This window comes from Brevibacterium sp. K72 (assembly GCF_050562175.1).
Lineage (GTDB): Bacteria > Actinomycetota > Actinomycetes > Actinomycetales > Brevibacteriaceae > Brevibacterium > Brevibacterium casei.
Genome location: NZ_CP191582.1, coordinates 57672 through 114223 on the forward strand (window position 1 = coordinate 57672; position 56552 = coordinate 114223).

Annotated in this window: 49 protein-coding genes and 1 riboswitch (2 of these 50 cut by a window edge); of the genes, 16 read left to right on the forward strand and 33 right to left on the reverse strand. The window is 70.1% G+C overall.

Going from position 1 to position 56552, the window contains the following annotated elements:
* The 5 genes from alr to glmS form a co-directional block, all read right to left on the reverse strand.
* Nucleotides 1-545, reverse strand: the 5' portion of a protein-coding gene (gene alr, locus ACQ1RG_RS00330) for an alanine racemase (protein ID WP_430600408.1). Its footprint begins 676 nt before the window's first position; the window shows 545 of its 1221 coding nt (coding positions 1-545); it begins with the start codon at nt 543-545; its stop codon lies off the left edge, out of view.
* Nucleotides 542-2110 (reverse strand): bifunctional ADP-dependent NAD(P)H-hydrate dehydratase/NAD(P)H-hydrate epimerase, encoded by a 1569-nt coding sequence (locus ACQ1RG_RS00335; RefSeq protein ID WP_009376104.1) that lies wholly within the window; start codon nt 2108-2110, stop codon nt 542-544. Before ACQ1RG_RS00335 ends, alr begins: the two co-directional genes overlap by 4 nt.
* 69 nt (nt 2111-2179) lie before the next feature.
* Nucleotides 2180-3406 carry a M20 metallopeptidase family protein gene (locus tag ACQ1RG_RS00340; protein ID WP_009376106.1) on the reverse strand — a complete coding sequence of 409 codons (1227 nt, stop codon included), beginning with the start codon at nt 3404-3406 and terminating at the stop codon, nt 2180-2182.
* Nucleotides 3407-3435: 29 nt separating this feature from the next.
* Nucleotides 3436-3858 (reverse strand): holo-ACP synthase, encoded by a 423-nt coding sequence (locus tag ACQ1RG_RS00345; protein ID WP_009376107.1) that lies wholly within the window; start codon nt 3856-3858, stop codon nt 3436-3438.
* Nucleotides 3859-3959: 101 nt separating this feature from the next.
* Complete coding sequence (glmS, locus tag ACQ1RG_RS00350) at nt 3960-5834, reverse strand: glutamine--fructose-6-phosphate transaminase (isomerizing) (RefSeq protein WP_131248051.1); 1875 nt, start codon at nt 5832-5834, stop codon at nt 3960-3962.
* Between the two features lie 206 nt (nt 5835-6040).
* Between glmS and coaA the strand changes: the two genes are divergently transcribed.
* Nucleotides 6041-7078: a type I pantothenate kinase gene (gene coaA / locus ACQ1RG_RS00355; protein ID WP_009376109.1), complete on the forward strand. Its 1038-nt coding sequence runs from the start codon at nt 6041-6043 to the stop codon at nt 7076-7078.
* A gap of 204 nt (nt 7079-7282) precedes the next feature.
* Complete coding sequence (locus ACQ1RG_RS00360; RefSeq protein ID WP_040341220.1) at nt 7283-9145, forward strand: ABC transporter ATP-binding protein; 1863 nt, start codon at nt 7283-7285, stop codon at nt 9143-9145.
* A gap of 10 nt (nt 9146-9155) precedes the next feature.
* On the opposite strand, the gene ACQ1RG_RS00365 is transcribed toward ACQ1RG_RS00360, so the two are convergent.
* Both ACQ1RG_RS00365 and ACQ1RG_RS00370 read right to left on the reverse strand, forming a co-directional pair.
* Nucleotides 9156-9848 (reverse strand): phosphonatase-like hydrolase, encoded by a 693-nt coding sequence (locus ACQ1RG_RS00365; protein WP_009376116.1) that lies wholly within the window; start codon nt 9846-9848, stop codon nt 9156-9158.
* A gap of 87 nt (nt 9849-9935) precedes the next feature.
* Complete coding sequence (locus ACQ1RG_RS00370; RefSeq protein ID WP_176472490.1) at nt 9936-10688, reverse strand: GntR family transcriptional regulator; 753 nt, start codon at nt 10686-10688, stop codon at nt 9936-9938.
* A gap of 189 nt (nt 10689-10877) precedes the next feature.
* Between ACQ1RG_RS00370 and ACQ1RG_RS00375 the strand changes: the two genes are divergently transcribed.
* The 4 genes from ACQ1RG_RS00375 to phnE all read left to right on the forward strand — a co-directional run bounded on the left by ACQ1RG_RS00375 (nt 10878) and on the right by phnE (nt 14690).
* Nucleotides 10878-12026, forward strand: coding sequence for a TIGR03364 family FAD-dependent oxidoreductase (locus ACQ1RG_RS00375; protein ID WP_009376119.1), 1149 nt, complete (start codon nt 10878-10880; stop codon nt 12024-12026).
* An 89-nt stretch (nt 12027-12115) separates the two neighbouring features.
* Nucleotides 12116-13021 (forward strand): phosphate/phosphite/phosphonate ABC transporter substrate-binding protein, encoded by a 906-nt coding sequence (locus ACQ1RG_RS00380; protein WP_009376122.1) that lies wholly within the window; start codon nt 12116-12118, stop codon nt 13019-13021.
* Nucleotides 13021-13836 (forward strand): phosphonate ABC transporter ATP-binding protein, encoded by an 816-nt coding sequence (locus ACQ1RG_RS00385; RefSeq protein WP_176472489.1) that lies wholly within the window; start codon nt 13021-13023, stop codon nt 13834-13836. Before ACQ1RG_RS00380 ends, ACQ1RG_RS00385 begins: the two co-directional genes overlap by 1 nt.
* Nucleotides 13833-14690 carry a phosphonate ABC transporter, permease protein PhnE gene (phnE, locus tag ACQ1RG_RS00390; RefSeq protein WP_009376124.1) on the forward strand — a complete coding sequence of 286 codons (858 nt, stop codon included), beginning with the start codon at nt 13833-13835 and terminating at the stop codon, nt 14688-14690. The genes ACQ1RG_RS00385 and phnE overlap by 4 nt, the downstream gene beginning before the upstream one ends.
* 132 nt (nt 14691-14822) lie before the next feature.
* Here the strand turns inward: phnE and glmM are convergent, their stop codons facing one another.
* The 3 genes from glmM to rplM all read right to left on the reverse strand — a co-directional run bounded on the left by glmM (nt 14823) and on the right by rplM (nt 17348).
* Nucleotides 14823-16175, reverse strand: coding sequence for a phosphoglucosamine mutase (glmM, locus tag ACQ1RG_RS00395; protein ID WP_009376126.1), 1353 nt, complete (start codon nt 16173-16175; stop codon nt 14823-14825).
* Nucleotides 16176-16367: 192 nt separating this feature from the next.
* Nucleotides 16368-16871 (reverse strand): 30S ribosomal protein S9, encoded by a 504-nt coding sequence (gene rpsI, locus ACQ1RG_RS00400; protein ID WP_009376128.1) that lies wholly within the window; start codon nt 16869-16871, stop codon nt 16368-16370.
* 33 nt (nt 16872-16904) lie between these two features.
* A complete protein-coding gene (rplM, locus tag ACQ1RG_RS00405) occupies nt 16905-17348 on the reverse strand; it encodes a 50S ribosomal protein L13 (RefSeq protein ID WP_009376130.1) in 444 nt (147 codons plus the stop codon).
* A 271-nt stretch (nt 17349-17619) separates the two neighbouring features.
* Between rplM and ACQ1RG_RS00410 the strand changes: the two genes are divergently transcribed.
* Nucleotides 17620-20217, forward strand: coding sequence for a hypothetical protein (locus ACQ1RG_RS00410; RefSeq protein ID WP_236586971.1), 2598 nt, complete (start codon nt 17620-17622; stop codon nt 20215-20217).
* Nucleotides 20214-22631: a hypothetical protein gene (locus ACQ1RG_RS00415; RefSeq protein ID WP_430600410.1), complete on the forward strand. Its 2418-nt coding sequence runs from the start codon at nt 20214-20216 to the stop codon at nt 22629-22631. Before ACQ1RG_RS00410 ends, ACQ1RG_RS00415 begins: the two co-directional genes overlap by 4 nt.
* Before the next feature lie 92 nt (nt 22632-22723).
* Here ACQ1RG_RS00415 and ACQ1RG_RS00420 read toward each other — a convergent pair whose 3' ends face one another.
* The 4 genes from ACQ1RG_RS00420 to ACQ1RG_RS00435 form a co-directional block, all read right to left on the reverse strand.
* Entirely contained in the window at nt 22724-25285 is a 2562-nt protein-coding gene (locus ACQ1RG_RS00420; protein ID WP_063249356.1) for a bifunctional metallophosphatase/5'-nucleotidase, read from the reverse strand.
* Between the two features lie 265 nt (nt 25286-25550).
* The gene (locus ACQ1RG_RS00425; protein ID WP_009376141.1) at nt 25551-26144 is read right to left on the reverse strand and encodes a DUF1269 domain-containing protein; all 594 of its coding nucleotides are present in this window, start codon (nt 26142-26144) and stop codon (nt 25551-25553) included.
* Between the two features lie 186 nt (nt 26145-26330).
* On the reverse strand, nt 26331-27185 hold the full coding sequence (truA, locus tag ACQ1RG_RS00430; protein ID WP_063249358.1) for a tRNA pseudouridine(38-40) synthase TruA: 855 nt from the start codon (nt 27183-27185) through the stop codon (nt 26331-26333).
* Entirely contained in the window at nt 27182-27844 is a 663-nt protein-coding gene (locus ACQ1RG_RS00435) for a hypothetical protein (RefSeq protein WP_063249360.1), read from the reverse strand. The genes truA and ACQ1RG_RS00435 overlap by 4 nt, the downstream gene beginning before the upstream one ends.
* Nucleotides 27845-28081: 237 nt before the next feature.
* Between ACQ1RG_RS00435 and ACQ1RG_RS00440 the strand changes: the two genes are divergently transcribed.
* Nucleotides 28082-29224, forward strand: coding sequence for a glycosyltransferase family 4 protein (locus ACQ1RG_RS00440; RefSeq protein WP_101624640.1), 1143 nt, complete (start codon nt 28082-28084; stop codon nt 29222-29224).
* Nucleotides 29225-29310: 86 nt separating this feature from the next.
* On the opposite strand, the gene ACQ1RG_RS00445 is transcribed toward ACQ1RG_RS00440, so the two are convergent.
* The 9 genes from ACQ1RG_RS00445 to ACQ1RG_RS00485 form a co-directional block, all read right to left on the reverse strand.
* Nucleotides 29311-29859, reverse strand: coding sequence for a cysteine hydrolase family protein (locus ACQ1RG_RS00445; RefSeq protein ID WP_063249363.1), 549 nt, complete (start codon nt 29857-29859; stop codon nt 29311-29313).
* A gap of 75 nt (nt 29860-29934) precedes the next feature.
* Nucleotides 29935-30615 (reverse strand): CbiQ family ECF transporter T component, encoded by a 681-nt coding sequence (locus ACQ1RG_RS00450; protein WP_430600412.1) that lies wholly within the window; start codon nt 30613-30615, stop codon nt 29935-29937.
* Nucleotides 30608-31426 (reverse strand): energy-coupling factor ABC transporter ATP-binding protein, encoded by an 819-nt coding sequence (locus ACQ1RG_RS00455; RefSeq protein ID WP_193338252.1) that lies wholly within the window; start codon nt 31424-31426, stop codon nt 30608-30610. The genes ACQ1RG_RS00450 and ACQ1RG_RS00455 overlap by 8 nt, the downstream gene beginning before the upstream one ends.
* A complete protein-coding gene (locus ACQ1RG_RS00460) occupies nt 31423-32070 on the reverse strand; it encodes a biotin transporter BioY (RefSeq protein WP_193338253.1) in 648 nt (215 codons plus the stop codon). Before ACQ1RG_RS00460 ends, ACQ1RG_RS00455 begins: the two co-directional genes overlap by 4 nt.
* A gap of 126 nt (nt 32071-32196) precedes the next feature.
* Entirely contained in the window at nt 32197-33777 is a 1581-nt protein-coding gene (guaA, locus tag ACQ1RG_RS00465; RefSeq protein ID WP_119296727.1) for a glutamine-hydrolyzing GMP synthase, read from the reverse strand.
* A 153-nt stretch (nt 33778-33930) separates the two neighbouring features.
* The gene (locus ACQ1RG_RS00470; protein ID WP_009376168.1) at nt 33931-34365 is read right to left on the reverse strand and encodes a DUF3817 domain-containing protein; all 435 of its coding nucleotides are present in this window, start codon (nt 34363-34365) and stop codon (nt 33931-33933) included.
* Nucleotides 34362-35276, reverse strand: a complete 915-nt coding sequence (locus ACQ1RG_RS00475; protein WP_009376169.1) for an SURF1 family protein — start codon at nt 35274-35276, stop codon at nt 34362-34364. The genes ACQ1RG_RS00470 and ACQ1RG_RS00475 overlap by 4 nt, the downstream gene beginning before the upstream one ends.
* Nucleotides 35277-35325: 49 nt before the next feature.
* A complete protein-coding gene (locus ACQ1RG_RS00480) occupies nt 35326-36459 on the reverse strand; it encodes a GuaB3 family IMP dehydrogenase-related protein (protein WP_009376170.1) in 1134 nt (377 codons plus the stop codon).
* Nucleotides 36460-36802: 343 nt separating this feature from the next.
* A complete protein-coding gene (locus ACQ1RG_RS00485; protein ID WP_009376171.1) occupies nt 36803-37702 on the reverse strand; it encodes a LysR family transcriptional regulator in 900 nt (299 codons plus the stop codon).
* A gap of 230 nt (nt 37703-37932) precedes the next feature.
* Here ACQ1RG_RS00485 and ACQ1RG_RS00490 point away from each other — a divergent pair, with 230 nt between their 5' ends.
* On the forward strand, nt 37933-38643 hold the full coding sequence (locus ACQ1RG_RS00490; RefSeq protein WP_063249370.1) for a LysE family translocator: 711 nt from the start codon (nt 37933-37935) through the stop codon (nt 38641-38643).
* A 363-nt stretch (nt 38644-39006) separates the two neighbouring features.
* On the opposite strand, the gene ACQ1RG_RS00495 is transcribed toward ACQ1RG_RS00490, so the two are convergent.
* Nucleotides 39007-40674 carry a mechanosensitive ion channel gene (locus ACQ1RG_RS00495; RefSeq protein WP_009376176.1) on the reverse strand — a complete coding sequence of 556 codons (1668 nt, stop codon included), beginning with the start codon at nt 40672-40674 and terminating at the stop codon, nt 39007-39009.
* Between the two features lie 180 nt (nt 40675-40854).
* Between ACQ1RG_RS00495 and ACQ1RG_RS00500 the strand changes: the two genes are divergently transcribed.
* Nucleotides 40855-42165 carry an ISL3 family transposase gene (locus ACQ1RG_RS00500; RefSeq protein ID WP_036316278.1) on the forward strand — a complete coding sequence of 437 codons (1311 nt, stop codon included), beginning with the start codon at nt 40855-40857 and terminating at the stop codon, nt 42163-42165.
* Nucleotides 42166-42322: 157 nt separating this feature from the next.
* Here the strand turns inward: ACQ1RG_RS00500 and panC are convergent, their stop codons facing one another.
* Both panC and panB read right to left on the reverse strand, forming a co-directional pair.
* Nucleotides 42323-43150, reverse strand: coding sequence for a pantoate--beta-alanine ligase (gene panC / locus ACQ1RG_RS00505; RefSeq protein ID WP_009376180.1), 828 nt, complete (start codon nt 43148-43150; stop codon nt 42323-42325).
* Nucleotides 43150-44076, reverse strand: a complete 927-nt coding sequence (gene panB, locus ACQ1RG_RS00510) for a 3-methyl-2-oxobutanoate hydroxymethyltransferase (protein WP_009376181.1) — start codon at nt 44074-44076, stop codon at nt 43150-43152. The genes panC and panB overlap by 1 nt, the downstream gene beginning before the upstream one ends.
* A gap of 345 nt (nt 44077-44421) precedes the next feature.
* On the opposite strand from panB, the gene nadA reads away from it, so the two are divergent.
* From nadA to ACQ1RG_RS00535, 5 genes are all read left to right on the forward strand, one after another.
* A complete protein-coding gene (nadA, locus tag ACQ1RG_RS00515; RefSeq protein ID WP_009376182.1) occupies nt 44422-45705 on the forward strand; it encodes a quinolinate synthase NadA in 1284 nt (427 codons plus the stop codon).
* Nucleotide 45706: 1 nt separating this feature from the next.
* Nucleotides 45707-47344 carry an L-aspartate oxidase gene (gene nadB / locus ACQ1RG_RS00520; protein ID WP_009376187.1) on the forward strand — a complete coding sequence of 546 codons (1638 nt, stop codon included), beginning with the start codon at nt 45707-45709 and terminating at the stop codon, nt 47342-47344.
* On the forward strand, nt 47338-48321 hold the full coding sequence (nadC, locus tag ACQ1RG_RS00525; RefSeq protein ID WP_009376189.1) for a carboxylating nicotinate-nucleotide diphosphorylase: 984 nt from the start codon (nt 47338-47340) through the stop codon (nt 48319-48321). The genes nadB and nadC overlap by 7 nt, the downstream gene beginning before the upstream one ends.
* A 1-nt stretch (nt 48322) precedes the next feature.
* The gene (locus ACQ1RG_RS00530; RefSeq protein WP_009376190.1) at nt 48323-49498 is read left to right on the forward strand and encodes a cysteine desulfurase family protein; all 1176 of its coding nucleotides are present in this window, start codon (nt 48323-48325) and stop codon (nt 49496-49498) included.
* 152 nt (nt 49499-49650) lie between these two features.
* Nucleotides 49651-49863: a hypothetical protein gene (locus tag ACQ1RG_RS00535; RefSeq protein ID WP_009376194.1), complete on the forward strand. Its 213-nt coding sequence runs from the start codon at nt 49651-49653 to the stop codon at nt 49861-49863.
* Between the two features lie 96 nt (nt 49864-49959).
* Here the strand turns inward: ACQ1RG_RS00535 and ACQ1RG_RS00540 are convergent, their stop codons facing one another.
* From ACQ1RG_RS00540 to ACQ1RG_RS00570, 7 genes are all read right to left on the reverse strand, one after another.
* Entirely contained in the window at nt 49960-50703 is a 744-nt protein-coding gene (locus tag ACQ1RG_RS00540; protein ID WP_009376196.1) for a TenA family protein, read from the reverse strand.
* A gap of 98 nt (nt 50704-50801) precedes the next feature.
* Nucleotides 50802-51668 (reverse strand): bifunctional hydroxymethylpyrimidine kinase/phosphomethylpyrimidine kinase, encoded by an 867-nt coding sequence (thiD, locus tag ACQ1RG_RS00545; RefSeq protein ID WP_009376197.1) that lies wholly within the window; start codon nt 51666-51668, stop codon nt 50802-50804.
* Entirely contained in the window at nt 51665-52372 is a 708-nt protein-coding gene (gene thiE / locus ACQ1RG_RS00550) for a thiamine phosphate synthase (protein ID WP_009376199.1), read from the reverse strand. The genes thiD and thiE overlap by 4 nt, the downstream gene beginning before the upstream one ends.
* Nucleotides 52369-53229, reverse strand: a complete 861-nt coding sequence (gene thiM / locus ACQ1RG_RS00555) for a hydroxyethylthiazole kinase (protein ID WP_009376203.1) — start codon at nt 53227-53229, stop codon at nt 52369-52371. The genes thiE and thiM overlap by 4 nt, the downstream gene beginning before the upstream one ends.
* Nucleotides 53217-53320: riboswitch (TPP riboswitch) on the reverse strand. (Overlaps the previous gene by 13 nt.)
* A gap of 235 nt (nt 53321-53555) precedes the next feature.
* The gene (locus tag ACQ1RG_RS00560; RefSeq protein ID WP_009376205.1) at nt 53556-54767 is read right to left on the reverse strand and encodes a sugar ABC transporter permease; all 1212 of its coding nucleotides are present in this window, start codon (nt 54765-54767) and stop codon (nt 53556-53558) included.
* Entirely contained in the window at nt 54764-55585 is an 822-nt protein-coding gene (locus ACQ1RG_RS00565) for an ATP-binding cassette domain-containing protein (protein ID WP_009376207.1), read from the reverse strand. The genes ACQ1RG_RS00560 and ACQ1RG_RS00565 overlap by 4 nt, the downstream gene beginning before the upstream one ends.
* A 20-nt stretch (nt 55586-55605) precedes the next feature.
* A protein-coding gene (locus tag ACQ1RG_RS00570; protein WP_009376209.1) for a substrate-binding domain-containing protein crosses the window boundary here: on the reverse strand, nt 55606-56552 show its 3' portion. Its footprint extends 172 nt past the window's final position; only the last 947 of its 1119 coding nucleotides appear in the window; its start codon lies beyond the right edge, outside the window — the gene reads right to left on this strand; it ends in the stop codon at nt 55606-55608.

The window sequence follows — 56552 nt, forward strand, 5'->3', positions numbered from 1 at the left end:
GGGCGCTCGGGTTCGTCGGCGACGGCGAAGTGGCTCATGATCCCGGAGACGACGAACGGGGGTGCGTCCTCCTCGGCGCATGCCCGAAGCGTGGTGAGGACGGCGGGAATGTCCTCGGGTGCGAGCCCGTTGCGCCCGAGCCCGCTGTCGATCTTGAGGTGGACGCGCGCCCGGATGCCCGTGGCTCGCACGGCCGCGGCGACCCGATCGAGGGCACCCGGAGTCGAGACGCCGAGGGCGATGTCCGCACGCAGGGCCGCCTCGAGGTCGCTGCCGGGACCGTAGAGCCAGGCCATGATCTCGGCGTCGGCGCCGAGGAGGTCGCGCAGGGCGAGGGCCTCGGGCACGGTGGCGACGCAGAACTCGCGGAGACCTGCGGCGTGGAGGGTCGGGGCGACGAGGTCGACGCCGTGCCCGTAGGCGTCGGCCTTGACGACGCACTTGAGTCGGGCGGGGCTGACCGCCTCGGCGAGGGCGGCGGCGTTGGCCCGCAGCGCGGACGCGTCGATCTCAGCCCTGACGAGGGATATGTCGCGTGAGGTCACTGGACAAGGATACCGTCCGCGGCCCGGCCCGAGTGGACGAGGGCGGACGTCACCTGTCCGACGGCGGTGACGAGCTGTTCGGCGTTGATCGACAGGTACCCGGCGGCGTTGTGGAGGAGCACGCCGAGCCCCGCGGTGTGCGCGACCACGCGATCGGGCATCGGGCCGTCCTCGCCTCCGGTCCGCCGTTTCGCCTGCGCGGCGGCGAGCAGGGTGCCGATGATCCCGGTGAGCACGTCGCCGGAACCGGCGGTCGCGAGGCTCGCCGGGCCCGGAGCGGGCAGGACCGCGAAGCCGTCGGGGCACGCGATGACCGTCTGAGACCCCTTGAGGAGGACGATGTGCCCGGTGTCCGCGGCTGCGCGCCTGGCCCAGAGCAGCGGGTCGGCGGCGACCCGGCCTGCGGTGATGATCTCGCCGAGGAGGCGGCTGAGGAGGCGGGAGAGCTCACCGGCGTGCGGGGTGAGGACGACGGGTCGCCCGTGGAGCCGCCCCGCCGCTCCCGGCACCGGGGCCGCCTCGGCATGGCCGACCATCTCGATCGCCCCGGCGTCGAGGACGACGGGGACCGCGGTGCCGGCGATCGTTGCGAGCCCGGTCTCGATCGCCCCGGTCTCGGGGTCGCCGGAGCCGACGACGAGGGCATCGAGGCGGCCGGGACCGAGGACCACCTCGGCGTGGCGGTCGAGCACCCGCTCTCCGACATCGTGGGCGCCGAGGAAGCGGACCATGCCCGGGGCTGTGCCCACGGCGGCGCCGGTGGTGAGGACGCCGGCACCCGGGTACTCGCGCGAGCCGGCGACGACCCCGATCACCCCGCGGGAGTACTTGTGGGACTCCGGGCCGGGGCGCGGGAACTCGGTGGCGAGGTCCTCTGGGGCGAGGAGTTCGGCGACGGCGGCCTCGGCGGAGAGCCCGAGACCGATGTCGACGACATGGACCGGCCCGGTGAACCTGGCTGAGCGGGGGTCGATGAGCTCGGCCTTGAGCCCGCCGAAGGTGAGCGTCGCATCAGCGTGGATCCGGGACTCGGGGCCCGCCGAGGCGGGATCGAGGTCCGAGGGCATGTCGACGGCGACGACGGTGCCCCCGAATTCGGACTCCCGCCAGTCGCGGATGAGTCGGGCGACGTGCGGGGGCAGCCCGCGTCGACCGCCGGTGCCGAGGATGCCGTCGAGGACGAGCCCGGCGCGGGTGAGTTCGGTGAGCGCGGCGGTCCGTTGGGCCGTGTCCTGCCCGCTGTCGAGGTCGATGACGTCGGCGCCGGCGCGCACCGCCGCGGCGAGCCCGTTGCCGTGGGTGGTGCCGAAGAGGACGATGACGCCGACACGGGCACCCAGGCGGGCCAGCGCCGCAGCGGCGTAAAGGGCGTCACCGGCGTTGTTGCCGGGGCCGGCGAGCACGCAGACCCGGGATCCGGTGACGAGTCCGCGCCGAGCGCGGAGGACCTCGGCGCTGAAGCGGGCCAGCGCCGCGGCGGCACGGGCCATGAGGGGTGCGCCCGCCTCGAGCAGGGGCACCTCGGCGTCGCGCACGGTCCGGCTGGGGTATGCGTAGGTCGGCATCGGATGCTCCTTCCTGCCTGGTCAGTGCTGCCTGGTCAGTGCTGCGTGGTCAGTGCTGATGGTCGGGGCTCACTCCCGGGCGAGCCGGTCGAGTCGCCGGGCGGCGAGGTGGGCGAGGAAGAGCGCCTGATCGGCGAGGCCCTCGTCGCTGTGCCTCGCCCGAGGCGAATGGTTGGCCTCCCGCTCCTCGACGGGCAGGGTGGGCAGCGCCGCCCCGAAGTGGCCGTAGGCGCCGGGCACCTCGGCGAGCACCCGGGAGAAGTCCTCGGAGCCGGGCAGCGGATCGGGCCGCGACCAGGTACGGTCGGCGCCGAAGAGGTCGGCGAAGGTCTCGAGGAAGAAGTCCGCCTCGGCGTCGTCGTTGATCGTCGGCGGCAGGATCCGCTCGTAGGCGACCTCGGCCTCGAGTCCGTGGGCGGCGACGAGCCCGCTCACGAGGTGGGGAAGCTCCGCCTCGGCGCGGGTGGTGACGGTCTCGGAGAACGTACGCACGCTGACGACGAGGGTCGCGAAGTCGGGGATGACGTTGGGGGCGGTGCCGCCGTTGAACTGGCCGACGGTGACGACGAGGGGATCGAAGATGTCGAAGCGGCGGGTGACGTACTCCTGGAGCTGACCGACGAGCATCGCCCCCACGGAGATCGGGTCGCGGCCGGTCGCCGGCCTGGATGCATGGGTCCCCTTCCCGTGGACGGTGATCGTCATCTTCGCAAACGCCGCCATGTACGATCCGCGTCTGCTCGACCCGAGGCCGAGGTCCTGATCCGCGGAGACATGGATCCCGTAGGCGGCCTTGACCCGGGGACCGGCGGCGTCGAGGACGCCCTCGTCGAGCATCCGGCCGGCCCCGTCGAAGCCCTCCTCACCGGGCTGGAACATGAACACGACGTCGCCGGGCAGCTCTGCGCGTCGGTCGTGGAGGAGACGCAGCGCCCCGACGAGGCCCGCTGTGTGGAGGTCGTGGCCGCACGCGTGCATGTTCCCGTTCACCGCGGCGAAGTCGAAGCCCGTCGCCTCGGGCACGGGCAGGGCGTCCATGTCCCCGCGCAGAAGCACGGCGGGCACGACGCCCGTCGAATCCTCGGTCCGCCTGCCGCCGCGGAGGACGACGGTGAGCGAGGAGAGGGCGGAGCCGTCGGTGATCTCGACGTCGAGGACGGCGATCGCCTCGCGGACGAGGGCCTGGGTCTCGGGCAGGTCGAGGCCGACCTCCGGGGCGGCATGGAGGGCGCGACGCAGGGTGACGAGGTCGGGGGCGAGAGCGGCCGCCTCGGCGGGAGTGGGGAGGGAAGCCATGGGGAGAGTCTATGCCCGCACGCAGGCGGTCAGCCGAAGTGGCGGGACTCCCATTCGACGTCGGGGCTGAGCGAGGGCCCGTCGCCTTCGGCGATGACGAAGGTCATCGTCACATTCGCATCATGGGTGATGGAGAGGTGGAGGTTGGTGCCGCCGATCGCGCGGAAGTGCTCGAGGACGAGCCCGCGGAGACGGAACGACGGGGCGCCCGAGCGGGCGGGGACCACCTCGGCGGACTGCCAGGGCAGCCACCCGGGGAAGCCGATCGCCTTCTTCAGGGCCTCCTTCGCGGAGAATCGGGCGGCCAGGGACGCGTCCGTGCGGCGCTTGCCGTTGCGTTTGAGCTGTTCAGCGGGGGTGAGCAGCCGATCGAGGAGTTCGGGCACGCGCTCGATGTGCTCGGCGAAGCGCGGGACGTCGGCGATGTCGGTGCCGATGCCGAGAATGGCCATGGGGCCTCCTCTTCAGGCTGCTGTGCCGCGGATGCGGTGCGGTCCGCAGATGCGGGCGGCCCGCGGTCCCGGCGGGGTGCCGGAACCGCGGACCGGAGGGATCACTCGACGGTGACGGACTTCGCGAGGTTGCGGGGCTGGTCGACGTCGAGGCCCTTGGCCGTCGCAAGCTCCATCGCGAAGATCTGCAGCGGGACCGTGGTGAGCAGCGGCGCGAGCAGCGTGGAGGTCTCGGGGACGTAGATGACCTCGGAGGCGAACTCGCGCACGTCCTCGTCTCCCTCCTCGGCGATGACGACGGTGTTCGCACCGCGCGCCCGGACCTCCTGAATGTTCGAGATCACCTTGGCGTGGAGCGAATCGCGTCCGCGCTTCGAGGGCACGACGATGATGACGAGCTGGCCGTCGTCGATGAGCGCGATCGGACCGTGCTTGAGCTCGCCCGCGGCGAAGCCCTCGGCGTGGATGTAGGCGAGCTCCTTGAGCTTGAGCGCACCCTCCATCGCGACCGGGTAGCCGACGTGACGGCCGAGGAAGAGCACCGAGCCGACGTCCTCGTTGCGACGGGCGAGGCCGAGCACCTGGTCCTTGCCCTCGTCGAGGATCCGCTGGATCTTCTCCGGGATCGTCTGGAGGTCCTTGAGGATGAGGGCGATTTCGTCGCGGAACTTGTTCCCGCGCAGCTGCGCGAGGTAGAGGCCGAGCAGGTAGCAGGCGACGACCTGGGAGAGGAACGCCTTCGTCGAGGCCACGGCGATCTCCGGTCCCGCGTGCGTGTAGAGCACGGCATCGGATTCGCGCGGGATCGTCGAGCCGAAGGTGTTGCAGATCGCGATGACCTTCGCGCCCTGCTGGCGGGCGTGGCGCACGGCCATGATCGTGTCCATCGTCTCCCCCGACTGGGAGATCGCGACGATGAGGGTCTTCTCGTTGACGACGGGGTCCCGGTACCGGAACTCGTGGGCGAGTTCGACCTCGACGGGGATGCGGCACCAGTGCTCGATCGCGTACTTCGCGACCTGACCGGCGTAGGCGGCGGTGCCGCACGCGATGACGACGATCTTGTCGATGGTCTTGAGCACGGACTCGTCGATGTTCATCTCGTCGAGCGAGAGCTTGCCCTCGGTGTCGAAGCGGCCGAGCAGGGTGTCGCCGACGGCCTGCGGCTGATCGTGGATCTCCTTGTCCATGAACGAGGAGAAGCCGCCCTTCTCCGCCGAGGCGGTGTCCCAGTCGACCTCGAACTGCTCACCGGGGACGACCTTGCCGGCGAGGTCGGTGATGACGACCGAGTCCGGGGTGATGGTGACGACTTCGTCCTGGCCGATCTCGACGGCGGTGCGCGTGTAGTCGATGAACGCGGCGACGTCGGAGCCGAGGAAGTTCTCCCCCTCGCCGAGGCCGATGACCAGCGGCGAGTTGCGGCGCGCGGCGACGACGGTGCCGGGCAGGTCCGCGTGGACGGCGAGCAGGGTGAAGGCTCCTTCGAGCTGCTGGGCGGTCACGCGCATCGCATCGGTGAGGTCGCCGCATTCGCGGTAGTTCTTCGCCAGCTGCGCGGCCGCCACCTCGGTGTCGGTCTCCGAGGTGAACTCGAAGCCGTCGGCGACCAGCGGTGCCTTGAGCTGCGCGAAGTTCTCGATGATGCCGTTGTGGATGAGCGCGAGGCGTCCGCCGTCGGCGACGTGGGGGTGGGCGTTGACATCGGTGGGACCGCCGTGGGTCGCCCACCGGGTGTGTCCGATGCCCGTCTGCGCGAGCGGAAGCGCATTCGCCTCGAGGTCATCGGTGAGATTGGAGAGCTTGCCCGCCTTCTTGGCGGTGGCGAGTTCGCCGTCAGGGGTGACGAGAGCGACTCCAGCGGAGTCGTACCCGCGGTATTCGAGCCGCTTGAGGCCGGCGAGCACAACGTCGAGCGCAGTATGGTCGACATCGGTGACCGGCGCACTGGAGACATATCCTACGATTCCACACATGAGAGGAATTTTACTGGGCCGAGTCAACCCCGCCTCCCACCGGGTACCCAGGCCATCCGCCGAGGTGACCGGGGGCACTGCCGGCCTGTGACGGCGACCGCATCGCCGGGGTGACGCCGGCCGCATCGCCGGGGTGACGGCGACCGCATCACCGGGGTGCCACGGCGGTGCGGGAGGCGCCCATGACGCATGACACAATTGTCCCCATGCCTCATGTCGATCCGCAGCTTGACCGTGCGCGCCGCCTTGCCGGACTCAACACCGCGAGGAAGCTCGACGACCAGCCGAGCTCCCCGTTCTGGGAGTTCGACCGCGAGGTGTGGGGCACGCTTGCGCAGTCGACTCCGCTGCCGCTGACCCAGCGCGACATCGAGCGGCTGCGCGGCCTCGGCGATCGCATCGATCTCGACGAGGTGGCGCAGGTCTACCTGCCGCTGTCCCGCCTGCTCAACCTCTACGTCTCCGCCCGGCAGGGCAAGCACCAGATGACGCGGGAGTTCTTCTCCCCCCTTCACGAGCTCGGCCTCGAACCGCAGGACGCCAAGCGCACGCCCTTCGTCATCGGCGTCGCCGGCTCCGTCGCAGTGGGCAAGTCGACGACGGCCCGTGTCCTGCGCGAACTCCTCGCCCGCTGGCCCGACACCCCTCGCGTCGAGCTCATCACCACCGACGGGTTCCTCTACCCCAACGCCGAACTCGAACGCCGACACCTGAACGGCCGCAAGGGCTTTCCCGAGTCCTACGACCGCCGCCGCCTGCTCCGCTTCCTCTCTGCCGTGAAGTCCGGGGCCCCGGAGGTCCGGGCACCTGTGTACTCCCACCACACGTACGACATCGTTCCCGGCGCCGAGGTGGTCGTCCGCTCCCCCGACGTCCTCATCGTCGAAGGGCTCAACGTCCTCCAGCCGGCCCGGCCCCGCAGCGACGGGACCGTGGGGCTGTCGACGAGTGACTACTTCGACTTCTCCGTCTACGTCGACGCCCGCTCCCGCGACATCCGCGAGTGGTACGTCTCGCGCTTCCTCAAACTCAAACACGGCGCCTTCCAGGACCCCGACTCGTACTTCCACCGCTACTCGAAGCTCAGCGACGACGAGGCGGTGACGCTCGCCACGGAGATCTGGGACTCGATCAACTTCCCCAACCTGCGGGAGAACGTCCTGCCCAGCCGCGGTCGCGCCGATCTCGTCCTCCACAAATCCGCCGACCACACGATCCGCAAGGTCCAGCTGCGCAAGCTCTGATCCGCGGTTGGCCGGCGGGCGTCGCGGATTCGCTGTCGTCGGTCGGGCGCCGCGCACTCCCGGAGTTCGGTCCGGGCGGGCGGAAATAGAATCGGCCCACGCACAGTTGCACTGAGTGCACAGTTTGTCATCCCCAAGGAGGCGATGCGCCTTCGTCCGGGTGCGTGCACTCCCACTCGGGCGAGAAGCAGGAGAGAGGCGACGATGAGTCTGCAGTCGGCACACAGGGTGATGTACACCTCGGTGAAGAGTCAGCGCACCCCGCAGACGACGATCCAGAAGGGCACCTACCGACGGATCGCCGGATTCGCGAAACGGCACAAGAGGAAGCTCGCCGTCTTCCTCACCCTCTCCGTCGGCTCCGCCGTCATCGGCGTGCTCAACCCCGTCCTCGCCGGTGACGTCGTCAACGCAATCACCGGCGGCGGTCCCGTCGCCACTGTCGTGTGGCTCGCCGTGGCCATCGGCGCCCTCGCGATCGCCGACGCCGCTCTCTCGATCACGAACCGGTACCTGTCCGCGCAGATCGGCGAAGGACTCATCTTCGATCTGCGCACCGCCGTGTTCGACCACGTCCAGTCGATGCCGATCGCCTTCTTCAGCCGCACCCGCACCGGTGCCCTCGTCTCGCGGCTCAACACCGACGTCATCGGGGCGCAGCGGGCGTTCTCGAACACGCTCTCGGGCATCGTGTCCAACCTCGTCTCGCTCATCCTCACCGTCGCCGTCATGGTGACGATCTCCTGGCAGGTCACAGCCCTGTCGATCCTCCTCCTGCCGCTCTTCATCATCCCCACGAGGATGCTCAGCGGGAAGCTCGCCGCCCTCCAGTTCCAGGCAGCGGAGAACAGCGCCGACATGTCGACGCGGATGACCGAGCGCTTCTCCGCCGGCGGTGCCACGCTCATCAAGCTCTTCGGCAACCCCGCCACGGAGAACCGCGAGTTCGCCGACCGCGCCGGTCAGGTCCGCGACATCGGGGTCAAGGTCGCGATGCTCCAGTCGACGTTCGTCGCCTCCCTCACCCTCGTCTCAGCTCTCGCGCTGGCACTCGTCTACGGCATCGGCGGCGCCCAGGCGGTCCTCGGTCATCTCAATGCCGGTCAGGTCGTCACCCTCGCCCTCCTCCTCACCCGCCTGTACACGCCGCTGACGATGCTCGCGAACGCCCGCCTCGACATCATGAGCGCCGTCGTCAGCTTCCAGCGGGTCTTCGAGATCCTCGACCTCGTCCCGTTCATCAAGGCGCCGAAGGACCCCAAGGAGCTGCCTGAGGACGGCCTCGACGTCGCATTCGACCATGTCAGCTTCGCCTACCCGAGTGCCGAACAGGTCAGTCTCGCGAGCCTCGAGGACGTCTCGGTGCTCGACGCCCGCGGCGGTCAGGAGGTCCTCCACGATCTCCGCTTCACGATCCCCGCCGGTCACACGGTCGCCCTCGTCGGCTCCTCGGGGGCCGGCAAGTCGACGATCGCCTCACTGCTGCCGCGCCTCTACGATGTCACCGAGGGCAGCATCACGATCGGCGGTGTCGATGTCCGCGAACTCTCCGCGGAGACGCTGCGCAAGACGGTCGGCGTCGTCACCCAGGACGGGCACGTCTTCCACGAGTCGATCCGGTCGAACCTCCTGCTCGCGAAGCCCGATGCGACGGAGACCGAACTCGCCGACGCCCTCGACCGGGCGCAGCTCCACGACGTCATCGCGGCCCTGCCTGACGGGCTCGACACCGTCGTCGGCGAGCGCGGCTACCGGCTCTCCGGCGGTGAGCGCCAGCGGCTGACGATCGCCCGGATGCTCCTCGCGGCCCCGGAGATCGTCGTCCTCGACGAGGCCACCTCGGCGCTCGACTCGACGAACGAGGCGGCCGTGCAGCAGGCGCTCGCGCACGCGATGTCGGGGCGCACCGCGCTCGTCATCGCGCACCGGCTTTCGACGATCCGGCAGGCCGACACGATCCTCGTCGTCGAGGCCGGGCGCATCGTCGAGTCCGGTTCGCATGCCGAGCTCATCGCCCGCGGCGGCCGCTACGCCGAGCTCTACGCGACGCAGTTCTCCGACAGCTGAGGGGCGGAGCTCAGGCGCGGAGGCCGAGGAAGGCCGGGATCTCGGCCACCGAGGGCAGCGACTGCGCGCCGTCGAAGGCGGAGAAGTCCGCGGCGGTGAGCGCTCCGGTCTCGACGCCGAGGACGATTCCGGCCCCCGAGGCGGCGCCGGCTTCGACGTCGACGGCGGTGTCACCGGCGACGAGTACGGTGCGGACGTCCTTCGTCCCGGTCCGCTCCATCGCCCGCTGGATCATGTACGGGTAGGGACGGCCGGCGGCCACCTCGTCGGAGCAGACGACGGCGTCGAGGTTCCCGTCCTCCCCCGTCGCCCACCCGAGGCCCTCGAGGAGGGGGCCGGCGACGTCGGTCGAGAACCCGGTCGTCAGCGCCACCTTGACCCCGTTCCGGCGGAGTTCGGCGAGCGCCTCGGTGACGCCGGGCAGCGGTTCGGGCGGGGTGGCGGCGTAGAACTCGTGCAGCAGCGCGCGGAAGCGGTCGAAGCACTGAGCGACCGTGCCCGCGTCCGCGGAATGCCCGCCGAGGCGGAGGAGGTTGCGGATCGCCTCGACCTTGTCGGTGCCCATCCAGGTCTGGAGGTTCTCCTCGGTCACCTCGGTGCCGGTCTCCTCGACGCTTTGGCGCAGCGCCCGGTAGACGTCTCCGTGCTCGTCGAGCGTGGTGCCTGCCATGTCGAAGACGGCGAGGTCGATGGTCGTGGTCATTGGGGGTTCTCCTTCGCAGAGGTGGATGCGGGCGGCAGTGTCGCCGCCCGGCGTGGCGCGCGTGTCAAGGGTCGGCTGGGACCGAGGTCAGTCCTCGGGGATGAGTCGGATGACGTTGCCGCCCGAGGCGGCGGTGTTGTTGATCGTGAACGTCACCTTGCCGGGCAGGTACCGGTCATCGGAGTACTCGACGGGGACGCCGGCACCGGTCGAGGTGATCCGGAGTTCGCGCAGCAGCGGCGTGCAGTCGGGCACCTCGAGCAGTTCGGCGTCGAGGCCCGCTGCGGTCACGGCGTCGAAGGTGTGGCGGGCGGCGACGAGTTCGACGCCGTTGCCCTTGAGGTGGGCGAAGATCGATCCGCTGTCGGTGTCGAAGTCGAAGAGGTGACGTCCGGCCTCGAGGGTGAAGGCCGTGCGCTCGACCATCACCGGCACGTCGTCGAGGAGGCGCAGGCGGATGATCTCGACGACGGTCTCCCCGACCGGCACGGACAGTGCCGCGGCCACCTCTTCGTTCGCGGCGCGGCGGGCGAGTTCGACGGTGCGCTGTCCCGGACGCCGATGCGTCGACTGCGCCCACTCGGAGAAGGAGAGGAAGCTCGTCATCGACTGCGTCGGCACGGAGCCGACGACGTGGGCGACCGCTCCCTGACTGCCGGCGATGATGCCCTCGGCCCGCAGCGCCGCGAGCGCCTGGCGCACCGGACCGCGGGAGACGGAGAACTCACGGCAGAGTTCGGCCTCGCTCGGCAGCGGCGCCCCGATGGGAAGCCTGCCATCGGTGATCCGCGCCCGCAGCTCGTCACCGATGACCCTGTGCAGGGCCGCCCGCGGCTCCATAGGTGAACGTGAACTTGTCATCATAGGTTCGACGATAACCTACCGGCCCCGGCTTTCGGGCCTCCGTGATTGAACGCGGGATGAACAGACACCCCGCGCGAACGCTCGCAGATGAACGGATCGCCAACTTATATATACATGCCCCGAATCCGCTTGTCTCAGGCGTCCCGGACACGGCAGTCTCGAGGCATGAACCATTCTGACATCATCGTCGTCGGGGCCGGCATCATCGGCCTCGCCCATGCCCGGGCCGCCGCTCGCCGGGGCCTGAGCGTGACGATCCTCGAGGCCGACACGGTGCCGCGCGGTGCGTCCGTGCGCAACTTCGGCCACGCCTGCATCACCGGGCAGACCGGTGAGTTCGCCGAACTCGCCGCCGCCGGCCGCCACCAGTGGATGGAAGCGGCGAAGGAGGCCGACTTCTGGGCCGCACCGACCGGCGCCTTCGTCGTCGCCACCTCGCAGGCGCAGATGGCGATCCTCGAACAGGCCCGTGCTGAGAAGGGTGCGGCCGCGATCGACCTCCTCACGCCCGAACGCCTCGGGGCCGCGGTCACCGGCGACCCCCACGCCCGCCTGCGCGGCGCTGTGGGCGGGGCGCACCTGACCGCCGACCTCCGTGTCGACCCCCGCACCGCGGCCCCCCGGCTTGCGCAGTCACTGAGCTCCGCCTCGGCGATCGACCTGCGCACCGGCGTCCGGGTGGGCCGGGTCGCCGACGGCCGGGTCGAGACCTCGGTGGGCACATTCACCGCCGACCACGTCATCGTGTGCACCGGCCACCAGCTTCCCGCGCTCTTCCCCGAGCTCGCCGCCGAGGCCGAACTCGTCGAGTGCGCGCTGTCGATGACCTTGGCCGCGACCCCGGAGCACATCCGCACGGATGCTGCGATCCTCACGCGCACCTCGCTGCTGCGCTACGACGCGTTCGCCTCGATGCCCGCCGCCGAGGCGGTCCGCGACGAGGTCGCCCGCAGCGCCCCCGAGCTCATCGCCGTCGGCGCCAACGTCATGTTCGGTCCCCGCCCCGACGGGACGATCATCATCGGCGACTCCCACGAGTACGGTCGCAGCGTCGACCCGTTCATCCCGGAGTCGACGACCGACGTCCTCCTCACCGAGGCGGCCTGCGTCCTCGACCAGCCCACCGGGTTCGCCATCCGCCAGCGGTGGCAGGGCGTCTACGCCTCGAGCCCGACCCGACCGCTCCTCGTCGAGACCGTCGACGAGCGCACGACCGTGGCCACCGTGGCCACCGGGATCGGGATGACGATCGCCTTCGGCCTCGCCGAGCGCACGCTCACCGCCCTGCGACCCTCACTCCGTCCCGCCGCCTGAGCCGTCCGGGCGATCGCGCGGACCCCACCAGAACCGTTCCACCCCGTCCTATCGCACGATCACCATCACTCCATCACAGAAGGATCATCATGAAGCGCGTCCACATCGCCCTCGCCTCCGCCGCCGTCCTCCTCGCCCCCGTCGTCCTCGCCGGCTGCTCGCCGGCCGCCAGCGCGGAGTCGGCGACCTGTCCGAACGGGCAGATCACCTTCGGCATCGAACCGTTCGAGGACCCGAAGAAGCTCGAACCCGCCTACAAGACGGTCGCCGAGTCGCTGTCGAAGACCCTCGACTGCCCCGTCGAGGTCCAGGTCCTCGAGGACTACTCCGCCGAGGTGCTCGCGATGCAGAACGGCAAGCTCGACATCGGCCAGTTCGGCCCCCTCGGCTACGTCTTCGCCTCCGAGCGCGCCGGTGCCGAACCGCTCGCCTCCTTCGGCACGGCCGAGGGCGAGCTGAGCTCGTACACCGGTGGCATCTGGGTCCCCAAGGAGTCCGGCATCACAACCCTCGAGGACCTCCGCGGCAAGGACCTCGCCCTCGGCAGCGTCGGTTCGACCTCGGGTGACGCTCTGCCCCGCTACGCCCTCGCCCAGGCCGGCATCGCCGAATCCGAGCTCAACCTCAACTACGCCGGCGGCCACCCCGAGGCCCTGCTCGCCCTGACGAACAAGACCGTCGACGCCGCCCAGATCAACTCCCAGACGATGGGCACCGCGATCAAGGAGGGCACCTTCAAGAAGGAGGACTTCCGCCAGATCTGGGAGTCCGACCCCATCCCGAACGACCCGATCACCGTCGCCGAGTCCGCTGACCCCGAGTTCAAGAAGGCCGTCAAGGACGCCCTCCTCAACCTCCCGGCCAAGGACATCGAAGAGGTCGCCGGCTACCTCGGCGTCGAACCGGCCGGTCAGCTCATCGAGGTCGACAAGTCGACGTACCAGCCGCTCTTCGACCTCGCGAAGACGATGAACCTGACCGAAGAGGACGTCTGATGACGCTGCGGACCACTCCCGCCGAGGCGGCCGCCGGGTCCCCGGCGACGCCGGGGTCGGCGGCGACCGGAGGCACCGGCGGTGCCGGTGCCTCCCCGCTCCTGCGGGTCTCCGGCCTCGCCGTCGCCTACGGTCCGACCACCGTGCTCGACGACGTCAGCTTCGACGTCGCCCCCGGTGAGCTGCTCGCGTTCCTCGGAGCCAACGGATCCGGCAAGTCGACGACCCTGCGCGCCGTCGCCGGCCTCACCCAGCACCAGGGTGGTGAGATCGAGATCGGCGGCGAGCACGGACGCCCGGCGATGGTGTTCCAGAAGATCCACCTCGTCGCCCGCCGCTCCGTGCTCGACAACGTCTGCGCGGGCGCCCTCGCCCGGATGCCCGTCGCCGCCTCGCTCCACCCGTGGTTCTACCCGGCGGAGATCCGCCGGGAGGCGATGGTCGCCCTCGACCGGGTGGGACTCGCCGACAAGGCCCCGCTGCGGGCCGGCACGCTCTCGGGCGGTCAGCAGCAGCGCGTGGCGATCGCCCGCGCCCTGTGCCAGGGCGCGGAGGTCCTCCTCGCCGACGAACCCGTCGCCGCCCTCGACCCCGAGGCGGCCCGCACGGTCATGGGACTGCTGCGCGACCTCGCCCACGATGAGGGACTCGCGGTCGCAGCGGTCCTCCACCAGCCGGACCTCGCCCGTGAGTTCGCCGACACGATCATCGGTCTGCGCTCCGGCGGGATCGTCCTGCGCGGGCGCGCCGACGAGGTGCCGGCCGAGGAGATCACCGGCCTCTACACCCCCGTGACGAATTCGGAGAGCAAGTGAAGACGATTCCCGACACGCGCGGCACCACCCTGCGCACCGTACCGCTGGGCCAGACCCCGACCGCCCTGCAGCCGCCGATCCGCCGCTTCGGCGGCTGGCAGCTGGCGACGGCGATCGTCGTCATCGTCGTCCTCCACGTCGTCGCCCTGCGGGAGACGGACTTCTCGCTCGTCACCCTCGTCGACGGACGGCAGGGGATGGCGAACTTCCTCTCCGAGGCGTTCCCGCCGAACCTCGACTGGACGGACACGGTGTGGCCGGGCATCCAGGCGACCGGGATCACGCTGTGGATCGGTCTGCTCGGCACGACCCTGTCGATCCCCACCTCGGCGCTGCTCGCCGTGCTCGGTTCGCGCACGACCTCACCGCACCCGGTCGTCTACCAGGTCGCCCGCGCGATCATGTCCTTCCTCCGCGCGGTTCCCGACATCGTCTTCGCCCTTGTCTTCGTCACCGCGGTCGGCCTCGGGCCCTTCCCCGGTGTGCTCGCGCTCATCTTCCACAACACGGGGGTCATGGGCAAGCTGTGGTCGGAGGCGATCGAGGAGATCGATCCGGGTCCCTCCGAGGCGCTGGCGACTGCCGGGGCGAAGCGCTCGCAGATCGTCGCCAACGCGACGTTCCCGCAGGTCGTCCCCCAGCTCTTCGGCCTGCTCCTCTACCGCTTCGACGTCAATGTGCGGTCCTCGCTCGTCCTCGGCCTCGTCGGCGCCGGCGGCATCGGACTGCTCATCAACCAGTCGATCAAGTCCTTCCAGTTCGACTCGATGCTCACCTACATCCTCATCGTGCTCGTGCTCATCATCGCCGTCGACCTCTTCTCGGCGGGAGTGCGCAAGAAGCTCGCGCTCTGAGCTGAGCGACCGCTGAGTCCGGCATCGAGATGCCGAAGGCCCGGGACGATTCCTCGTCCCGGGCCTTCGTGGTGCCGTGCGTCCCCGCCGAGGCGGGATTCCGCTCCCCCGCCGAGGCAGTGCTCGGGTGGGTCAGAGCGCGAGGTGCTCCTTGACGACGGCGGCGAGGCGCTCGGCCTGGCGGCGGGAGATCTCCTCGGTCTCGGCTTCGACCATGACGCGGATGAGCGGTTCCGTGCCCGAGGCGCGCAGGAGCACGCGGCCGGTGCCGTCGAGTTCGGATTCGACGGCGGCGACCTCCGCGGCGACCTCCGGGATGTCGACCCGGTGCTTGTCGACGCCCTTGACGTTGACGAGCGACTGCGGCAGCTGCGGGATCTCCGCTGCGAGGTCCGCGAGCGTGCGTTTGGCATCGGCCATCCGCTTCATGAGGTGCAGAGCCGTCTGCACGCCGTCGCCGGTCGTGCCGTGGTCGAGCATGAGGAGGTGCCCGGACTGCTCTCCGCCGAGGGAGTAACCGTCGGCGAGCATCTTCTCGAGCACGTACCGGTCGCCGACGGCCGTCTGCACGGTGCGGATGTCGTAGCGGTCCATCGCCAGGCGCAGACCGAGGTTCGACATCACCGTGGTCACGAGCGTGTTCCCCTTGAGCTCGCCGAGCTCCTTGAGCCCGATCGCGAGGATGCCCATGAGCTGGTCGCCGTTGACGACGCGTCCGAGCGAGTCCACGGCCAGGCACCGGTCGGCGTCTCCGTCGAAGGCGACGCCGAGGTCGGACTGGGTCTCGACGACGAGGCGCTGGAGCGGTTCGAGGTGCGTCGAGCCGACGCCGTCGTTGATGTTGAGTCCGTCGGGTTCGGCGGCGGAGACGATGACCTCGGCACCGGCCTGGCGCAGAGCAGCGGGGCCGACGATCGAGGCGGCACCGTGGGCGCAGTCGACGACGACCTTGAGACCCGAGAGCGGGCGCACCCCGTCGGGGGCGATCGAGCGCACGAGCTTCTCCGTGTACTCGTCCGCGGCGGCCGGGTAGCGGGAGATCCGTCCCACCTCGGCGCCGGTGGGACGCTCCCAGTCCTCGTCGAGGATCGCGAGGATCTCGTCCTCGACGGCGTCGTCGAGCTTCGTGCCGCCGGCGGCGAAGAACTTGATGCCGTTGTCGGGCATCGGGTTGTGGGAGGCGGAGATGACGACGCCGAACGCGGCGCCGGTGTCCCGGACGACGCTGGCGATGCCAGGCGTCGGGAGCATTCCGGCGTCGAGGACGTCGACTCCGGCAGAGGCGATTCCCGCGCTCGTCGAGGCGGAGAGGAACTCACCGGAGACGCGGGTGTCGCGGCCGACGACGGCGAACGGGCGCTTCTCGCCGCTCCACGTCCGGGTGAGCACACGGGAGGCGGCGACGGAGAGCTGGAGCGCCAGCTTCGCCGTGATGTCCCGATTGGCGAGGCCGCGCACCCCGTCGGTTCCGAAGAGTCGTGCCATGGGCAGGTCCTTTCTCACAGTTCTGTTCGATCGTAGTGCATGGTCATCGGCGCACCGCGGAGGTCGGTGATCCGGCTGGGCGGGCCCGCGGGCCGTGAATGCACGAAGTGCGGCCCCGAACGGGTTCGGGGCCGCACTTGCGACAACCGGTCGCGCATCAGTGGCAGACCATGCGCGGTCGGTCGAGCCGGATCAGCGCTTCGAGAACTGCGGCGCCTTGCGGGCCTTCTTGAGACCGGCCTTCTTGCGTTCCTTGACGCGGGCGTCGCGGCGCAGGAAGCCTGCCTTCTTCAGCTCGGGGCGGTTCGACTCGGCGTCGATCTGGTTGAGCGAACGGGCGATGCCCAGACGGACGGCACCGGCCTGTCCGGAGGGTCCGCCGCCCGAGATCCGCACGACGACGTCGAAGCGGCCTTCGAGGTCGAGCAGGCGGAAGGGCTCGTTGACGAGCTGCTGGTGGAGCTTGTTCGGGAAGTACTCTTCGAGAGTGCGTCCGTTGATCGTCCACTCGCCCGAGCCGGGGATGAGGCGGACGCGGGCGATCGCCTGCTTGCGGCGGCCCACTCCGTTGCCGGGGGCGGTGAGGGACTGTCCGCGTCCACCGGCGGTCTGGTCGCCCAGGCCGGCGTCTGCGGGGGTCTCGGAGGTGTATTCGGTCAGTTCTTCGACTTCGGTCGCGTTGGCGGTGTCAGCCACGGTTCTCCTCGGTTGGTCTGGGGCCGGCGGCGCTTACTGCGCGACCTGGCTGAGTTCGTACGGCTGCGGGTTCTGCGAGGCGTGCGGGTGCTCGGCACCGGCGTAGACCTTGAGTTTCCGCATCTGGGCACGTCCGAGACGAGTCTTCGGGACCATACCGGCGACAGCCTTCTCGACTGCACGCTCGGGGTTGGAGGCGAGCAGCTCGGCGTAGTTGACGCTCTTGAGGCCGCCCGGGTAGCCCGAGTGGTGGTAAGCGCGCTTCTGCTCGAGCTTCGCGCCGGTCAGCGCGACCTTGTCGGCGTTGATGATGATGACGAAGTCACCGGAGTCGATGTGCGGTGCAAAGGTGGTCTTGTGCTTGCCGCGCAGCAGGCGGGCAACCTGGGTGGCAAGACGACCGAGCACGACGTCAGTGGCGTCGATGACGTGCCACTGGCGCTCGACTTCGCCGGGCTTGGGGGTGTACGTACGCAAAAGTAGCCTTCTTTTCGTATCTGTGTTGCTGGGGCCAGCGGCCTGCGGACTCATCGGGTCGTGAGGCTGATTCGTCCGCGCGCTGATTGTCTTCGATCGGGTACGTCCGTCAGCTGCTTCCCCACCTACGGGCCTGCAACGCAAGAGGCTATGCAAGGGAGCACGACGAGCGCACACAACGACAATCAAATATACATGCCCGCGCGCCCGCTGAGCAAACGTCCAGCCCGATGCCAGCGGGGTGAGATGCGCTACCCGATACCATTGACCTGTGCCGCCTGACTCCTTCCTGCCCATTCGCCTTCCCGCCGCCCGAATCCTCGTGCTGGGAATGGTCGTCGGGCTCCTGGCACTCGTCGGGGCTCTTCCGGCGACCCCCGCCTGGTCGTCGACGACGCCGGAGCAGGGCACCGAGGAGTCCTCGCAGCCGAGCCCTCCGGCGGCCGGGGCCGACGATGCCGCGACCGCCGGGAATCCGACGGTCGTCTTCGGAATACCGGGTCTGACCATCGGCGACATCGACCCGGAACGCACCCCCAACCTCTTCGAGCTCGCCTCAGGCGGGGCGATCGCCAACCTCAACGTCCGCACGATCGGCTCGGCCACGTGCCCGGCCTCCGGATGGCTGTCGCTCGGTGCCGGTGCCCGCGCCGTGGCGGGGCCGGAGCACGAACCCGACCTCGACAACCCCGCGCGCTGCCCCTCCCTCATCGCGCCGACGTCGGCCGCTGGTGCCACCGCCGAGGCTGAGGGAGCCGACCCGTCCGCGGCCGGTGGTGACGAAGATCTCGCCGAGGCGGCCCGCATCCCCGACTTCGCCTCCGTCCGGGAGCCGAACGAGGGCACCGGGTACACCGTCGACTACGGCATGCTCGCCCGTCTCGTGCGCGAGGCCCCGGCAGCGCCGAGCGGCCTCGACGCGTGCGCGGCCGCCCAGGGTCCGGGTGCCGCGTACGCCGTCGCCGACGAGGACGGAGCGGTGCGGAACTACACCGACGATGCGATCGGCGCGGGCTGCCGCCTCTCGCTCATCGACCTCGGGTCGATCGGCTCACGGTCCTGGCTCTACGACCCGATCCCCAACTACTCCTACACCGTGCCCGTCGACTACGACCGGCGCACCGCGGTCGCGGAGGCCGACCGTCGCCTCGGCGCCGCCCTCGGCGAACTCCGGGAGCAGTCCGAGGGCACGCCGACCGTCATCGTCGCAGGCCTCGGCGACAGTTCGGGATCGCCGAGGCTGCGGGCCTTCATCGGCTCGGGACCGGGGTTCGCCGCCGGGACCGTGTCCTCGGCCTCGACGCGCAGCCCTGCACTCCTCCAGCTCACCGATCTCGCGCCGGGCATCCTCGAACACCTCGGCATCGATTCGCCGAGCGGGATCACCTTCGACGTCTCAGCGTCCTCAGCGTCGACGGAGGACAGGCTCCTCGACCTCGAGACCGAGGCGACGAAGGCCGAGACCGTCTACGAGAACCTCTCGACGTTCTCCCTCACCCTCGACATCGCGTTCTACGTCCTCGTCATCCTCTGCGGTCTCCTCCTCTCCACGGCCGTCACCCGGGCCTGGGTGCCGGGACTGGCGCGGGTGCCGGGACTGCGGCGGGTGCCGGGACTGCGGCGGGTGCCTGGCCTGCGCCAGTCGCCAGGGGCCGGCGGCCTCGAGCGCGTGCAGGCCGGTGCTGAGGGCCTGTCGGTCCACCGGCTGCTCGGATGGATCGGCTTCGTCCTCGCGACCGTGCCGATGGGCGCCTTCCTCGCCGGGCTCCTCCCGTGGGCCCGCTTCCCCGAGCCCGACCTCGGACTCGGGGTCTCGGTGGTCATCGGCGCCGCAGCGATGCTCGTCATCGCCCTCCTTCCGCCGTGGGGACGGACCTGGCGCGGTCGGGTCGGGGCGCTGACGTCCGTGACCCTCCTCGTCATCGCCGTCGACCTCGCGACAGGCTCCCGACTGCAGGCGAACTCGCTGCTCGGCTACAACCCGATCGTCGGCGGCCGGTTCTACGGCCTCGGCAACCAAGGCGCGGCGATCTTCATCGTCAGCCTCTTCATCCTCCTCGGTCTCGTCGTCTCGCGCCTGCGCGCTGCCCGCCGCACGCGCGCAGTCGTCCTCGTCCCCGCCGTCGTGGGACTCCTCGCGGTCTTCGTCTCCGGGAACCCGTCCTGGGGAGCGAAGTTCGGCGGCACCATCGCCACCCTGGCCGGACTGCTCGTCCTCCTCGCCCTCGTCAGCCGGATCCGCCTCTCGCTCTTCCGCCTCGGACTCATCGGCCTCGCCTCGCTCGGCGTCCTCCTCGGCATCGCGTTCCTCGACTGGCTGCGACCGGCAGGCAGCCGTTCGCACTTCGGGAACTTCTTCGATCAGCTCGTCACCGGCGAAGCCCTCCAGGTCGTCGGCCGCAAGCTCGGCGCCAACCTCCACATCATCCAGATCAACCCCGCGCTCGCGATCGTCACCCCGCTCGCGATCATCGCGATCCTGCTCTTCCTCCGCTACCTCCTCCACTTCCCCCGCTTCCGCGGGCGGACCCGCACCGCTGCGGTGCTCGACCACTGGCAGGGGCGCCTTCCCGCCCTCTTCGCCGACGAGGACCTCCACTCGGGATTCCTCGCCGCGGTCACCGGTCTCGCCGTCGGGCTCGTCCTCACCGACTCCGGCATCGCCGTGCCCTCGACCGGGGCGATGGTCCTCCTTCCCTATCTCCTCGCTCTCTGCGCCGACCGTGGCCTCAGCGGTGCCGTCCCGGACCTCGCCGAGAACGGTCCGGACCGCCGCGCCTCCGCCGGCCGGGTCGGATCCGCTGGCCGAACTGCGGACCGTGGCACCAGTGTGACCCCCGGCACTGACACGAACGGGTCGGTGCGATGACCGTGTTGCTGCGCTCCTGGTTCGTCCGGGTCCTCTTCGGCCTCCTCGCCGCCGCCGTGCTCGTCGTCGGCCTCCCCCAGGCCAGCCAGGCGGCCGACGCACCGACACCATCCGCGGGCCGGTCGGCATCCGAGACCCCGCCTGCGGGCTCCTCGCCGCCGGTCGGCTCCGGAGCGACCGACTCCGGCGCGACCTCGACGAGCACCGGCGACCGCGGAGCGATCCTCATCGGCACCTCCGGCTTCGAGTTCGAGGACCTCGACCCGCAGACGACGCCGAACCTCTGGGCGATGATGCAGTCCGCGCAGATCGGGACGATGACACCGCGCAGCGTCCGCTCGGTCAGCTGCCCCGTCGACGGCTGGCTCGCGGTCGGCTCGGGCAGGCGCGCCGCCGACGAACCTCGTCCCCAGTGCCGGGTGCCGCAGCCGCCGCTCGACCGCTGGGTCGCCGACTGGGACGTCTACGCGCAGGTCGCTCGGGGCGACAACTACGATGCTGCGCTCGGCGGGCTCGCCGAGGCGGTGCCGTCGATCTCTGCGTTCGGTCCCGGTGCCGCGATCGCCGCCGCCGACCCCACCGGCCGCATCGAGGCGTGGTCCCCGATCGGCGACGACATCGGTCCGCGGGCCGCCGCCGCCTCCGAGGCCGGGGAGCTGACGATCGTCGACCTCGGCAACTCCGCCGCCGACGGCTATTCGCTGCGCGACCTCGACCGTCGGGTCGGAGCGGTCCTCTCCGCGACCGGGTGGATGACCGCCGACGCCGCCGACGGCATCGGCGAAGGCACCTCCCCGGTCATCTTCGCCTCGATCGCCGACGGCACCCACGACGGTTCGTCGATGCAGGCGACGATGATGCTCCAGCCCGGTGAGAAGCCGGGACTGCTCACCTCGTCCTCGACCAGGCAGCCTGGTCTCGTCCAGGTTCCCGACATCGCGCCGACGCTCGTCCAGCTCTCCGGCGGAGAGCCGATGGGCAACGTCGCCGGTGCTCCGATGAGCTCGACCCCCGGCGGGTCGTGGGAGTCGCGCTACCAGTCGGTGCTCGACCGGCAGGTCGCGGTGAAGACGCAGAACGAGATCTCGACGTGGTTCTTCCCCGTCGTCGCCACCCTCATGGTCGTCCTCCTCGTCCTCGCGTGGTTCCTCCGTCGGCGGCACGCGGAGCTCGTCCGCTCCGGGGCGTATCGGCTCGGCATCGTCTTCGCGGCGATGCCCGTCTCGACGTACCTCGTCAACACGGTGCCGTGGGAACGGGCGACGAACCCCGACATCGCGATGCTCGGCGCCCTCGTCGGATGGGCGCTCGTCCTCGGCGCCCTCGCCCTCCTCGGGCCGTGGAGCAGGCACCGTCTCGGTCCGGTCCTCGTCGTCTGCGTCGTCACCGTGACCGTCCTCGGCTACGACGTCGTCACCGGCTCGCAGCTGCAGATGTCGACGCTGCTCGGCGAACCGCTGCTCATCGCCTCCCGCTTCTACGGGATCGGCAACTCCGCGCTCGCGCTCTACTGCTGCGCCCTGCTGCTCGCCGTCGCGGGCTTCGCCTCGCTGACGACACGCCCGATGGCGCGCCTGTCGATCGTCCTCGTCCCCGTGCTCGTCTCGTGCGCACTGCTCGCCGCCCCCGGCCTCGGGACGAAGTTCGGGTCCGTGCCCACGCTCATCATCGGCGTCGCCTACCTCGCCCTCGCCTCGGCGGGGATCCGCTTCTCGCTCAAACGGCTCGGCCTCACCGTCGGCATCGCCGGGTTCGTCATGCTCCTCGTCCTCTTCCTCGACTGGCTGCGACCGGCGAACCAGCGCACCCACTTCGGCCGCTTCTTCGACTCCCTCATCAGCGGTGAGGCCCTCGGTGTGCTCGCGCGCAAGATCGACATGAACATCGACATCCTCACCCAGTCGTGGATGACGGTCATCCTTCCGCTCGTCATCATCGCCGTCTTCTGGGTCGCGCTCATGCCGCAGCGGTTCGGCCTGCGCGGGCTCGTCGACGCCTACGCCCGGATCCCGCTGCTGCGCGCCGGGATGATCAGCCTCGCGATCCTCCTCGGCGTCGGCACGATCATCAATGACTCCGGCATCGTCGTCCCCGCCGTCGGCATCCTCTTCCTCGTCCCCGTCCTCGCCCATCTCGAGACGTTCCGCACCCCGTCCTCCCCCGCCGAGGCGACTGCCGCCACCCGTCTCACCACCCCCGCGGGTCCGCCCCCGGCCGGTGCCGAGAATCCGTCCGGTGCCACGGCTGCGGCCGATGCCGAGAATCCGTCCGGTGCCGAGAGTGCCCCGGATTCCGGGCCCGCGGCCTCACGATCGACCACCGCAGACCGGACCGCCCGTGACGGTGTGTCCCCGACCGACCCGCGCCGGCTCAGCGACCGGTCACACGAGCGCCGAGGCGGCGCACCCTCCTGAGGACCCGAGGACACTCCGGTCCCGGGACCGGACACGCGGACGGGCCGGGGAGTCGCCTCCCCGGCCCGTCCGAACTCTCACACAACGCCAGGTCACACCTCGGCGTCGGCCTTCTTCCTGCGGATCGCGGTGACGACGGCGCCGCCGGCGATGATGAGGGCGAGCGCCGCGGCAACGAGGTTCATCGCTTCGAAGCCGGTGCGCGGTAGGTCTCCCCCGTCCTTGCCCGCGGAGGCCTCCGAGCCGCCGCCGGCCGACGAGGCCGATCCGCCCGCCGACGACGATCCGCCGGCGTTCGAGCCGCCGTCAGAGCCCTTCGCGCCACCCGAGGCATCGGCCGAGCCGCCGTCGGCGCCCGCACCCCCGTCGGCACCCGCATCAGCGCCACCTCCGTCGGCACCCGCATCGGCGCCGGCACCGGCGGTGACGTCCGCGGTCGCCTCGAACGCGTGCGGCAGCGGCAGCGGGTTGTCATCCCACCATTCGGCCTCACCGGCGAGGAGCGTCGCGGTGGCCGTGACCTCCCCGGAGGCGTCTTCGGGGGCGCTGACCGTGATGGGCACCTCTGACTGGCCGGCCGGGATCGACTCGAGGGTGATCGTCGCCTGACCGGCCTCCTGCTTCACGGTCGCCGCGGGCGCCGTTGCCGACTGCGCCTTCCCCGCCTCGACGGTGAAGCCCTCGGGCACGTCGACGGTGACGTCGACTGGACCGGGCACCTCGGCCTTCGCGTCGGTGGTGAGGAGGAATTCACCCGAGCCTCCCGCAGCGATGCCGTCGGCAGGAGCCGTGAAGTCGACATTGAGTTCGCCGTTCGCGATGACGTCCTTCGCGGCGTCGGCCTGCCGCTCGGTCTTGTCGGGGGCGACCGGCGAGTTGTCGTTGAAGTACTTCGTCCACGTCTCGAAGTCGGTGAGTCCGGACTGTTCGAACGTCCCCTTCGCGAACGAGGAGAAGTTGTCGCCGCCTGCGGCGAGGAAGCTCAGGGTCGCGACCCGGTAGTCCCGGTTCGGGTCGATCTCCTCGCCGTTGACCTTGACCGACTTCACGCGCTTCCCGGCCTCGGCGCTCGAATCGTAGACGACGTCGAGCTCCTTCGAGATGCCGAGGTGGAGGAACGGCCGCGAGGCGCCTGCGGGCTGCCACTGCTCCTCGAAGAGACCGATGACATCCGCGCCCTTCATCGTCACGACGCCGTGGTCGTTGGCGAACGGGAGGACCGCGTTGAGTTCGGCAGCGGTGACCTCGCAGCGCTTCTCCGTGTTGTAGATGTCATCGCACTTGAGGTCCGTGCGCAGACCCCCGGGGTTCGTGATGCCGAAGTCCGCGGGCGCGAGCTGGGAGTCCCCGACGCCGTCCTTGAGCGCATCGGCGACGAGGTTGCCGAGCGTGCTCTCGGCACCGCGGTCCTCCGAATCGTCCTTGAAGGCGCGCGTGATGTCCTCGGTGATCGTGCCCGCGACGACGGATCCCGGTCCCTTGGCCTTCTCGTCGGCGTCGGCGATGATCTGCTTGACCTCGTCGACGACCGGGGACGCGTAGTCCTTGTCCTCGGTGGAGAGGAGCTCCGAGGTCGCGGTCGTCCAGTCGCCGTTGCCCAGGGATTCGAGCTGGAGCTGACCGACGACCGATCCGTAGTTGCCGGCCTGGATGACCGGGCGCGTGCGCTCGGGATCACCCGGCACCGGGGCGTCGAAGGACGACGGCAGATGGGTGTGGCCGGTGAGCATCGCGTCGACCGAGGGGTCGGCCTCGGTGACGAGCTTCTTGAACTCGGCGTTCGAGGCCTCTGCCGCCTCGAGGCTCTCCGTCGACGAGGCGCCGAGGTGGGCCTCGACGACCGTCATGTCCGGCTTCTCCTCCTCCGGCAGCGCCTCGAGTTCGTCGGCGACCCGGTTGACCGCGTCGGTGGGGTCACCGAAGTCGACGTCGGCGATGCCGTCAGGTGAGACGAGCGAGGTCGTGTCCTGCGTGACGACGCCGATGACGGCGACCTTGACGCCTCCGACGTCGAGCGTCGTGTAGGCGTCGAGCCCGTCGACGACGTTCGTCGTGCCCTTGTCGTAGACGTTCGCGGCGAGGTAGGGGAAGTCGGCTTCGGCGGACACCCGTCCGGTGAGGTCGTCGATGCCCTTGTCGTATTCGTGGTTGCCGGTCGCCGAGCCCTGGAGTCCGATGGCGTTGAGCACGTCGATCGTCGGCGAGTCGTTCTGTGAGGAGGAGACGTAGGTCGAGGCGCCGATGCTGTCGCCGGCGGAGAGGAAGGCCGTTCCGGCGGCACCGGGAACGTCGGCGAACTTCGCCCTCTCCTCCTCGACGACCGAGGCGACCTGAGATCCGGCCTCGACGATGCGTCCGTGGAAGTCGGTGATGCCGAGCAGCTGGACCTTGGTCCCGGCAGGAGCGGCGTTGGGGTCAGCGCTCGGAGCATCGGTGGGGGCGGCGGACTCAGCGGGGGCCGGCGACTCCGGGGCCGCCTCGGCGGGGCTCGTCGGCGCGCCGATCGAGGACTCCCGGTCCGGGTTCCCCTGCGACGCCGAGGACTCCTCGGACGGGTTGCCCAGCGGTGCCGCATGGGTCGGCGCGATGCCGGGCAGGGTGAGCAGCGTGACGGCTGCGCCGGCGGCGAGCGCCTTGGTGACGAGTGTCGACATAGATTCGCATCCTTTGGTCATGACGTCCGCCGCGGACGGCGGGCTGAGAAGAGGATCGAGCGAACTCATCGTGTCGCAGGGAAGCGAACGACGAGTGACGTACACGTGAATCTACACAGGAATCTCACACCTGGGAAGAGGTTCCCTCTCAAACTCCCAGAGAATGACGACAAGGCAGGCGTCCGGAATGCGTCGGCGGCGCACGTCCCGGGGATCGGGTCGTGCGCCGCCGTCGACGTGCTGATATCGCGGTGAGGCGGTGCGCTCAGAGCTTCGCCTTGATCTTGGCGATGCGCTCCTCGCGCTTCTCCTTGCGTTCGGCCTTCTTCGCCTCCTTCGCCTTCTCGCGGGCGGCGTCGGCGGCGGCGATCGCCGCGTCCTCGGCGGCGGCGACCTCGTCGAGGACCTCGTCCTCGGGCCGACGCAGGAGCTCGGCACCCGTCGACTTCGCGAAGTCGTCGAGAACGGCGGGATCGGTCTCCTCGACTTCGGCGATGACGCCGGTCCTGCCGGCGGGCAGGGCGCTGCTGAACACGGTGAGGGCGTCGTCAGCGTCGAACGTGCGCTCGGCGTCGACGGTCGAGCCGATGAGGGCACCGGTGGCGAATCCGAGGAGGACGCCGAGGGGGCCGCCGAGGATGCCGATGAGCGCCCCGATGCCGCCTCCCCCGAGAGTGGAGAGTCCGAGGTCGTTGTCCTGCCCGTCGGTGACACGCAGCTGACCGCGATCGTTGCGTTCGACGACGGCGGAGGCGACGATCGTGATCGCTGCGGAGTCGAGGTCGCGGAACTTGCTGAAGGCCTCATAGGCGGTGCTCGAGTTGTCCCAGGTGAGGAGGACGATGTTGGTTTCTGACATGGCGCTTCCCTTCGCAGATGGCGGATGGGTGGGGATGGCGGTCGGGGAAGGCTCGGCTCGCCGGTGCCGGGTCACCCAGACAACCACCCCTGCGATGAGGGGTCCAGAGCACGATCGTTTTCACAGGACTCCCTCAGATCCGAGCGGACGATCGACCGAGGCCGCGTGGGAGGTCGAGGGCGGCGGTCAGTCGAGGTCGCGGCGGGCCATCGTCTGGGCCGCGCGTGCCGCGTAGTCCTCAGGTGCCGGGTAGCCGACCCCGGTGAGGACGAGTCCGTGGGCGGGGGTGACGAACATCGGCCCCTCGGGGGCGATCCCGGCATCCGCCTCGGCGAGGAGTTCGGCGGGACGGGTGACCGGCCACGCTCCCGACCCGACCCGGATGAGCCCGCCGACGAGCGCCCTGACCATGTGATGGCAGAACGCGTCGGCACGCAGGTCGATGGTGATCACGGCGTCGTCGTCGCGGACGACGTCGAGGTCGTGGAGGGTGCGGATCGTCGTCGCCCCCTCCCGCGGTTTGCAGAAGGGAAGGAAGTCGTGGAGTCCGCGCGCCTCGTCGGCGGCCTCGGCCATCGCCTCGGCGTCGAGTTCGCCCTTGTGGCGGGGGGTGACCGCGGTGAGGAGCGGATCGACGAAGGACCGATGATCGGCGAGGCGGTAGCGGTAGGAGCGCCACAGCGCGGAGAAGCGCGCGTCGAAGTCCGCGGGAGCCTCGCTCACGGCGTGGACGACGAGGTCGTCGGAGCCGTCGGCGGTGAGCACCCCGCGCAGACGCGAGAGCAGCGCCGTCTCCGCGGTTCGGGACGAGCGTCCGACGAGCCGGGCGATGGCCTCGTCGCCGAGGTCGAGGTGGACGACCTGGCGCCTCGCGTGGACGCCGGCGTCGGTGCGTCCGGCGACGACGGCGGCCACCTCGGTGCCGGCGACCCGGGCCAGACCGTCCTCGAGCTTGCCTTGGACGGTGCGCAGGCCCGGCTGCTTCGCCCAGCCGTGGAAGTCGGTGCCCCGGTAGCCGAGGTCGATGCGGAACCGGGTCATGCCTCGACCGTTCCCCGGCCGGTGCGGTCCCCGGTGCTGGTGCGGCCCTCGGTGCCGGCAGGACCGTCCGCCTCGGCGCGACGGGGGTCCGTGCCGTCTCGGGAGGAGTCCTCTGTGAAGTGCTCCCGGGGGCGGAAGACGCGGCCGAAGAGGCGGGAGAGGAAGCGGGCGCGCTGCCGGTGGTAGCGGTCGACGTTGGCGTTGTAGAGCCGGCTCACGGCGACGATCCGTTCGGAGAGGACGGTGAGCTGGCCATGGAGGAGGAGGACGGTGGTCTCGAGCTCGTCGCGCATCCCCGCCTGCACCGAGGTGGCCGCGTCGGCGCCTCCGCTGGGGGTGGTCGGGATGAGGGCCGCACCGTCGATCGCCGTGGACAGGGCGTTCTCGGCGGCCGCTCCGCGCGGGCCGAAGACGGCGCGCTCGGCTGAGGCGAGGGCGAGTTCGAGGCTGCTCAGGTCCCGGGTGGTCACCTGCTGCAGGGTGCCGATGTAGGCGGGGACGAGGGCGTGCCGGGCCTTGAGTTCGACGACGAGCTGCCGTTTGGCCTCGTCGCAGAGGGAACGGGCCATCGAGAGCTGGTTGAACCGAAGGATGGTGAGCATGACCGCAGCGACGAGGAGGACGGAGACCGCAGCGGCGGCGATGATGGTCCAGACCACGCGCAGTCCTCCCCTCTCGTGCCGGCCGCGCCCAGCCCGCGGGCGCGGTACAAGTTTACGTGGGGTTCACCCCCGCCGCGAACGGGTCGGTCACCGGTCACCGGACGTCTGCCTGAGTGAACTGATTTCGGCAACTCGTCGCCGACACTTCGCCTCCGAGTCGTCGCGTCTTCACCATGGGAGCGTCCACTGGGTGGTGTGAGAGTAGCGATCATTGCAGAATCCTTCCTCCCCAACATGAACGGGGTCACCCACTCACTGCTGCGGGTCCTCGACCACCTGTCCGATCGCGGCGACGAGGTCCTCGTCATCGCTCCCGGCACCCGACGCGACGGACCCAAAGAGGTCTCCGGCGCGAAGATCGTCCGGGTCCCCTCGATCGCCCTGCCGAAGTACCGGCGCATCCGCGTCGCCCCGGGCGGCGTCACCCGCATCCGCCGCCTCCTCGAGCGGTTCTCCCCCGACGTCGTCCACCTGGCCAGCCCCTTCGTCCTCGGGTGGCGCGGTGTGCTCGCCGCGCAGAGCCTCGGTCTGCCGACCGTGGCGATCTACCAGACCGAGGTCCCCGCCTACGCCGCCCGCTACGGCATGCACGGCATCGAGGCGGTGCTCTGGACCCACGTCCGCAACCTCCACCAGCACGCCTCGCTCACACTCGCCCCGTCGTCGTACACGATCGATCAGCTGCGCAGGCTCGGCGTCGCCGAGGTCGACCACTGGGCGCGCGGCGTCGATTCGACCCGTTTCGACCCGTCCCACCGCTCCGAGCAGTGGCGACGGTCGGTGGCACCGAACGGGGAGCGGATCATCGGCTTCGTCGGCAGGCTGGCCGCCGAGAAGCAGGTCGAGGACCTCGCGGTGCTCGCCGACATCCCCGATGCGAAGCTCGTCATCGTCGGTGACGGTCCGTGGCGGGCGAAGCTCGAGCGGCTCCTGCCGAGCGCCCACTTCACCGGGTTCCTCGGCGGCGACGCACTCGCCCAGGCGGTCGCGAGCTTCGACCTCATGGTCGCCCCCGGCGAGCTCGAGACGTTCTGCCAGACGATCCAGGAGGCCATGGCCTCCGAAGTCCCGGTCATCGCCCCGGCCCGCGGCGGTCCCCTCGACCTCGTCGACTCCTCCCGCACGGGATGGCTCTACACGCCGAAGGATCTCCCTGCCATGCGTGCCCACGTCGTCGACCTCCTCGGCGACGAGGCGAAGCGTCGGGCCTTCGGCATCGCCGGCCGCGAGCAGGTCCTCAGCCGTTCGTGGAAGAGCGTGTGCTCACAGCTCGTCGGCCACTACTCGCGGGCGATCGAGAACCCGGCCCCGCAGGTGATGGGTCGCAGCTTCACGGTCCTCTCCTGGGCCGGTGCCGAGGGCACGACCGCCCGCTGAGAACCCTCCTCGCGCCGAGCCGGACACTTCGCGCCGAGACCGACGCTTCTTAGTGTCGGTCTCGGCGGTCTCGGTGGCTCAGGGCGTCACTTCCCCGTCCATTCCGCGACGGTGAGGACGTCGGACTGCCACGGGAAGACCTCCTCGGTGAGCACGCGATGGACCTCCGGGTCGGGATCGGCGCAGGCATCGGAGAGCACCGTGACGCCGAAGTCGAGGTCGGCGGCCTGTCGCCACGTCGCAAGCACGACACCGCGGGTGGCCACGCCGGTGAGGACGAGGTTCGTCGCCCCGAGGCCCGCGAGGACGGTGGCGAGGTCGCTGCCGGAGAATGCGCCGACGCGGCGCTTGGTCACGAGCGGTTCGTCCTCCTTCCGGCCGAGCACCTCGAGGATCTGCGTCGAGTCGCTGTCCTCGCTGAGGTCGCCGAGGGCGGCGATGCGCTGGAACGGCGAGGTCTCGGGCAGTTCGGGGTACCCCGGGCGCAGGGCCACCCGGACCCACACGACGGGGATCCCGGTCTCCCGGGCGTGGGCGAGCGCTTCGCGCACGCGGTCCATGATGGGGGCCTCGGCGAGGCCGCCGGCGATGCCGTTCTGGAAGTCCATGGCGAGCAGGACAGTGCCATCGGTCATGATTCGCTCCTCTTCTGCAGGTCAGGCGGCCTGCATGCCCGAGGATACCCCTCCTGCGCGACGCTGAGGCGAACGTCAGTCGACGATGCCGCGGGCGTCGAGCGCCCGCCCGGTGTCCTGCGCGTACTTGACCGAGCGGAGGATCGCGGGGACGACCCGTGCCTTGAGGCTCGTCTCGAGGCCACGGGCGCGGGCAGCCCGGTCCGCCTCGGCGAGCAGACCCGAGAGATGGGAGATCGCCCGGACCATGAGGCTCGCCGTGAGCGCGATGACCCCGGGATCGACGCCGAGGCGGCGCAACGGGGAGACGATGACCGCGAAGGCGTCGAGGAGCTCGCCGATCGTCGTCGTCAGGGTGAGCAGGAGCGCCGCCTGGACGCACGCGAAGACGGTGCCGGCGACGACGAGCCCCGCCTCGAGGTTGCCGAAGAGGTACTGGAGTCCGATGACGATGGCGACGAGGACCGCCGCGTAGGCCCACGGGATGAGGAAGCGGCGCAGCGGGAGCCGCGCGCTCAGTCCGAGGACGACGAGGACGACGAAGATCGACCAGTTGACGACTCCGTTGCGGAAGACGAGTGCGGTCAGCCCGATGACGGCGATCGCCGCGAGCTTCCATCCCGTCGGCACGCGGTGGAGCCACGTCGACGTCCGCACGACCCGGCCGAAGAGCTGGGGACGCGTTCGGATGCCGGTGCGTCTGCCGGCGCGCCGACTCGGCCTCGGCCGCGAACGCGTCGGGGGAGCCTCACTCATGGGTCTCGCTCATGATGATCTCCCGGTAGGCGGCGACCGCCTCGGCGGGGGTGGAGTCCCAGGCGATGCGTCCGTCGTCGACGACGATCGCGCGGTCGGCGATCGAGGCGAACTCAAGGTCGTGGGTGGAGAAGACGATGCGCACCCCGCGCCGCTCGACGAGGTCGGCCAGACGGGTGCGCAGGCGCTCTCGATTGCGCAGATCGAGCAGGGTCGTCGGCTCGTCGAGGACGAGGATCTGCGGGTCGACGGCGAGGACGGCTGCGAGCGCGACGAGCTGACGCTGGCCTCCGGAGAGCTCGTAGACGCTGCGGTCGGCGAGATCGGCGATCCCGAGTTCGTCGAGGACGGTCAGTGCCGGCGCCCGCCGCTGCCCGCGGGGCACCCGCCTGCGCAGGGAGAGCTCGATGTCCTCGAGCGGGGTGGGCATGACGAGCTGAGCCGCCGGATCGGTGAAGACGAACCCCACCCGGGCACGCACATCGGCGGGATGCCTGGCCGGATCGAGGCCGTCGATGAGGACCTGCCCGGCGCTTGCGGTGACGAGGCCGTTGAGGAGCTGGAGCAGCGTCGACTTTCCCGAGCCGTTGGCGCCGATGACGGCGACCGAGGGTTCGCTCAGCCGCAGGTCGACGCCGTCGAGGATCGACCGGTGCGCCTCGCCGTCGGGGGTGTCGTCGATGACGCCGACGGACACCCCGGTCAGGGCGATCTCCCGGACCCCCGCCTCGGCGGACGCGGCGGACCCGGCCCCCGCCTCGGCGGGCGGAGGGGAACCGGCAGAGCGCTCAGGTCGGCGGCGCAGGATCACGGCGTGTCCGTCACCTGGGGGCGTGCGCCTCGGCGACGGAGGATGTCGGGGAAGGCGCGGTGGATGAGGAGGGCCACGGACACGGAGAGGACGGTCTTGACGATGTCGCCGGGCCAGTAGATGAGGTCGGCTGCGGCGGCGACGCCGAGCGGGAGGTCGCCGTTGATCGACATCCCGAGGATGCCGAGGGGATGGACGATGAGCAGGCTCGCGGCCAGGGCGCCGACGAACATCGCGGCCCACAGGCGTCCGCCGCGGAACCGGCGCAGCGCCCAGCGGGCGGCGATTCCGGCGGCGAGCGCGTAGAGGGTGAAGGCGAGGATGTAGCCGGCGCTCGGGCCGGCGAGGACGGCGATGCCCCCGCGCATCCCGGAGAAGATCGGGAGTCCGATGAGGCCGAGGACGACGTAGAGGCCGGTCGCGGCCGCAGCCCGCCACGGTCCGAGGACGAGTCCGGTGAGCGCGATCGCGAAGGTCTGCAGGGTGATCGGCACCCCGAGCGGGCCGACGGGGATGGGCGGGAGCATCGCGAACGCGGCGATGAGGGCGGCGAAGACGGCGATGAGGGCGATGTCACCGGCCCGGCTCGCGGGCTTGGGCGAGACGGATGCCGCCGAGGCGGGGCTGGACGATGCGTGTGTCATGAGTTCTCCGTGGGTCGGGTCTGGCCCGGGTCCCACCCGGGCTGACCCCACCCTAACTGAACACCGTTCAGGAGTTGTCGGCGGGGCACAGTTCGCGCCCCGACTACTTGGACTCCTGAGCGGTGCTCACTCCCATTCGATCGTGCCCGGGGGCTTCGAGGTGACGTCGAGGACGACGCGGTTGATGTCGTCGACCTCGTTGGTGATCCGGTTCGAGATCACCGAGAGCGTGTCGTAGGGGATCCGCGTCCAGTCGGCGGTCATCGCGTCCTCGCTCGAGACGGGGCGGAGGACGACGGGGTGGCCGTAGGTCCGTCCGTCGCCCTGGACGCCGACGGAGCGGACGTCGGCGAGGAGGACGACGGGGCACTGCCAGATCTCGGCGTCGAGGCCGGCCTTGGTCAGCTCCTCGCGGGCGATCGCGTCGGCACGGCGGAGGATCGCGAGGCGGTCCTCGGTGACCTCGCCGATGATGCGGATGCCGAGTCCCGGTCCGGGGAACGGCTGGCGGGAGACGATCGCCTCGGGCACGCCGAGCTCGCGGCCGATCGAGCGCACCTCGTCCTTGAACAGGGTGCGCAGGGGTTCGATGAGCTGGAACTGGATGTCCTCGGGCAGACCGCCGACGTTGTGGTGGCTCTTGATGTTCGCCGTGCCCGAACCGCCGCCGGATTCGACGACGTCGGGGTAGAGGGTGCCCTGGACGAGGAAGCCGATCTCCTCGCCCTCGTCCTTGGCCTCGCGGACGAGTTCGGCAGCGGCCTGCTCGAAGGTGCGGATGAACTCGCGGCCGATGATCTTCCGCTTCTCCTCCGGGTCGGTGACCCCGGCGAGCTGAGTGAGGAACCGCTCCCGGGCGTCGACGGTGACGAGCCGGACGCCGATCGAGTCGACGTAGTCGTTCTCGACCTGTTCCCGCTCGCCTTCGCGCAGCAGTCCGTGGTCGACGAAGACGCACGTGAGCTGGTCGCCGATGGCCTTGTGGACGAGGGCGGCGGCGACCGAGGAGTCGACTCCGCCCGAGAGCGCGCAGATGACCTGCTTGTCGCCGACCCGGTTGCGGATGAGTTCGACCTGCTCGTCGATGACGGACTCGTTCGTCCAGTCGGCGTCGAGGCCGGCGACGCGGTAGAGGAAGTTCTCGAGGATCTTCTGCCCGTTCTCGGAGTGGAGGACCTCGGGGTGCCACTGGACGCCGGCGAAGCGGCGCTCAGCGTGCTCGAAGGCCGCGACCGGGGTGTCCGGGGTCGAGGCGAGGACCGTGAAGTCCGCGGGCGCCTCGGCGACGGAGTCCCCGTGGGACATCCAGACCTTGTAGGCGTCGGGCGTCTCGGCGAGCAGCGCACCCTGGTCGGCGACGGTGACCGGGGTCGACCCGTACTCGCGCTTGTCGGTCTTCGCCACCCGTCCGCCGAGGCTCGTCGACATGAGCTGGAAGCCGTAGCAGATGCCCATCGTCGGCACCCCGAGGTCGAAGACGGCCGTGTCGAAGGGCGGGGCGGCCTCGTCGTTGACGCTCGAGGGTCCACCGGAGAGCACGATGGCCACCGGGTTCTTGGCCGCGAACTCGGCCGCCGGGGTGTCATGGGCGATGATCTCGGAATACAGTCCCGCCTCGCGGATCCGGCGGGCGATGAGCTGCGCGTACTGCGCGCCGAAGTCGACCACGAGGACAGGAGGCACCTGTGTGCTCTGGGTTTGCGTCATGCGCCCAATTCTAGACGGCGTCGGCGCACCTCCCGAACCGCGGGTTCGGGCGCACTTCGACGCCTGCTGCGGGGCGCGGTGCCGGGGCTCGGCTCAGCTCTTCGGGCTGGGTCTCAGCTCTTCGGGCTGGGTCTCAGCACTTCGGGGCGGGTCTCAGCTCTTCGGGGCGACGACGACCGCTGCGGCGAGTTCGGCTTCGACCTGACGGTGGATGCGGCGTTCGAGGATGAACGACATCACGGGCACGACGCCGGCGAGCGCGAGGACGAGGTAGCGGCCGAGGCTCCACCGCATCTGCTGGTTGAGCCAGAAGCAGCCGATGAGGTAGACGACGTAGCACCAGCCGTGGCTGATGGCGATTGCGGCGGCGAGGTTGAAGTCGCCGAACATCAGCGCGGTCTTCGGGTCGGCGGCGATGAGGTACTTGTAGATCATCTCGACCGTGAGGATCATGAGCATGGTGCCCGTGATGATCGCCATCACACGGTAGAACTTCAGCGCATTGCGCGCCGAGGTGAAGCGCTTGACGCTCCACACGTTGGCCTCATCGATCTCGGGGCGGGAATCGAGGTTCGGGTCGTCGCTCACGCTTCGGGTCCTCCGGTCGGTGTTCTCTGGTCTCGGTGCCTGCGCGGCTTCGTCCCGCCGTGCCGGTGTGCGGGCAGTCCGGTGAGCCCGGACATCACCTCGGGGTCGATCCGCGACTCGCCTGCGGGCTTGACGACGACGTACTCGACGTCGCCTGTCGAGCCCTGTGGATCTCCGTCGCCGAGGCGGCGGCCGAGGTAATCGTCACGGAGCAGCTGCCACCACATGTAGAGGGCCATCGCTGCGAAGATCAGCCATTCGATCGCGTAGACGGCCGACTGGATGTCGAATCCGCCCTCGTCGCGGGTCGTCGTCGTCGGCACCTGGACGAGTCCGCCGGTGCCCACCGAGGCGCCTGCGCCGGCCTCGGTCTCGGGAATGAGGAATCCCGAGTAGGTGAGGAGGTCGGGGAAGAGGTTGATCAGCTGCGAGGTCGAGACCGTGCGCACCTGCCCCTCGGGCAGGTCCGATCCGGGTTCGGGACCCTCGACGGGTCCGATCCGGGCCTCCATCTCGACCGACCCCTCCGCGGCACGGGAGTTCATCGCCGTGGTCTCATCGGTGGTGAAGCCGCGCACGACGGGGATGGCGATCGTCTTGCCCTCGGTCTCCGCGACCGCTCCCTCGCCGAGGCGGGCACCGTCGGGAGCGAACATCGTCACCACCCAGTAGCCCTCCTTGCCGTCCTGGACCCGTCCGGGCAGGACGACCTGGGCGTCGGGCAGCCACCGGCCGGTCAGCGAGACCCGCTGGTCGGCGAGGATGCCGGGCATCGGCGCCTGCGCGCCCATGACGTCGTTGAACGGTTTGAGCTCATCGACGTCTGCGGCCGCGACGACGTCGTTCTTGTGCTGCGCCCGGTCGACCTGCCACGCCGAGAGGCCGACGAAGCAGCTGACGAGGACGAGCACGAAGAGCAGCGACCCCAGCCATTTGGGAGTGAGGGCCAGACGGAACAGATCAGACCACCGATCCAGGCTGGTAGGGCGAGACGGTGACGTCGACGCGCTGGAACTCCTTGAGGTCGACGTACCCGGTGGTCGCGAGCGCCCGGCGCAGAGCACCGGCGAGGTTGAGCTCGCCGATCGCCGTGCGCCCGGGACCGAAGAGGACCTGCTCGAGGCTGCCGACGGTGCCGAGCTCGACGCGGTGGCCGCGCGGCAGCTGCGGGTGGTGGGCCTCGGCGCCCCAGTGCATCCCGCGCCCGGGCGCCTCGGTGGCGCGGGCGAGGGCGGTGCCGAGCATGACGGCGTCGGCGCCGACGCCGAAGGCCTTGACGATCTCCCCGCTCGTGCCCAGTCCGCCGTCGGCGATGACATGGACGTAGCGGCCGCCGGACTCGTCCATGTAGTCACGCCTGGCGGCGTGGACATCGGCGATGGCCGTGGCCATGGGTGCGTGGATGCCCAGCGTGCGCCGCGTCGTCGCCGCCGCTCCCCCGCCGAAGCCGACGAGGACGCCGGCCGCACCGGTGCGCATGAGGTGGAGGGCGGCCGTGTACGTCGCGGCACCGCCGACGATGACGGGGACGTCGAGTTCGTAGATGAACTGCTTGAGGTTGAGCGGCTCGGCCTGCGAGGAGACGTGCTCGGCCGAGACGGTCGTGCCGCGGATGACGAAGATGTCGACGCCGGCATCGACGACGGTCTTGTAGAACTGCTGGGTCCGCTGCGGGGTCAGGGCACCGGCCACGGTGACGCCCGCTTCGCGGATCTCCTCGAGGCGGGCGGTGATGAGGTCGGCGCGGATCGGCTCCGAGTAGAGCTCCTGCATCCGGGCGGTCGCCATGTCACCGGGCAGCTGGGCGATCTCGGCGAGCAGGGGGGCGGGATCCTCATAGCGGGTCCACAGGCCTTCGAGGTCGAGGACGCCGAGGCCGCCGAGCCTGCCGAGGGAGATCGCGGTGTCCGGGGACATCGCGGAGTCCATGGGAGCGCCGATGAAGGGGAGATCGAAGTGGTAGGCATCGATCTGCCACGACAGGGAGACGTCCTCGGGGTCGCGCGTGCGACGTGCGGGGATGATCGCGATGTCGTCGAGCGAATACCCGCGACGACCGCGCTTGCCTTTGCCGATCTCGATTTCAGAACTCACGCGCACAGCCTATCCCACCGGGACTCAGCCGGGTCTCAGGCAGCTGTGAGGCTCGGGGTCACGCGCGGCCGCGTTTCGGGTGCCGCGCCGGGATCACGCTGCGGCCGCGCCGGCGCCTCCCCGAGGAGGATCCGATGCGATTCTGAGCCCGGTTTCGACTCGGATCCACCTCGTGGGCACCACCGCGGGGAGGACGTGCGGTGCAGCGGAGGACGTGCGGTCACAGGTGCGACGTGCGGTGAGAGGTGCGAAGCGCAACCCGCGGTGTGACGCGTGAGACAGGGCGCGGGGCACGGATGGCGAGGCGGACGACGCAGCTCCAGGTAACGGCGCGGGCCGGTTCTCAGGGGACGCGGTCGGCGGCGACCGCCTCGGCGGCGGAGGCGAAGGCCCGCACATGTGGCAGGTGCGCCTCCCGGTCGCGGACGTGCATGACGACCCGGCGGACGGGGACCGGATCGGTGAGGTCGACGGCGGTGAGACCGGCGGGCAGGTGGACGGTCGAGAGCCGAGGAAGGACGGTGATGGCGAGATTCGCGCCGACGAGGGCGAGGGCGGCGTCATCGTCCTCGGAGGCCGCGAACATCGTCGGTTCGAACCCGGCGGCGGCGCACGCGAGTTCGACGACGCGGCTCGTCGGCCCGCTCCACAGGTCGTAGTCGACCCACCGTTCGGCGGCGAGTTCGTAGAAGGGCACGGACCCCCGCTGTGCGAAGGGATGGCGGGTGGAGACGACGACCCGGTAGTCGTCGTCGAAGAGCACCGTCCGCGACATCCCCGGCAGGTGCACCTCCTCATCCTGGGGGACTTCGTTGCGGATCTCGATCGTGCAGTGGCTGCGCCGGACCTTCGCGGGCTCGTTGAGCTGGATGTCGAAGCGCAGGTCCTCATGCGCGAGCGCGACGGGGGCGATGATGTCGGGCAGGAGGACGGCGTTGAACGAGGTGAAGGCCGCGATGCGCATGCGCGGACGCGAGACCGTGCGGTAGCTCTCGACGAGGCTGTCGAGGCGACCGAGGCCGGTGAAGACGTCAGCGGACTCCTCGGCGAGCCTGCGACCGAGCTCGGTCACCTCGATGCCACGGCCCGATCTCCGATAGAGCGGGGCGCCGACGGCCTTCTGCAGCGTCGTGATGTGCTGACTGACGGTGGCCGGGGTGTAGTTGAGGCTGCGCGCGGCGGCGACGACGGAGCCCGTCGCGACGACGGCCCGCCACACGCGCAGACGCTGGAGATCCCACATGGGAGACAGCCTATCCGAGAATCGTTCGGTTCGGCCTGATGATCATTCGTCAATGATTGCTTTTCCTGATGCCTGACATGGGTGAGAATGATTCAGGCGCGGTCGACGACCGCGCCCATCCCCGCCTGTCCCCGCAGCACCCCTCGCCGCACCAGTCGCACCACCGCACGATCGGCACCACGCACGATCAGCACCACCGCACGTTCCGCACCACCATTCGGAGGAGTCCCATGACCGGTCCTGAGCTCATCACCATCGCCGGAGCCGCCACCGTCCTCGCCGTCACCCCCGGACCCGAGACGATCCTCACCGTCAGGCTCTCGGCGCTCCGCCGCAAGGCAGGGCTCATCTACTCCCTCGGTTCGGCCACGGGCATGACGATCTGGATGGTCGCAGCGCTCACCGGCATCTCCGCACTGCTCACCGCCTACCCCTCGGCGCTGCTCGTGCTCAAGATCGTCGGCGGTGCCTACCTCTGCTTCCTCGGCGTCCTCGCCGCCCGGCAGGCACTGCGGATCCGATCCGAGCTGCGTGGGGCTCCCCTCGGCCCGGTCGGTGAGATCGCCGCGGCCAGTGACGACATCGTCTCGGACGGCTCGCTCGTCGAGGCCCCGGTCACTGCCGGACACCCGTGGGGCCAGCTGCGATCGGTCATCTCCTACCGCCGCGGCCTGCTCTCGTCCCTGAGCAACCCGAAGGCGGGACTCTTCTTCCTCGCCGTCATGCCGACCCTCGTTCCCGCATCCCCGGCGGGCACAGACTACGTGCTCCTCGTCGCGATCGTCGTCGGCCTACTCCTCGCCTACCAGATCATGCTGGCCCTCATCGCCGGTCTCGCCGCGGCCGCCCTCCAGCGCCGCAGCACCGATTTCTGGATCGAGGCGGTCTCCGCAGGCATCCTCGTCGTCATGGGCATCACCGTCGCCGCGCTGCCGATGTGACGCAGGCTGCGGGGCACTCACCCGCCCGCCACGGGGCGCGGGCCAGTCACTCGCAGCACCGGAAACCGTTCACCGGCCCAGCGACGCTCCCCTACCGCTCACCTGCCCGCCGCGTTTGATTCACTTTTCGCCCGATCAGTCGGTTCGGAACCCGACCCATCGGGCGGAAAGTGACTCGTTGCAGGCGGCGTGCGGCAGAACCCGACCGGTCTGGCGGAAAGTGACTCGTATCGACTTCCGACGCGACACGACGGCGCCGGTGCCCGAGATCGCTCTCGGGCACCGGCGCCGTTGACAGTGCAGTCGCTCAAGTCAGCCGGGGGTTGGCCGCTCCCGGCAGATGGCACCGGGAGCGGCGTCGACTCACCTGCTGTGGTTGGGACCGTCGCCCAGCGGGCCGTCACTGAACGGTCCGTCGCCCACTCCCCCGCCGCCGGGACCCGTGGCACCGGGGCGACCGCCGAGCGGGTCGGCACCAGGCGTGCTGCCGGGGGTGCCGCTGCCGGGCGTACGGCCGAGACCGGACGCCGCACCGGGCCGGCCCGCGGCACCGGTACGGTCACCTGCGGCGTCACCGGTCGCGGCATCGACCGCCTCGGCGGCCTCATCCTCGACCTTGTCGAGCAGCCTGGCCGCCGCATTCCGTCCGCCGAGGCCGAAGGCGAGCGCCGCGGCAGCCGCGCCGCCGATGACGACGGCGCCGAAGGCGAGGTTGATGATCGAATCGGCGATGCCCATGTAGCGCAGACCCATGGCGATGAAGAGGGCGATCGCCGAGTAGCGCAGCACCTTGCTCGCGATGCTGTTGGTGATGAACCGCCCGATGATCCCCGCGATGAGGAAGCCCGCTGCGATGATCACCGCACCGAAGAGGACGCTGCCGCCGAGGGCGAGGATCTCATTGAGGATCCGCGTGATCTCCGGGAAGCCGAGCATCCGGGTGGCCATGATCGCGAAGAAGATCATGATCGCGATCTGGACGATCTTCGTGATCACCGAGGACGCGCTCGTGCCCTCGGGGACGATGCCGATCGACTCGATGGCCCGGTCGGTGCCGACACCGCGGAGGATCTCCTCGAGGAGGTTGCCGAGGAACTTCGCGATCGCGAAGCCGATGGCGAGCAGGATCGCCGCGGCGACGATGAGCGGAATGGCGTTGAGGAACATCTCGAGCATCTGCTGCGCAGGGCCGGAGATCGCGGCGATCCCGAGCACCTGGAGTGCGGCGATCGAGACGACGATGATGATGATTCCGAAGACGACGTTGCCGACGAGGTTGGAGATGCGGGCGTTCGCCTCGGCCTCCGGTGACCGTCCCATCGACTGACCGGGGTGACCCTGACCCTGGTGACCCTGTTGCGGGTGACCCTGACCCTGGTAGCCCTGCGGCGGCTGTCCGGCCTGGCCGTGCTGCATCGTCTGGCCGGGACCCGACTGACCGAAGCCCGGCTGGCCCGGACCCTGCTGACCGGGACCAGGCTGACCGGGACCCACAGGACCGCTCTGCTGGGGTCCGCCCTGCTGCACCTGGTCGAAGGCGGCGGTCTGCTGTCCGGGTGCCTCACGACGACGGAAGCCTCCGTCGGAGTCGGCGACGCTGACGGCGCGGTCACCGATGGAGCGGAACTTCGCGGTGATCTTCGTCAGGTCGACGGCACCGAGCGCGGTGACGACGAGCTGTTTGGCGATCTTCGCGAAGACGTAGCCGATGAGGAAGATGAAGCCCGCGCCGATGATGTTCGGCAGGAAGCTGAAGATCCCGTTCGCCAGACCCTGCAGCGGCGTGAGCACCTGGTCGAGGGCGAAGAGCTGGAGGACGGCGATGAGGCCGAGGATCCAGATGATGAGCCCGGCGATCTGACCGACGGATCTGCCGACCTGCTGCCCGTTGTGCCCGTCTCTCTGCAGAGCGGGGACCTTCGCCACGAGTTTCGCGATCGCCCATTTGACGATCGAGGCGACGATCCAGGTGACGATGAGAATGACGATTGCAAGGCCCACATTGATGAGGACCGGCCATATGTCCTGCATTTCCGTTGTCTCCTTCGGATGCTGCGACTAACAAGGCTTCTTTGTCACTTGCTATTTCGGAGCCTATTCCGGCTCTTCGCAGCTGAGAGTGTAGTCGGGTTGGGCGCGTCGGTCGCTGGATAGGGGTCGAGGCCCTCCGAGGATGGAAGTTCTGACACTGCCCATCCTGAGGACCTCGACATGGATCACGCTACCTTCGTTCGCCCTGACCTGACCACGTTCTGCCGTCTCGACGAGCTCGGCCTCGAGGCCGTCGGACAGCGGGTTGAGCCTGATCGTGCGGTGATCCAGTGCCGGGTCCTGGAGCCGGACCCGTGGTGCAGGGAGTGCGGGGCCGAGGGCGTGCCCCGAGACACGGTGATCCGCCGGTTGGCGCACGAGCCGTTCGGGCACCGGCCCACGACCTTGATGGTCCGGGTCCGCCGGTACCGGTGTGTTACCTGCCGTCGGACGTGGCGGCAGGACACGTCGAAGGCCGCGGCGCCGCGGGCGAAGATCACCCGTGGCGGGGTGGGCTGGGCGCTGACCGGTGTGGTCGTGGACCACCTCACCGTCAGCCGCGTCGCTGCCGGGCTGGGAGTGTCCTGGCATACCGCCAACGAGGCGGTCATCGCCGAGGGCAAGCGGGTGCTGATCGACGATCCGGCCCGGTTCGCCGGGGTCACCACCATCGGGGTCGATGAGCACGTGTGGCGTCACACGCGCCACGGCGACAAGTACGTGACCGTGATCATCGACCTCACCCCGGCCCGGAACAAGTCCGGGCCCGCGCGGCTGCTGGACATGGTCGCGGGCCGGTCGAAGGCCGTGTTCAAGCAGTGGCTGGCCGATCGTCCTCGGGCGTGGCGGGACGGGGTGGAGGTCGTCGCGATGGACGGGTTCACCGGGTTCAAGACCGCTGCCGCCGAAGAGCTACCCACCGCAGTACCGGTCATGGATCCGTTCCACGTCATCCGTCTGGCAGGTGAGGGACTGGACCGGTGCCGGCAGCGCGTCCAGCAGCACACCCTCGGGCACCGGGGCCGGGCCGGGGACCCGCTCTACCGGGCGCGGCGGACCCTGCAGACCGGCGCGGACCTGCTCACCGACACCCAGCGCGCCCGGCTGGACACGGTATTCGCGGCAGACGAGCACGTCCAGGTCGAAGCGACCTGGGGCATCTACCAGCGGATGGTCGCCGCCTACCGCGAGCCCAACAAGACCACGGGCAAGCAGAGGATGCGAGCGGTCATCGAGTCGGTCGCCAGCGGCGTCCCAGACGCGCTGGTCGAGATCCGCACACTCGGCCGGACGCTGAAGCAGCGCGCCGCAGACGTGCTCGCCTTCTTCGACCGGCCCGGGACCTCGAACGGGCCGACAGAGGCCATCAACGGCCGACTCGAACACCTCCGCGGCTCCGCCCTCGGCTTCCGCAACCTCACCCACTACATCGCCCGATCTCTACTCGAGGCCGGCGGATTCAGACCCCGACTACACCCTCAACTGCGATGAGCCCCTATTCCACGGGTGCACTCTGGACAAGGGTCGTGCGCCTGTCATCTCGAATCATGTCCTGAAATGGGATTAGCGATTGCCGCATTCACGCGTTTATTTCAAGGCCTTAACAATACGTTCATGCGGCGATCACGATTGGGCAACGGAAGGATTTTCAGAACTCGAGCGGTCGATTGTCGATGAGCCTCGTCGTCCCCACGGTGGCGGCGATGAGGAGGAGGGCTGAGCCACGGAACTGCTCGCGCACCGGCTGCAGGGTCGCCGCCTCGACGAGGGCGAGGTAGTGGACGTCGAGGTCGCCGTCGAGAGCCGCGCGGGCGGCTGCGAGGACGTCCTCGGGCAGTCCCCCGTCGGTCAGCGCGGATTCGCCCGCGTCGAGGGCGCGCGGGATCGCCAGCGCCGCGAGCCTCTCCCCCGGGGTGAGATAGTCGTTGCGGCTCGAGACGGCCAGACCGTCCCGGTCGCGCACGACCGGGAGTCCGATGAGCTCGATGTCGAAGTCGAGGTCGGTGATGAGGCGCCGGACGAGGGAGAACTGCTGGATGTCCTTGAGCCCGAAGACCGCGACGTGGGGACGAGTGAGATGGAAGAGCTTCGTCACGACGGTGAGCACCCCGTCGAAGTGGCCGGGGCGGTCCGCACCCTCGAAGATCGCGCCCATCCGCCCCGAGGACACGGTGACCTCCGGCGCCGCGGGGTACATCTCGATGAGTGCGGGGGCGAAGACGAACTCGGCCCCGGCATCCTCGCACATCGCGAGATCGGCCTCGATCGGCCGCGGATACCGGGTGAAGTCCTCCCCCGGACCGAACTGGAGCGGATTGACGAAGAGGCTGACGACGAGGTGGTCGGCCGACTCCCGGGCCCGATCCATGAGCGCCCGGTGCCCCGAGTGCAGCGCACCCATCGTCGGCACCAGCGCGACGGTCCCCGACTGCCGTGCCCGCCACGCCCGCAGCGCTTCGATCCCGCCGATCTCCATCACTCGAAGCTCCTCTCCGGTTCGGGGAACTCCCCAGCCCCCACCTCGGCGACATAGGTCCGCACGGCATCGCCGAGGACCGTGCGCAGGTCGGCGTAGCGCTTGACGAACCGCGGGGACCGACCCGGCCGCAGGCCGGCCATGTCCTGCCACACGAGGACCTGGGCATCGCAGTCGGCCCCGGCGCCGATCCCCACCGTCGGAATCTCCAGCTCCGCGGTGACCTGGGCGGCGAGCGGGGCCGGGACCATCTCCATGACCACGGAGAACGCCCCCGCCGAGGCGACGGCGCGGGCATCCGCGAGCAGCGTCTCTGCCGCATCTCCGCGGCCCTGGACCCGGTACCCGCCGAGGTTGTGCTCGGACTGCGGGGTGAAGCCGATGTGCGCCATGACCGGGATCCCCGCCGAGGTGATCGCCCTGATCCGGGAGGCGACGTGGGCGCCGCCTTCGAGTTTGACGGCGTGGACCTCCGCCTCCTTCATGAACCGGACCGCTGTCGCAACGGCCTGTTCGTCGGAGATCTCGTAGCTGCCGAAGGGGAGGTCGGCGACGACGAGGACGCGGGACGTCGCCTTCGCCACCGCGCGGGCGAGCGGGATGAGCTCATCGACGGTGACCGGCAGGGTCGTGGCATGGCCGTAGACGTTGTTCGCCGCCGAATCGCCGACGAGCAGCGCCTCGACGCCGGACTCCTCGAAGAGCGCGGCCGTGTACTGGTCGTAGCTGGTGAGCATCGCCCAGCGCCGGCCCTCGGCCTTCGCGCGGAGGAGATCGAGGGTGCGGACCCGCCGAGGCGGTCTCGACTCCCCGGCTGCCGTCGGGCTGGACGACCCGTCTCCCCCAGGGGACGCGGCCCCGGCCGCTCCGGGCCCGTAGACGGGCGTCGTCTCGTCTGACTCGGTGGTGCCTGCCGCATCGGGCATGGGAATCCTCTAATGGTTCGGTGGTCTGGGCATGTGCGCCCGTCCTGCCCCGCGGCCTCGCACCGGAGCTGCTCCTCGTCCGAGCGCAGGGACTCCGCGCTCTCGCATGGGAGCCCCGGTTCCTGCGCGGGCCTTCCGATCGAGCATGATCGGCGGTCGCCGCGCGGGGTGTGCGGGCTGGTCGGGACGGCGCCGGCTCGGATCGCGAGCCTGTCACCAGCGTAGAACATCCGCACTGCGCGTGGAGGGCGGCACCGCGGCGGCGGGTGGCCGAGTTGTACTTTACGGACGACCGTGATTAAGCTCAAATGTGCGTAAAAATGCGCCGAGCAGCAAAGGACGACGATGACCACGACAGCTTCGATCGAGCTCACCCTCAAGGACATCTCCGCCGGAAGGACATCGGGGTCGATGTGCTCCTCCTCCCTCGTCGACGCCCCGTGGGACGTCGATGCCTCCCCGGGCTACGGTCCGGGCGCCTCGCTCGCCGACCCGATCCCGGCCGCCGCCCCGCGCCAGGGCGAGATCCCGCAGGAGTACCGTGACGCCTCGGCCGAGGAGCTGCGCGAGCGGATCATCGACGCGAAGGCCGCGCTCGGCGACCGCGTCGTCGTCCTCGGCCACCACTACCAGCGGGTCGAGGTCGTCGAGCACGCCGACTACATCGGGGACTCGTTCATGCTCGCCAAGGCCGCCCAGAACCATCCCGACGCCGAGGCGATCGTCTTCTGCGGAGTCCACTTCATGGCCGAGACCGCCGACCTCCTCTCGACCCCTGAGCAGTCCGTCATCCTCCCCAACCTCGCCGCCGGCTGCTCGATGGCCGATATGGCGACGATCGACCAGGTCGAGGACTGCTGGGAGCAGCTGGCCGAACTCTGGGGCACCGAGCCCGACGAGACCGGGAAGGTGCCCGTCGTCCCCGTCACCTACATGAACTCGTCGGCCGCGATCAAGGGATTCTGCGGCCGCAACGGCGGCATCGTGTGCACCTCGTCCAACGCCGAGGTGGTCCTCGAGTGGGCATTCGAACGCGGGCACCGGGTCCTCTTCTTCCCCGACCAGCACCTCGGCCGCAACACCGCGATCGACATGGGCATCGACCGCGAGGCGATGCCGCTGTGGAATCCGCGCCGACCGCTGGGCAACAACACCGCCGAGGTGCTCGAGGACTCCCGCGTCATCCTCTGGCAGGGCTTCTGCTCCGTCCACAAGCGCTTCACCCCTGCCCAGATCGCCGCCGCCCGGGAAGCCGATCCGGACGTCCGCGTCATCGTCCACCCCGAATGCCCGCGCGAGACCGTCGCCGCCGCCGACGAATCGGGGTCGACGGCCTACATCACGAAGGCGATCAGCGAGGCGAGCGAGCCGACGAACTTCGCGATCGGCACCGAGATCAACCTCGTCCAGCGACTCGCCGCCGAGCACCCGCAGCACACGATCACCTGCCTCGACCCCGTCGTGTGCCCGTGCTCGACGATGTACCGCATCCACCCCGGCTACATCGCCTGGGTCCTCGAATCCCTGCTCGACGGTTCGATCGTCAACCAGGTCACCGTCGACGCCGAGGTGGCCGACCCCGCCCGCATCGCGCTCGACCGGATGCTCGCCGCGAAGCCGAGGATCTGAGGTGAGCCGCGTCATCGTCGTCGGGACCGGCATCGCGGGCCTGACCACGGCCCTGCGTCTGGCCGGGACCCACGAGGTGACCGTCGTGACGAAGAGCCGCCTCGGCGAGTCGAACACAGCGCTCGCCCAGGGCGGGATCGCCGGCGTCCTCACCGCAGATGACACAGTCGGCTCCCACATCGACGACACCCTCACCGCGGGCGCCGGGCTCTGCGACGCCGAGGCCGTGCGCGTCCTCTGCACCGAGGGTCCGGACAGGATCCTCGACCTCGCCGAGGCGGGAGTCGTCTTCGACCGGAACCGTGCCGACGCGAGCGCCGATCCTCTCGACCCCGCAGGCTGGGCGCGCGGGATCGAGGGCGCGCACTCGGCGCCCCGGATCTATCACTCCGGTGGGGATACGACGGGGCGGGCCATCGTCGATGCGCTCGTCTCCCGCCTCCTCGCCGAGGCGACGGCAGGCACCGTCGATCTGCGCACGGAGACCCTGCTCGTCGACCTCGTCGTCGACGGTGGGACCGTGACCGGGGTGAGCGTGCTCGGCTGCGGGGCCGTGCCCGAGGTCATCCCCGCCGAGGCGGTCGTGCTCGCCACCGGTGGGGCCGGGCAGGTCTTCGCCCACACGACGAACCCGCCTGGGGCGACCGGGGACGGGCTGGCCGCGGCGATCCGCGCAGGCGCCGCGGTCCGCGACCTCGAGTTCGTCCAGTTCCACCCCACGGCCCTCGTGGGGTCCGGGTTCCTCGTCTCCGAAGCCGTCCGCGGGGCCGGAGCCCTGTTGCTTGACGCACGCGGTCGTCGGTTCATGCCGGACATCGCCCCGCGGGCCGAACTCGCCCCGCGCAACGTCGTCGCCCTCGCCCTGCACCGCGCAATGGCGGAGCAGAACGGACTGCCGTGCCACCTCGACGCCCGGGCGGTGCCCGACGTGTCGGCACGCTTCCCGAGCATCGCCGCGACCCTCGCCGCCCAGGGCCTCTCCCTCGCCGACGACCTCATCCCCGTCACCCCGGCCGCGCACTACGTCATGGGCGGGGTGGCCACCGACCTCGACGGCAGGACCGCTCTGCCCGGTCTCTTCGCCGTCGGCGAGGTCGCGTGCACCGGTGTCCACGGGGCGAACCGGCTGGCGTCGAACTCGCTGCTCGAGGGTGCGGTCTTCGGAGCGCGGGCGGCTGAGGCGATCACGGCAGATCGCCGGCGTACACGATCGCTCGGTTCGCGATCGGCCGCCGCACCCCCGCGCCCCGCACCGGCCCTGCCGCATCCTGCCCCGCTCTCCCGCGCGGAACTCCAGGCTCTCACCTGGGAACATCTCGGCCTCGAACGCACCGAGGAGGGTCTGATGGTGCTCCTCGACCGCCTCGGCGAATCCCACGGAATCGGACGCGCCGCCGACGGCACGGGCGTTCACGGGTTCCCGGTCGATCACCTCGGCGAGGGCGACCACGTCCAGGCGATCGAAACGGCGAATCTCGCGCTCATCGCCCGGGCCATGGCCGTTGCCGCGCTCGCCCGCACGGAGAGCGTCGGAGCTCACGTCCGCACGGACGTGGATGCGCGGCGAACTGCGGCATCATGGTCGGGGGCCGGGCATCCCGTGCTCGACCGCAACCACGAGGAGGCAGCCTCATGCTGACGACGACCACGATCGATGCCGCCCTGCGCCAGGCGCTGGACGAGGACGCCCCGTGGGGTGACATCACCGGCGAGGTCTTCGTGCCGGCGGATGCGCAGGCGACCGCGGAGCTGCGCGCCCGGGAGGACGGGGTGCTCGCAGGCGGCGAGGTCTTCGCGCGTGCCTTCACTCTCACCGAACCCGCCGTCGCGGTCGAGGTGCTCGCCGGCGACGGTGAGCGGTTCAGTGCGGGCCAGGTGCTCGCCACCGTCTCGGGGCCGGCCCGCGGGGTGCTGCGGGCGGAGCGGATCGCGCTCAACTTCACTCAGCGGATGAGCGGGATCGCGACCCTGACCCGGGCTTTCGTCTACGCGGTCGACGGGCGGACGCGGATCGCCGACACCCGGAAGACGACTCCGGGTCTGCGTGCGTTCGAGAAGCACGCGGTCGTGTGCGGGGGTGGGAGCAGTCACCGGTTCGGGCTCTCGGATGCGGTCATGGTCAAGGACAACCACCTCGGCGTGCTCACCGGGGCAGGCGGTGATGTCACTGCCGCCTTGCTGGCGGCGCGGGAGAGGCTCGGGCACACGACGATGATCGAGGTCGAGGTCGACCGGCTCGAGCAGATCCCTGCGGTCCTCGACGGAGGCGCCGACATCATCATGCTCGACAACTTCTCCCTGGCCGACCTGCGGCGCGGGGTCGCGCTCATCGGGGACCGAGCGATCATCGAGGCGAGCGGCAACGTCAGCCTTGAGACCGTCGCGGAGATCGCCGACACCGGCGTCGACGTCATCTCCTCCGGGGCGCTCACCCACAGCGTCCGGGCGATCGACCTCGGACTCGATCTCGTGCTGTCGGAGGCGACCGAGCGGTCGCACCCGGCAGGCGGCGCGGTCACGGCTGTCGGTGAACACGTTCACCAGGGCGGTGCCGACGCGTCAGGCGATGCTCACGGCGACACCGCTGCGGCAGAGATCCGACCGGCGGCGGACTGAAATGGGCCCGCTCTACCTCGACACCGCCTCGAGCGCACCCGTGCGTCGGGAGGCGCTCGAAGCGGCCTGGCCGTACCTGAGCGGGGCGTTCGGGAACCCGTCGAGCCACCACGAATTCGGGCGCGCGTCCGCGGAGGCGCTCGAGGATGCGCGGGCCCGGGTGGCGCGGGTGCTCGGGATGCGGAGCACAGACATCGTCTTCACCGGTGGCGGCACGGAGGCGGCGAACCTCGCGGTCACCGGGATGGCGCTCGGCGGGCTTCCCGACGCCACCGCCTCGGCGAGGACGGATCCCGGACGCCGGCACCTCGTCACCTCTCCGCTCGAGCATGAGGCCGTGCTCGCCTCGGCGGACTTCCTTGCCCGACGCCACGGGTTCGATGTCGCGTATGTCGAGGTCGACCCCGACGGGACGATCACTCCGGAGGCCCTGCGGGCGGTCCTGCGGGAGGACACCGCGGTCGTCAGCCTCGGCTATGCGAACAACGAGATCGGCACGGTCGCCGACATCGCGGCACTGAGCGAGGTCGTCCATGCCGCCGGCGCGCACGTCCACACCGATGCCGTGCAGGCCGCGGGATGGCTGCCGCTGGCGGGCCTCAGCGTCGATGCGATCACGCTGGCCGGGCACAAGGTCGGTGCGCCGAAGGGCATCGGAGTCGCGGCGATCCGCGCCCGCATCCCCCTCGAGCCGATCATCCACGGCGGCGGACAGGAGTCGGGGAGGCGGTCGGGGACGGAGAACGTCGCCCTCGCCGTCGCGTTCGCCACCGCGCTTGAGCTCGCGGAGTCCGAACGCGCCGAGGCGGCCGCCCGGGTGGCCGGCATCCGTGACGACTTCATCGCCGAGGTGCTCCGCTCCGTCGACGGGGCACTCCTCACCGGCAGTGCTGAGTCGCGGACCCCGAACCATGCGTCGTTCTGCTTCTCCCGCACGAGCGGGGAGGCCGTGCTCCTCGAACTCGAACGCCTCGGGGTCACGGCCTCGAGCGGATCGGCGTGCGCGGTCGGCTCCGATGGGCCCTCGCATGTGCTCCTCGCTCTCGGCATCGACGCCGAGGTCGCGAAGACGAGCGTGCGCTTCACGTTCCCGTCTGCGATCACCGCCGAGCAGGGCTCGGCTGCTGCAGCGGCGGTCGTCGAGGCGGCGAACCGGCTCAGCCTCGCGTATTCGTAGGCCTCAGCCCGTTCGGGTCGCGCCAGCCCTGCCGCCTCGCCCTCACTGCGACGCGAAGAGGCCACTGATGTGCGATTGGCCCCTTTCCACAGCGCCACTTCGGAGAGACACTGGAATCCAGGGTTCCACTGCGGCTGCGAGGGGGTTTCGTCATGGATCTGCTGATCATCACCATCATCGGTGCCGGCTTTGCGGCGATCGTCTTCGCCCTCGGGCGCCTCACGTGTCCGCGGCACGACCGTGTCCCCCTGTCCCAGGTCGATCGCGTCATCCTCTGGACGACACTGTGCCGGGGCTGGATGGCTCTCGGACAGTTCGCCCCGCTGACCATGATCGTCGACGACCGCCGCGAGGGCCGCGCTTAGCGGAGGTCACCGGGCCACCGCGGAGGAGGTCACTGCGCCGCCGCAGCGGAGGGGTCGCCGTCTGCGCGGAGGCCGCCCTCCGCGCAGTGTCGGCGCTCACCGCACAGGTTCGGCCGCGGGCACCGCGAAGACGCCCGCGTCCCAGTCCTGCAACGCGTGCGCCGAGGCCCAGAAGTGGAGTTCGTAGACGCACGCGCGTTCGAACGCGGCCCGCATCCGCGCCGCCTCATCGGCTGGCGCCCGGTCGAGTTCGCGTTCGAGGATCTCGACGGCCTTCCGCGTCGACTCGTCGAACTCCGGGGCGTCGTAAGTCTGCACCCACGTCCGATACGGGTGGTTCTCGTCCATCTCTCCGGCGCGCTCGATGAGCACCTTGCCCATGTGCGCGTACACCCAGAAGCAGGGCAGCACTCCCGCGACGCCCTCACCGTAGGACCGGGTCGCGGCCGTGGCGACGAGGAACGAGACGTATCCGAGCGTCGTCGGCGACGGACCCACCCGGTCCTCGGCCTCGAGCTGGGAGTGCGCCTGCCCGAGGCGGGCATCGGAGAGCAGTTGGGCGTGCATCTCCTCCTCGACGGTGATCGCCTCCGCCGCCGAGGTGGACCAGAACCGGGACTCGTCCCGGTCCGTCGTCTTCCCGGCGAGGAAGGACATCGCCTTCGCATATCCGCTGAGGTAGATGCTGTCCTGAGTGATGTAGTTCGTGAACGCAAGAGGATCGAGGCTGCCCTCGGCGAGCTGGCTGAGGAACGGCAGCGCCTCGATCGCCTCGATGATCGGGCGGACGTGGTCCCAGAGTTCGGTGGTCTGCGGGCCGGCGGCGAAGGTCGTCGTCATACGTGTCTCCTTGGGTCGAATCGTCGTCGATCGGGTCGGGTCCGGGGCGCCGCGGTGCTGCGATGGTGAAGCGCTCCGGGTACGGTGCTCGGGCGGGGTCAGCGGCGGACGATGTCGACCTGATGGTCGACCGGTCCGTGGGCGCCCGCGGGGTCGAGGCTGACCTTCCAGTCCGCCGCCGAGGCGAGCGCCCGGGCAAGGAAGTCGAGTCCCCGTTCGACTGCCTGCCGCATGTCCTCAGAGGCCAGCGTCTTCCCGCCGTTGGCCCGCCGGAGGACGGCCGCCTCGGCGGTGATCGCAGCCGAGAGCGTGCACCCGGTCCCGTGCGTGTTCGGGGTCGCGATCCGAGGGTGGGCGAACTCGGTGACCTCCCCGTCGGCGGTGACGAGGATGTCGGCGACCTCGCCGTCTGCGGCGTGCCCGCCCTTGAGGAGGACGGCGCGCGTGCCGCGCGCGACGAGCTCCCTGGCCTGGTCGCGCATCTGCTCAGGGGTCGTCGCCTCGGGCACGTCGTCGCCGAGGAGGAGGGCCGCCTCGGGGAGGTTCGGGGTGATGAGGTCGGCGGCCGGGAGCAGGCGCGTGCGCACGGCGTCGACGGCATCGACCTCGAGGAGGCGGTGTCCGGAGGTCGCGACCATGACGGGGTCGACGGTGAAGAACCCGAAGTCGGAGGTCGCTGCCCGGTCGACGACGAGGTCGACGAGCGACCGGGATCCGAGCATGCCCGTCTTCGTCGCGTCGACGGGCATGTCATTCAGCACGCTGTCGAGCTCATCGGTGACGAAGTCCTCGTCGATCGGGTAGACGCGGGACACCCCGTGGGTGTTCTGCGCGACGAGGGCGGTGATCGCCGTCGTCCCGAGCACGCCGAGGGCGGTGAACGTCTTGAGGTCGGCGTGGATTCCCGCCCCGCCGCTCGGGTCGGTGCCGGCGATCGACAGCGCGATCGGTGGTCGCTCGCTCATGCCTGTTCCCCGTCCTTTCGGGTGCCGTCGCCGAAGGCGTCGAGGAGGTCCGCGGCCGCCTGCTCGGGATCCTCGGCGCGGCAGATCGCGGAGACGACGCAGATGCCGACGAGTCCTCGTCCCCGCAGTTCGTGCGCGCGCTCGGCGTCGATGCCGCCGATCGCGACCGCGGGGATCCCCGCCGAGGCGGTGAGTTCGCCAAGGCGGTCGGGACCGATCCCGGCCGGGGCGTCGGTCTTCGTCGTCGTGTCGAAGACCGGTCCGATGCCGACAAGGTCGACGCCGCCGGTCTCCTGGGCCGTGGCGAACTCCTCGGGTTCGGCGGCGGAGAGGCCGACGAGGGGGCCGTCGCCGAGGAGGTCGCGCACCTCGGCGACGGGGGTGTCGGTCTGGCCGACGTGGATGTGGACGTCGCTGCCCTCGTCGAGGAGGCGGCGGGCGACGGCGACCCGGTCGTTGAGGAAGACGGGAACGCGGCGGTCGGTCCCGGCGGTCGCCTCGGTGACGGCGGTGATGACCTCACGGGTGAGGACGAGGAATTCGGCGTCGTCGATGTCCTTGTCGCGGACCTGGACGACACCGGCTCCCCCGGTCACGGCCGCGCGCACGGTCTCGGCGACGGTTCGACCCGCCCCGGCGCACTGCGCGGTATCGGTGACGAGATAGAGGCGGGTGTCGATGCCCGCGAGCCGATCCCCGCTCATACTGTGGTCACCTCGACCCGGGCGCGGCCGATCCGTTCGTCGTCGGTGGTGAAGAGCGCGTCGAGGAAGTGCACCGAGTAGGTGCCGGGGCCGAGGGCCCCGGTGGCGGCGGCCTCTCCGGCGACGGCGAAGTGGGCGTGGGCGGCGACGACTGCGGTGAAGCGCTCGAACGCGGCCGATCCTGCCGGGCCCGCCTGCGAACTCGTCCCCGCCGGCGGGACGGCGGCGAGGTAGGCGGCGGTCACGGCGCCGAGTGAGCAGCCGGTGCCGATGACGAGCGGCATGAATGAGTGTCCCCCGTCGACGCGGGCGATGTGGTCGGCCCCGTCGATGTGGGCGACGATGGCGTCCCGGGCACCGGAAACGGCGACGATGGCGCCGGTCGTGCGGGCGAGCTCGGCGGCGGCCGGGAGCACGGCGTCGACCTCGTCGGTGGACTCGACCCCGCGCCCGCCCGCTCCGGCTCCGGCCAGTGCCGCGATCTCCGAGGCGTTGCCGCGGATCGCGGTCGGGTGGGCGGCCGCGGCGCGGCGGATCCGGGTGGTGCGGTGGTCGGCAGCGCCGATGCTCACGGGGTCGAGCACCCAGGGTTTGGCATCCTCGGTGACGGCGTCGACGGCGGCGTCGGCGGCGAGGAACTGCTGGTTCGTCGCTGTGCCGAAGTTGACGAGCAGACCGCCGGCGAGGTGGGCGAACTGCGCGGCATCGGCGTCGTGGTCGAGCATCGCCGGTGACGCCCCGACGGCGAGGAGCACGTTCGCGCTGAACTGCTGCACGACCGTGTTCGTGATGCATTGGATGAGCGGGTTCGACGCGCGCAGCCGCGCATGCGCCGACGACAGGTCGATGTCGGTCATGACGATCCCTTCGCTAGCATGGCCCAGATCAGGTTCGATGGGTGTTCTCTCAGCCCTGCGCGAGTCGCACCGGGCACCCCATGTCATTTGCCCCCGACTGTATCACCGACACCTAGGGGGCGACGACGGCGCCCGCACGGCCCACCGCCGCGAACCCACCCGACCCCACTTTCAATCCAGCCGCCCGGCCCCGATGATTCACTTTTCGTCCGATCGATCTGGTCTTGAACCGACTGATCGGGCGAAAAGTGACTCAGTTCCGCCTCGGCGACCGACCCAGCTGCCTACCGGCAGCCGTCAGACCTCTGTCGCCCACCCTCCGACGCCTACCCTCTGCCGACGTAGCGCTGGCCGCGGCGGCTGATCGCGTCGATGACGACGGCGGTGAGGAGGACGAGCGCGGTGATGATCTGCTGCGCATCGGAGTTGAAGCCGATGAGGTAGAGGCCGTTGTTGATCGCTCCGACGACGAGCGCCCCGAGCACAGCGGCCCACGCCGATCCGCGCCCGCCGAAGAGCGAGGTGCCGCCGATGACGGCCGCCGCGATGGCGTTGAGGAGGTCCTGCGTGCCGACGAGCGTCGATCCCGCGTTCGTCGTCACCCCGGCCTTGACGAAGCCGAAGAGCGCGGCGAGGACACCGGCGGTCATGAACACGCTGATGCGCACCCAGGTCACCCGGATGCCGGCGCGCCGGGCGGCCTCGACCTTGCCGCCGACGGCGTAGATCGATCGGCCGTACTTCGTCTTCCGCAGCACGAGGTCGATGACGATCGCGATGACGAGCATGAGGAAGAACGGCATCGCCAGCCCGAAGTCCTGGTTGACGAGGATGAGGAAGCCGAAGACGACTGCGGTGAGAAGGACGATGCGGATGATCACCGACGTCCAGCTCGCGCTGTCGAGTCCGGCGTTGTGCCGCCGCAGCTTCGAGTGGATGAGCCCGGCGGCGAAACCGATGACCGCGACCGCGCCGAAGACGTACGCCCACATCGCGGGGAAGTAGTAGCTCGCGAAATCGAAGGCGAACGTGTCGGCCATCGAGAGGTTCTTCTGCGTGCCGAGCGTCGTCAGGGTCAGTCCGGTGAACGCGAGCAGACCGGCGAGGGTGACGACGAAGGCGGGAATGCCGACGACGGCGAAGAACCAGCCCTGGATGGCACCGACGACGAGGCCGAGGAGGAGCATGATCGTCAGGGCGATGAGCGGGGGCACTCCCTGGCGGACGACGAGGACGCCGAGCACGGAGGCGCAGAGTCCGCCGAGCTGGGCGAGCGAGAGGTCGATCTCGCCGAGGAGGAGGATGAGGTTGATCCCGAGGGCGAGGATCGCGAGGTAGGCGACCTGCGTGGAGAGGTTGACGAGGTTGGCAGGGGAGATGAAGTTGCTGTTCGCCGACTGGAAGACGATGACGATGATGACGAGGGCGAGGATGACCGGGAACGAGCCGAGCTGGCCTTCCCTGATCCGCCGGACGAAGGTGCGGACGAACCCCTCCTGCGAGATCCGTTCGTCAGTGATGAACGAGTTCCGGGTCATCGGCGCTCACCCCTGCGTGCCGCCCGCTGGGTGACGACGTTGTCGTTGGCTCCCGTGATGGCGGCGATGAGGACGTCGGTGCGCTCATCACCGGGGAAGTCGCCGGCGTCCTTGCCCAGGCGCAGGACGTGGACGCGGTCACACACGGCTTGGACGTCGGCCATGTTGTGGCTGACGAGGAGGACGCCGAGGTCGCGGTCGCGGAGGCGTTCGATGAGGTTGAGCACCTCGGCGGTCTGGGCGACTCCGAGGGCCGCGGTCGGCTCGTCGAGCATGACGATCGACGGTTCGCCGAGGAGGGACCTAGCGATCGCGACTGTCTGCCGCTGACCACCGGAGAGGGCGGCGATGGGCACCCGGACGCTGGGGATCTTCGCCGAGAGGCTGCGCAGCAGCTCCCACGACTTCGCCTCCATGGCGACTTCGTCGAGGACGCCGGCCCGGGTGTCCTCGTGGCCGAGGAAGAGGTTCGCCACCACGTCGAGGTTCTCGCACAGGGAGAGGTCCTGGAACACCGTGGCGACCCCCGCCTTCTGCGCGTCCTTGGGTGAGGAGAACCTCTGCGGGCGGCCGTCCATGAGGAGCTCGCCGTCGTCGGCGCCATGGACGCCGGCGATGATCTTGACGAGCGTCGACTTGCCGGCACCATTGTCGCCGACGAGCCCGACGACTTCGCCGCGGCCGATGGTGAGATTGATGTCGGTCAGTGCCTGGACGGCACCGAAGCGCTTGGATATTCCGCGCAGTTCGAGCACGGGCTGTGTGGTCGCCGACGCCCGCCCGAACGCGGGCGTCGGCTCGTTCGTCTGTGAAGTCATCGGCGTGCGCTCAGCGTCCCCTACTCGATTCCGGCATCGGCGCAGAGCTTCTCATCGATGCCCGAGCAGATGTCCGAGGCCTTGATCTGGTCGCCGACGATGTCCTTGATCGTGTCCTTCGTGACGACCTTGGCTTCGACGAAGTCGGTCGGCGTGTCCTTGTACGTCGTCGCGGCCTTCGGCTCCTCGCCGTTGGCGAGCGCGACCGCGGCCTTCGCCGCGTACTCGGCCTGCGGCGGGATGGACTTGTAGATCGTCGCGTACTGCTCGCCCTTGAGGATGTTCTGCAGGCCGTCGACTTCGGCGTCCTGGCCGGTGACGACGGGTTCCTGCTTCGCCTTCGTCGTTGCGGCGAGCACCCCACCGGCCGTGCCGTCGTTGGCCGCGTAGATCGCGATCGGCTTCTCTCCTCCGCCTTGCAGCTGGCCTTCGACCCACTGCCGGGCGTCATCGGGGTTCCAGTCGAGGGTGTCGTGACTGGCGGCGATGTCGACGCCGGCGGCCTTGAGGGTCTCCTCGGCACCGGCCTTGAAGTCGGCGGCGTTGGGGTCCTTCGGGTCGCCGTTGACCATCCACACCGGCCCGGACTTCGGGTCGACGCCCTTGGCCTTGAGCCCGTCGAGGAGGGCCTGACCCTGAAGGTTGCCGATCTTCTTGTTGTCGAACGAGGTGTAGTAGTCGGCTCCGTCGAAGAAGCGGTCGTAGGAGACGACGGGGATCTGCTTCGCTTCGGCCTTCGCCAGGGACGACGCGACCGCCGAGGCGTCGACCGGGTCGAGGACGATGACGTCGACTCCTTCGGTCACCGCAGCCTCGAACTGCTGCTGCTGTTGGGAGGCGTCCTGGTTGGCGTTGCGGTATTCGACCGTCGCATCCGGGTTCGCTTCGGCGACGTACTTCTCGAAATTCGGCTTGTCGAGCGACTCGTAGCGGGTGGTCTTCGACTCGGGCAGGAGAAGGGCGATGG

Bases quoted from the DNA above. Each gene is read 5' to 3' on its own strand.
- ACQ1RG_RS00485 (WP_009376171.1), bottom strand. From the start codon at position 37,702: ATGTGGGATCTCCAGCGTCTGCGCGTGTGGCGGGCCGTCGTCGCGACG.
- glmM (WP_009376126.1), bottom strand. From the start codon at position 16,175: ATGGCACGACTCTTCGGAACCGACGGGGTGCGCGGCCTCGCCAATCGG.
- truA (WP_063249358.1), bottom strand. From the start codon at position 27,185: ATGACCCGGTTCCGCATCGACCTCGGCTACCGGGGCACCGACTTCCAC.
- ACQ1RG_RS00560 (WP_009376205.1), bottom strand. From the start codon at position 54,767: ATGACCCGGAACTCGTTCATCACTGACGAACGGATCTCGCAGGAGGGG.
- ACQ1RG_RS00415 (WP_430600410.1), top strand. From the start codon at position 20,214: ATGACCGTGTTGCTGCGCTCCTGGTTCGTCCGGGTCCTCTTCGGCCTC.
- ACQ1RG_RS00340 (WP_009376106.1), bottom strand. From the start codon at position 3,406: ATGGCTTCCCTCCCCACTCCCGCCGAGGCGGCCGCTCTCGCCCCCGAC.
- guaA (WP_119296727.1), bottom strand. From the start codon at position 33,777: ATGACGCAAACCCAGAGCACACAGGTGCCTCCTGTCCTCGTGGTCGAC.
- ACQ1RG_RS00345 (WP_009376107.1), bottom strand. From the start codon at position 3,858: ATGGCCATTCTCGGCATCGGCACCGACATCGCCGACGTCCCGCGCTTC.
- ACQ1RG_RS00500 (WP_036316278.1), top strand. From the start codon at position 40,855: ATGGATCACGCTACCTTCGTTCGCCCTGACCTGACCACGTTCTGCCGT.
- thiE (WP_009376199.1), bottom strand. From the start codon at position 52,372: ATGAGCGGGGATCGGCTCGCGGGCATCGACACCCGCCTCTATCTCGTC.
- nadA (WP_009376182.1), top strand. From the start codon at position 44,422: ATGACCACGACAGCTTCGATCGAGCTCACCCTCAAGGACATCTCCGCC.
- ACQ1RG_RS00420 (WP_063249356.1), bottom strand. From the start codon at position 25,285: ATGTCGACACTCGTCACCAAGGCGCTCGCCGCCGGCGCAGCCGTCACG.
- ACQ1RG_RS00425 (WP_009376141.1), bottom strand. From the start codon at position 26,144: ATGTCAGAAACCAACATCGTCCTCCTCACCTGGGACAACTCGAGCACC.
- ACQ1RG_RS00385 (WP_176472489.1), top strand. From the start codon at position 13,021: ATGACGCTGCGGACCACTCCCGCCGAGGCGGCCGCCGGGTCCCCGGCG.
- ACQ1RG_RS00535 (WP_009376194.1), top strand. From the start codon at position 49,651: ATGGATCTGCTGATCATCACCATCATCGGTGCCGGCTTTGCGGCGATC.
- ACQ1RG_RS00335 (WP_009376104.1), bottom strand. From the start codon at position 2,110: ATGCCGACCTACGCATACCCCAGCCGGACCGTGCGCGACGCCGAGGTG.
- ACQ1RG_RS00540 (WP_009376196.1), bottom strand. From the start codon at position 50,703: ATGACGACGACCTTCGCCGCCGGCCCGCAGACCACCGAACTCTGGGAC.
- ACQ1RG_RS00530 (WP_009376190.1), top strand. From the start codon at position 48,323: ATGGGCCCGCTCTACCTCGACACCGCCTCGAGCGCACCCGTGCGTCGG.
- panB (WP_009376181.1), bottom strand. From the start codon at position 44,076: ATGCCCGATGCGGCAGGCACCACCGAGTCAGACGAGACGACGCCCGTC.
- ACQ1RG_RS00565 (WP_009376207.1), bottom strand. From the start codon at position 55,585: ATGACTTCACAGACGAACGAGCCGACGCCCGCGTTCGGGCGGGCGTCG.
- ACQ1RG_RS00370 (WP_176472490.1), bottom strand. From the start codon at position 10,688: ATGGAGCCGCGGGCGGCCCTGCACAGGGTCATCGGTGACGAGCTGCGG.
- ACQ1RG_RS00445 (WP_063249363.1), bottom strand. From the start codon at position 29,859: ATGACCGATGGCACTGTCCTGCTCGCCATGGACTTCCAGAACGGCATC.
- ACQ1RG_RS00360 (WP_040341220.1), top strand. From the start codon at position 7,283: ATGAGTCTGCAGTCGGCACACAGGGTGATGTACACCTCGGTGAAGAGT.
- thiD (WP_009376197.1), bottom strand. From the start codon at position 51,668: ATGAGCGAGCGACCACCGATCGCGCTGTCGATCGCCGGCACCGACCCG.
- ACQ1RG_RS00460 (WP_193338253.1), bottom strand. From the start codon at position 32,070: ATGACACACGCATCGTCCAGCCCCGCCTCGGCGGCATCCGTCTCGCCC.
- glmS (WP_131248051.1), bottom strand. From the start codon at position 5,834: ATGTGTGGAATCGTAGGATATGTCTCCAGTGCGCCGGTCACCGATGTC.
- coaA (WP_009376109.1), top strand. From the start codon at position 6,041: ATGCCTCATGTCGATCCGCAGCTTGACCGTGCGCGCCGCCTTGCCGGA.
- ACQ1RG_RS00450 (WP_430600412.1), bottom strand. From the start codon at position 30,615: ATGAGTGAGGCTCCCCCGACGCGTTCGCGGCCGAGGCCGAGTCGGCGC.
- ACQ1RG_RS00495 (WP_009376176.1), bottom strand. From the start codon at position 40,674: ATGCAGGACATATGGCCGGTCCTCATCAATGTGGGCCTTGCAATCGTC.
- ACQ1RG_RS00365 (WP_009376116.1), bottom strand. From the start codon at position 9,848: ATGACCACGACCATCGACCTCGCCGTCTTCGACATGGCAGGCACCACG.
- thiM (WP_009376203.1), bottom strand. From the start codon at position 53,229: ATGACCGACATCGACCTGTCGTCGGCGCATGCGCGGCTGCGCGCGTCG.
- ACQ1RG_RS00375 (WP_009376119.1), top strand. From the start codon at position 10,878: ATGAACCATTCTGACATCATCGTCGTCGGGGCCGGCATCATCGGCCTC.
- ACQ1RG_RS00490 (WP_063249370.1), top strand. From the start codon at position 37,933: ATGACCGGTCCTGAGCTCATCACCATCGCCGGAGCCGCCACCGTCCTC.
- nadC (WP_009376189.1), top strand. From the start codon at position 47,338: ATGCTGACGACGACCACGATCGATGCCGCCCTGCGCCAGGCGCTGGAC.
- ACQ1RG_RS00440 (WP_101624640.1), top strand. From the start codon at position 28,082: ATGAACGGGGTCACCCACTCACTGCTGCGGGTCCTCGACCACCTGTCC.
- panC (WP_009376180.1), bottom strand. From the start codon at position 43,150: ATGGAGATCGGCGGGATCGAAGCGCTGCGGGCGTGGCGGGCACGGCAG.
- ACQ1RG_RS00380 (WP_009376122.1), top strand. From the start codon at position 12,116: ATGAAGCGCGTCCACATCGCCCTCGCCTCCGCCGCCGTCCTCCTCGCC.